The following is a 54,184-nucleotide window of genomic DNA, read 5'->3' as shown; positions in this document are numbered from 1 at the left end:
CGTCTGACGGAGCTGCGTGCACGGCCCCCCGGGCCGGGTACGCAGCTCCGTCAGACGCCGACTTAAAGGCGATCCCGCCGCACCGACGGAGTCGGTGCAATCAAACACAGTAAGTACGCTAGGGCTATGACAGTGGTCAAGATCAACGCAATCGAGGTCCCCGAAGGCGCCGGCCCCGAGCTGGAGAAGCGGTTCGCCGCGCGGCTGCACTCCGTCGACAACCAGGAGGGGTTCCTCGGCTTCGAGCTGCTCCGCCCGGTCGCGGGCGAGAAGCGCTACTTCGTGTACACGAAGTGGGAAACCGAGGAGCACTACCAGGCCTGGGCTGGCGGTCCGGCGCGTGAGGCGCACGCTGGCGAGCGCAAGAACCCGGTGTCGACCGGCGCGAATTTGCTGGAGTTCGAGGTCGTGCAGGCATCGAAGCCGGGTGAGTGACGAACTCGCCCGCGCCGCCGAGCTGATCCGTGGCGCCGGCGCGCTGCTCGTGTGCGCCGGTGCCGGGATGGGCGTCGACTCCGGCCTGCCCGATTTCCGTGGCGGGGAAGGGTTTTGGCGGGCGTATCCGCCGTACGCCGGGCTCGGGCTGCGGTTCGAGGAGCTGGCCGACCCGCGGCATTTCGCCTCGGATCCGGAGCTGGCCTGGGGTTTTTACGGGCACCGGCTCGAGCTGTACCGGGAAACGGTGCCGCATCGCGGGTTCGGGCTGCTGCTCGAATGGGGCCTGGCGAAACCGGGCGGCGTTCGGGTTTTCACGTCCAATGTGGACGGACAGTTTCAGGCGGCGGGGTTTCCGCACGTCGCCGAGGCGCACGGGTCGATCCACCATCTGCAGTGTCTCGCCGGGTGTTCACGGGAGATCTGGTCGGCCGCAGAAATCACGGTCGAAATCGACGAGGCGACGATGCGTGCCCGGCCGCCGTTGCCGTCCTGTCCGCGGTGCGGCAGTTTGGCGCGGCCGAATATCCTGATGTTCGGGGATTTCGACTGGGTCCCCGATCGGAGTCAGGAACAACTGGACGAACTGAGCGCTTGGCGTCGTGCGCATCGCGACATCGTGGTGGTCGAAATCGGTGCCGGACAAGCGGTTCCGACGGTCCGGCGGTATTCCGAACTCGCCAGCGCGGCAACGGGTGCGCTGATCCGGATCAATCCGCGCGAACCGCGGATCCGGCACGGGCGCGGGGTTTCGATCGCCGCGGGCGCGCTGGAGACGTTGATCAAGCTCGTTTGAGCTCCAGCAGAGGGAACGGGCGGCCGTCCGAATCGGTCTCCTGCCTGCCGACGACCTCGAACCCGTGGTGCAAATAGAAACCGACTGCCCGCGGGTTCTGCTCGTTCACGTCCAGGGTGAGGTCCGGGAAACGGTCCAGCGCCGCGCGCAACAAAGCCGTTCCCACGCCACGACCGCGGAAATCGTCGTGCACGAACAGCATTTCCAGCTTTCCCTCGGCGATTCCCGAGAAACCCGCGGCGATTCCGTCAACCTCCGCCACGGTCAGGTCCACTTCCGGGAAGTAGAGCGGGACGCGCGTGGCGTAGTACTCGACGTCCGCCGGTGTCAGGAAGTCATGCGTCGCCTCGACGGCGCTGCGCCAGATCTCCAGCAGACGCGGGTATTCCCCGTTGCTCGGCCGCAAGGTCGTCATGGCAGCTGCACCTCCGCGTAAACCGCCCGGTGATCGCTCCCGGGCACCTCGAAAGCTTGGTAATCCCGGATCGCCACCCGGCGGTCCACCAGCACGTGATCCAGCGGCACGAGCGGGACCGTCGCAGTCGACCAGGTCGGGACCATGCCGTCGCCGCGTGCCTCCGCCGCGTCGACATAGCCGCGGGACAGCACCGTCCGCAGCGCGGCGTGGTCGAGAGTCGCGTTGAAGTCGCCGGCCACCACGCGCAGGCCGTGCTCGCCGATCGCGCGCGACAGGTCCCGCATCTCCTGTTCCCACTGGTAATACCCGGAGTCCGGCGAACGCGGATGCGCGGCCACGATCTCCAGGGTCGTCCCGCCGCCGAGATCCGCCTCCGCACCAGGCTGTTTCTGGACGGAATCGCCGGTGAAGTCCTCTTCGGTCAGCGGATACCGCGACACGATGCCGGAACCGTCCACACCGGACGCCGGATGCATGACCCGGTAAGGCAGCGTCTGGAACAACCCGGCCTTCTCCAGCCCGGACATCGCGGCGGGTGTCATCTCCACCAGGTTCAACACGTCGATCCGATGCTCCCGGACCAGCCGCACGAGCGCCGCCGGGTCGGCCTGGCCCAGGTAGAGATTGGCCGCCAGCACGCGCACCGTCTTCCCGTGCGCCGCGGGCTGGGCGTCGGGGATCACCCGCGGCGCGACGTACACCGCCAGCAGCACGGACAACGCCAGCACGACGCAGCCGATCCACCACCGCCGCAGCATCAGCGCGAGCGCGGCGAGCAGGACGCCGTAGACGACGAAGTACGGGGTCAGCGCCAGCAGCGCGGTCAGGTACCAGCCGCTGCCGTCCCAGCCGATCGTGCGCAGCACGGCGACCGCCAGCAACGGCAGTCCGACCAGCACGAGCAGGCCCGTGACCAGCCGGGTTCGCTTCCGCGCCTCCATCACCATGATCCCGAGTATGCCGGGGCCCCGCTGACAGGTCCGTGTCAGCGCCGTGTGCGCGGCTTGCCAGCGCCTCCGTCCACTGTGTGCTGGAGCGACACAGGAGGAGGCATCATGTCGCATGCGATCCAGGCCGAGGGCCTGGTCAAGCATTTCGGGGAGACGAAGGCGCTGGACGGGGTGGACCTCGAGGTCCCGTTCGGGAAGGTGGTCGGGGTGCTCGGGCCGAACGGCGCGGGCAAGACGACCGCGGTCCGCATCCTGGCCACCCTGCTGAGACCGGACGCGGGGCGCGCCACGGTCGGGGGTTACGACGTGGTCCGCGACCCGGTCCGGGTGCGCGGGCTGATCGGGCTCACCGGGCAGTACGCGTCGGTGGACGAGGACCTGAGCGGCACCGAGAACCTGGTGCTGATCGGGAAGCTGCTGAACCTGTCCCGGGGCGACGCGCGGGCGCGGGCGGCCGAACTGCTGGAGCGGTTCGAGCTGACCGACGCGGCCAAGCGGCCGATCCGGACGTATTCCGGCGGCATGCGGCGCAGGCTCGACCTGGCGGCGAGCCTCGTCGGCCGTCCGGCCGTGCTGTACCTGGACGAGCCGACCACCGGACTCGACCCGCACGCCCGCAACGAGGTGTGGGCGGTGGTCCGCAGCCTCGTCGCCGACGGCGCGACGGTGCTGCTCACCACGCAGTACCTGGAGGAGGCCGACCAACTGGCCGACCGCATCACCGTGTTCGACCACGGCCACGTGGTCGCCGACGGCCGCGCCGACGAGCTGAAGCGACGCGTCGGCGGGCAGACGCTGCAGGTGCGGCCGACGTCGCTGAGCGATCTCGACGAGGTCGACCGCATCCTGGCCGAGCTCACCGGCGTCCGGCCGATCCGCGACAACGCGACCGGGCTGCTGACCGCGCCGGTGTCCGACCCGGTGCTGCTGTCCACCCTGGTGCGCCGCCTCGACTCGGCGGGCATCACCTCCGACGAGCTGGCGCTGCGGCTGCCCAGCCTCGACGAGGTGTTCCTCGCGCTGACCGGGCACGCGGCCGAGGAGCCGAAGCCGGACCGCGAGCTCGAAGGGAGCCGGTCATGACCACCGCGACCGCCGTGGCCCCGCCCCGGCACATCAGTCCCGCCCAAGGCACGAAACACGCGTTTTCCCTTGCCTGGCGGGGAATCCTGAAGATCCGCAAGAACCCGGAACAGCTGGCCGACGTCACGCTGATGCCGATCATCTTCCTGCTGATGTTCACCTACCTGTTCGGCAACGCACTGGGCGGTTCGATCGAGAACTACCTGCAGTCGCTCGTGCCGGGCCTGATCGTGATGAACATCCTGCAGGCCTCGCTGACGGTCGGCACGCAGCTCAACACTGACATCACGAAGGGCGTCTTCGACCGCTTCCGCGCCATGCCGATCGCGCGCTCGGCACCCTTGGTGGGCGCGGTGCTGGCGGACCTCGTGCGGTATGTGGTGTGCCTGGCGGTTCTGCTGGTCGTGGCGACCGTGATGGGCTTCCGCGTGCAGACCGGTCCCGGGGAGTTCGTCCTCGCGATCCTGCTGGCGATCGCGTTCGGCCTGTGCTTCTGCTGGGGTTCGGTGTTCGTCGGGATGCTGATGAAGTCCCCCGGCGCGGCGCAGGGCCTGATGTTCGTCTTCATCATGCCGCTGACGTTCGGCAGCAACGTGTTCGTCTCGACGGCCACGATGCCGGGCTGGCTGAAGGCCTGGGCGGACATCAGCCCGGTGAGCCTGATGTCCGACGTGATGCGCGGCCTGCTCAACGGCGGCGCGTACGGCGGTTCCCTGCTCGGCTCGCTGGCCTGGATGGCCGGTGCGGTCGTGGTGTTCTTCCCGCTCGCGACGTGGGCTTACCGCAAGCGGGTCTGAGGGCGTCCTGCACGGGGGTGTGGACGCTGTGAGTGAGTGTCTGTGTCCGGGTTCCACAGCCGGGCACAGGCACTCACTTTTTTGTCGCGAGCAGCCTGCGCACTGCGGTCGGGGTGTGTCCGAGGTGCTCCCGCACGGTTCGGCACAGGTGGGCCTGATCGGCGAACCCGAGGTCTGCGGCGAGGGCGGCCAAGCTGGGTTCGCCTGCCTCCAGCCGGTCCAGCGCACGGGCTACGCGCACGCGGTTGCGGTACCGGGTCAGTGACACTCCCAGTTCGCGGGTGAAGGCCCGGCTGAGCCGGTAAGGTGAGACGCCCAGCAGGGCTGCCAGCGGAATCAGGCCGGTCGCCGCGGGATGGTCGGCGCCGATCGCGGCGCGGGCCTGGGCTGCCAGCGCCCGATCGCCTGTCTGGTCGCTGTCCGGAACTGCCGTGGCCACGACCTGCCGGACCACTGCGGCTACCAGGCCAATCAGCCCTTCGGTCGCCGCGAAGTCGGCATCGGCGGCGCGGGTGGCGGCGAGGAGCCGTCGGTGGGCGAGGTCGAGCGGGCCGTCCACATACAGCGTTGAGCGCTCCAGCAGCGGTGCGTCGCCCGCCAGGGTGCGCCAGAACGCGGGCGTCAGGGCGATCGAGGTGCACTGGTCACCGCCGACAGGATGGGCGAAGTGTTCCTCCTCGCCGGGCATCCCGAGGTAACCGACGGTGCGGTCGAGGTCCGTGCAGACCCCGCGGACCCGGCGACGGAACCCGCCGCGGCGCACGAGCACGAGCCGCACGTCCTCGCGCGGCCGCTCGGCCGACCAGCCGCGGTGATCGTCCCGGCAGTCCACCGACCCGACGGCGAACTCCGGACGAGTGGCGAGATCGGCGAAGGAGAGCACGTCCGGAGGTTACGGCGGGGGTCTGACAATTCCGCAAGGATCTTCAAGACTCACGGAGCGGGACCGGGCAGGATCCGTTGTCACAGCCCGAAAAACGAAGCAGGAGACATGGCGACCATCCGCGAAGAAGCAGTGCTCGAGTCCAGTGCCGACGACGTGTGGGAGGTGATCAGCGACTTCGCCGCGGGTCCCCGGCGGATGGCACCGGGATTCGTACTGGACAGCGTGCCCGAGGCGGACTGCCGCGTCGTCACCTTCGCCGACGGCACGGTCGTCCGGGAACGGCGGGTCGGCGTCGACCACGGCGCATGCCGGATCGTCTACTCGGTCGTCGGCGGCGACGTCCAGCCCGAACACGACAACGCCTCCATGCAGGTCCTCGCCGACGGCGAACAGCGGTGCCGGCTGGTGTGGACCCGCGACGTGCTCCCTGACGAACTGGCCGCGCCGATGACCAAGGCGATGTCGGCCGGGCTGGAGGTGATCAAGCGGACTCTCGATCACCTAGGCTCACCCGAGTGAGGCTCCCGCGAGATGGCCGGTCAGCCGCTCCCAGTTCCCGGAACCGATGGCCGCTTTCTCGTCCTCGCTGAACGGCGCCTTCTCCAAAAACGACCGTGCGACCCCGCCACTCGTGTCCAGGTAAGGAAAATCGCCGGGCCGGGTGCCGAAGGTGTAGGGATAGTCGGTCGAATAGAGCATCCGCTCTGTACCGACCACTTCCGCCGTCCAGCGCAGGTAGCGTTCGCTGACCGTGCCGCTGCCCGCGATCCAGAAGTTCCGGCGGAAGTAGTCGGCCAGCGGCTGCCGCAGCCCGGCCATTTCCTGAAGGAAGCCGACGTGGTCGAGGTAGAACAGCACCACCTCGCCCCAGTGCCCGGCGATCACCTGCAGATCCGGGTGCCGGTCGAAAACTCCGGAGAAAATCATCCGCAGGTATTGCACGCCGAGGTCGTAGTACCAGCCGAGTCCGGCGGTCGCCAACGCTGGCCCGACGCCGTTGGGCAGCCCCGAGTAATACGCCTCCTGAACCGCTCGCACGGGAGCTTGGGGATGGAAGTGCAGCGGGACGCGGAGCCGTTCGGCGGTCGCGTAGAGATCGTCGAATTCCGGTGCGTCAGCAAGTTTGTCGCCGGTGCGGCCGTACAGCATCGCGCCGCGGAAGCCCAGGGCGACCGCGCGTTCCAGCTCCCCGGCGGCGGCTTCGGGCGAGGAAGTCGGGAGGGTGGCGAAGGCCTGGAATCGCGTGGGGTTCGCGGCGACGATCTCAGCGAGGGCGTCGTTGGCCTCCCGCGCGACGGGCACGGCATCGGCGGCCGGAAGGTTCTGCACACCGGGGGTGGACAGGGACAACACCGCTACGTCGATGCCCTGCTCGTCCATGTCGGCGAGACGTCCGTCGCCGACGTCGCACAAGCGTCTGGTGACCGGGTGGTCCTCGGGATAGCCGTGCGGCTGGACCCCCGCCTTCGCCCACGCGTCGCGCAGGACGGGCAGGACCACGTGTTCTTCCAGGGCGACGATGCGCATGACAGCTCCTCGACGTTTCCAGTGATACTCAATGAATGGTATCACTGGAAACATCAGTGGAAGCAAGGATCGGTTATCAACGATAACGACCTACTCGCGTGCGCGCTCCGTTCGGACCTCTTCGATCGCCTCGGCCCGTTCCATCCGCGAGGTCTCGGCCACGATCGCCTCGTACCGTTCCGCGCCCAGCTCCCGGGTCAGACTGGCGATCAGCTCGCGGACCTCCGGGCTCCCCAGGTCGAACCGTCCGCGCACCACCGCGCTCAGCGCCAGCGTCCGAGCGGACGACTCCAGCCGGCCCTGCCGGTACCGGATCCGCGCCAGCAGTTCGACCATGGCGGCCAGGTCCGGCATGTCGAAGCGCCTGGCAGTCTGCTCGATCACCTCGAACACCGCTGGCTCCGCCTCGTCCGGGCGGTCTTCGGCGAGCAGCAAACCGGCCTCGATGGTGCCGAGCCATTCCGCCTCGAAACCCTCCGGCGTCGGCCAAGTCGCACGCGCCGACTTCATTTCCCGGAAGACCGCGCGCGCCTCGGCCACGTTGTTCTCGCGGATCAGCAGCTCAGCACGGCCGAGCAGCACGATCAGGCGCAATCCGTTGTTCCCGCCGGAAGCCGCGTAGCGTTCGGCGGCTTCCATGTCCCGCCACGCGCCTTCTTGGTCACCGGCGCGCGAACGTTCGATCGCCAGCCGCCACCACTGCTGCACGATGTCGTCCCTGGACCGCAGCTCCATCACCAGCCGCAGGCCCTCGGTGTACCCGGCGATCGCCCCTTCGTGGTCGCCGGACTGCGATTGCGCCGCGGCCCGGAAACCGTGCGTCATGCCGAGGCCCCAGCGGTCGCCGACCTCGGCGAAGCCTTGGTGCGCGAGCTCTCGCGCCCGGTCCGCGCTCGCGAGATCGCCGGTGTCGCCGAGGACGAAGCTCTCCGCCCAGTACCCGGCGGCGCGGCTCCAGACGTCGTCCCGCTCGACGGCCCGGCGAATCTCGCGCCTGGCCAGATCCCGTTCGCCGTTGAGGTAAGCCACTATCGGCAACCCGACCCAGAGCCACGGATTCCGTTCCGCCGCACCGGTCCGCACGCATTCCTCGACCAGTTCGGGGACGTTCACCTTCTCGTGCGGACCGGACATGGCCAGCATCAGCACCTGGCTCAACCGCAGGCTCGCCGCCACGTCCGGCGGCAGCTTGTCGCCCAGTTCGAGCACCTCGTTGACGAACAGCGCGGCCCGCTCGTTCAGGCCGACGATGTTGAGATACCAGAACAACCCGAACAACAGCTGGGCCGCCGATTCCGCCGCGCCCGATTCGATCGCCGCCCGCAGCGCGGAGGTGAAGTTGTCGCTGTCGTGCTCGTAGACGTCGATCGCCCGCAGCTGGTCCCGCCCGCGCAGCAACGGTTCGTTGCGGTGGGCCAGTTCCGCGTAGTACGCGACCATCGCCGTCCGCACCTGCTCCTGCTCGCCGGATTCGGCGAGCCGCTCGGTCGCGTAGGCGCGCAAGGTTTCCAGCAGGCGGTACCGCAGGCCCACTACGTCCACAATGGACTTCTCCACCAGCGAACCCAGCACGTACACGATGTCGCCGGTGGGCAGTTCGTCGTCGGCGCAGACGTTTTCCACTGCCTCCTCGGAGAAACTCGCCGCGAACACCGCGAGCCTGCGGGCGAGCCGAACCTCCGCGTCGCTCAGCAGGTCCCAGCTCCACTCCACCACGGCGCGCAGGGTGCGCTGGCGCGGCAACGCCGTCCGGCTGCCGGAGGTGAGCAGCCGGAACCGGTCGTCGAGGCGTTCGGCGATCTGCTCGGCGGTCATCGACCGCAACCGCGCGGCGGCCAGTTCGAGCGCCAGCGGCATTCCGTCGAGCCGTCGGCAGATCTGCCGCACCGCGTCCACTGTGGACTCGTCGAGCCGGAAACCGGGCCGCACCGCCATCGCGCGGTCGAGGAACAGCCGGACGGAATCGAGCGTGCCGACGTCCGCGGGCGGCGCGGCCTCGTCCGGCACCGGCAGCGGACCGAGCGGGCACAACGCTTCCCCGGTGATCGCCAGCGGTTCACGGCTCGTCGCGAGCACGCGCAACGCCGGCAGCCGCCGCAGCAGGTTCTCGGCCAGCTCCGCGGCGGTGTCGATGACGTGTTCACAGTTGTCCAGCACCAGCAACACTTCCGCGCCGCTGAGCGCTTCGACCGCGTGCTCGAACGGCTCGACCTGCCGACGGCGCGCGTCGGTCTCCGTCGTCCGGAGATCGCGGACCTCCAGCGCGTTGAGCAGCGCGGCCAACACGTCCTCGGCATCCCGCACGCCAGCCAGCGGCACGAACCACACCAGGCCGCGCGAGTGCGCCGGGTGCCGCGAAGCCGCTTCCGTCGCGAGCCGCGTCTTGCCGGCACCGCCCGGGCCGACGAGCGTGACCAGCCGGGATCCTTCGAGCAGTTCGGCCAGCAGTTTCAGCTCGTCGGTGCGGCCGATGAAACTGGTGAGCCGCTGCGGCAACCGGTCCGCCACCGTGGCGACTGGCGTGTATTCACCGCGCAGCGCACGCAGGTGCACTTCCTGAAGTTCCGCGGACGGGTCGACGCCCAGTTCGTCGGCCAGCGTCGTGCGGATCGCGGAGTACGCGGCGAGCGCGTCAGCCTGGCGTCCGGCGGCGGAAAGCGCACGGATTCGCAAGCCAGCCAACCGTTCCCGCAACGGATGCGCCTGCGCGGCCGCGGTGAGCTCCGCGAGCACGTCCGCGTGCCGTCCCAGCCGCAACTCGGCTTCGAACCAGTCCTCGCTGGTCTCCGTGCGCCGCTCCTCCAGCAGAGTCGCGGGCGCGGCGGCGAACGGCGCGTCCAGCACGTCCGCGAGCGCCGCCCCGCGCCACAACGCGAGCGCGGCGGCGAGCGATTCGGCGGCGGTACCGTCCCGGCCAGCGGCAAGTTCCCGGCGCCCTTCGGCGGACAACTGCTCGAACCGGTGGAGATCCACCGCTTCCGGCGGCACCGCGAGCCGGTAACCGCCGTTGACGGACTCCAGCTCGACCTCCGCCGGCCGCAGCGCGCGACGCAGCCGCGAGACGAGCGACTGGAGCGCGTTAGCCGCGTCAGCCGGGGGTTCCGCGCCCCACAGACCGTCGATCAAAGCCTCGGCGGGCACCGCGCGACCGGCGTCGAGCGCGAGCCGCGAAAGGAGCATGCGAAGGCGGGCTCCGCCGATGTCGATCGGCGTGCCGTCCTCCCCCTCCGCTCGCAGCGGGCCCAGCAGCGCGACGCGCATGAGGTCCAGCTTTCCAGACGACGGCCACACCGTGCCGGGGCCGACGGAAGTGTGGACTTTCGAGACAATCTGCCCACCTTGCGGTTACTCCATGCCTTCCCGGCGCTACGTTGCGGAGGATTCACACGCAGACACAGGAGCGCCCATGAGAGCACTGCACCGCTGGCGTCGCCCGGCAGTGACCGTCGCAGCCACCCTCACCGCATTGACGCTCGGCACTGGAATCGCGTCGGCCGGACAGAACGGCTGGGACCGGCCGACCCCCGGTTCGGACGGCGCCGGAGACAGCTACTACCCCCAGGACGGCAACGGCGGGTACGAGGTCTCCGACTACGACCTCAAGGTCAACTACGCCCCGGACACCCACCAGCTCGCCGGTCTCCAGACGGTCCACGCGCGGGCGACCCAGTCGCTCAGCTCGTTCGACCTCGACCTGCGCGGCCTGACCGTCGACTCGGTCCGCGTCAACGGCGCGCCCGCGAAGTTCACCCGCACCGGCGACCACGAACTCGTGATCACGCCGAAGACGCCGCTGTGGAAAGGCCTGCCGTTCACCACCGAGGTCGCCTATCACGGCGTTCCGGTGGCGATCGAAGACCCGAACCTCGGCAAGAACGGCTGGCAGTTCACCAAGTCCGGCGGCGCGTTCGCGGCGGGCGAGCCGAGGTCGGCCACCACCTGGTACCCGGTCAACGACACCCCGCGCAACAAGGCCCGGTTCCGGCTGTCGATCACCGTCCCGAGCGAATGGGGCGTGATCTCCAACGGCCGCGAGGTCGGCTCGTACCGGACGCGCGCGGGCACCACGCACGTCTGGGCGGAGGACACCCCGACCGCGTCGTACATGACCACGGTCGCGATCGACAAGTGGACCTTCAACAAGCGCAAGCGCGAGGACGGCACCCCGATCGTCAGCGCGTACGCGCCGGGCACCTCGGACGCCACCAAGCAGGCCGACGCCCAGCTTCCGGAGGTCATCGACTTCCTCGAATCGAAGTTCGGCAAGTACCCGGTGGACGCCGCTGGCGGCATCTACCTGACTGAGCCGATCGGGTTCTCGCTCGAGACGATGAGCCGCCCGATCTACTCAGGCCGCGCGGGCAACATCGGCACGATCGTGCACGAGAACGCGCACCAGTGGTGGGGCGACACCGTCGCCGTCGACCACTGGAAGGACGTCTGCCTCAACGAATGCTTCGCGTCCTACGCGACCTGGCTGTGGGCGCAGAAGAACGGCCAGGACCTCGACGCCAGGTACCTCGACGCGGTCGCGTCGGCAGGCGATTCGTTCTGGGCGGGCAAGCTGTACGACATGGGGCCCGGCCACGAGTTCACCTACGTGTACTCCAAGGGCCCGGTCATGCTGCACGCGCTCAGCAAGTACATGGGACAGGACGCGTTCGACCGGGTGCTCAAGACCTGGAACACCGTGCACCACAACGGGAACGCGAGCATGCAGGAGTTCCAGAAGTACTGTGAGAAGGTGTCCGGCATGGACCTGCAGGGCTTCTTCGACGCGTGGATCTACGGCAACGGCAAGCCGTCCGACGAGTTCCTTTACCCGGGCGACCTCAAACCGGCCGCGAAGTGACGGTTCTGCTGACCGGGTTCGCGCCCTTTGACGGAGCGGCGTCGAATCCTTCTTGGCAGGCGGCTTCGCTGGCAGCGGCGCGGCGGACGGACACGGTGGCGGCAGAGCTGCCGTGCGAGTTCGACGCGTCGCTGCCGGCGCTGCGCGCCGCGATCCTGGCGCACCGGCCGGAACTGGTCGTGTGCGCCGGGCTCGCCGGCGGACGCGAGGGCGTCACGCCGGAACGAGTGGCGATCAACCTGATCGACGCCCGGATCCCGGACAACGCCGGTGCGCAACCGGTCGACGTGCCGGTGGTTCCGGACGGGCCCGCCGCGTACTTCACCACGCTGCCGGTGAAAGCGACTGTCGCGGCGATCGAGTCGGCGGGACTGCCCGCCGCCGTGTCGTACACCGCCGGGACGTATGTGTGCAATCAAGTCTTCTACGGCCTGATGCACCTGATCGCGACGGAGTTTCCCGCGCTGCGCGGCGGTTTCGTGCATGTGCCGGAGGAATCCCGGCTGCCGCTGGACTCGATCGCGCGTGCGCTCGAGATCGTGGTGGACACCGCGCTGACCGTGCACGAGGACGTCACGACCTCAGCGGGCACGCTGCACTGAGCTTTACTCGCCGGGCTGCACGGTCTGTTGGAAGTACTGCACCAGATCCTGCGGCCGGCGGCTCGTGTGCGACGGGCTGGTGTCCATCACCGTGCCGACCACGGGGATGCCGTCGGCCTGATAGATCAGCAGGCCCAGCTTCGGTCCGACGCCCGCGACGTAACGGCCGCTCAGTCCCGTGCGGGTGCGCCAGGTGTCGGTCTCGACGCGACCGGTCATGTCCTTGCGCGCTCCCGGCTCGACCTGGGCGAGGGTGAGTCCTTCGTGGAACGCGACCGTCGTCTTGTCCGGGAAGCGGCACAGCGCGGTACGCAGTGCGCCCAGGGCCTTCGCCAGTTCCGGATCGTCTGAGCAGGTGGCGCGGGTTTGGATGGTCGGACCGGACAGGCGGCGCATGCACTTGGTGAGGCCGTTTTCGCCGGGAAGCGCTGGTTGTGAACCGGCGCAGGTGGCCGCGTTGGACGCGCTGGCCGGTTGATTCGCCGCGGGTGTGTCGTCGCGGTTGGTGGCGAGGACGGCGGTCACGATTCCCGCGACGACGAGCACGGTCAGGGCGATCGCACCGATCACGAGGGGTTTGCGGGACTTCTTCTGCGGTTGCTGCCATCCGGGCGGCGGCATGGGTGGCCGTTGGGGCAAGCCGGGCCGCATGGGGCCGACTTGCCGGACTGGACCGGGCTGCGGCTGGACGGGCGGCCAGGATGCCGGTGCCGGGGTTGGCAGTGGTGCTGGTGCCGCCGGACGCTCGTCCACCGGCACGTGATGCAACCCGAACGCGACCGCCGTCTCCGGCTGGTCCTCAGTAGCCGGCACCACCCCGAGCGTCGACCCGACCAACGAGGCCAGCAACGGCATCCGGCTGGGCCCGCCGACCAGATAGACGCCACCGAGCCGATCCGGAGTGAGCCCGGCCCGCGCGATCGTCGCCGCGAGCATCTCGGCGCTGCGCAACAGGTTCGGCCGCACCAACGCTTCCAATTCGGCACGGGTGACGAGAACGTCGCCGAACGGATCCGGCATCGGCACCTCGGTGTGCGCGTGCCGGGAAAGGCTTTCCTTGGCGTCGCGGACGTCCTGGAGCAACACCCGCCGCAACCGTCGATCACTGGTCGTCTGCGGCCGGAGAAGCCGCTGCCACTGCGCCGGATCCGCGTGCGACACCGACCGTCCAATATGGACCAGCAGGGCTTGGTCGATGTCCAGGCTGCCGAGATCCGGCAACCCGTCCTCCGCCAACACCGCGGTACCCGCGCCGACGACCGCGCAATCAAAGGTGCCCGCACCAAGGTCGTACACCGCGATCGGCCCGCTAGGTGCCCCTTGCTCGCGCAAGGTCGCGTAATGCGCCGCCGCCGCGACCGGCTCCGGCACCAGCCGCACCTGCCCGAACCCGGCTTTCCCCGCCGCCGCCCGAAGAGTCTGCTGCCGCTGCGCGCCCCACCCAGCCGGATGCGACACCCTCACTTCGTCCGGAACCCCGGAAAGCTGCCGCTCGGCCTCCTCGCCCATCCGCCGCAATACCGCGGCGAAGGCGTCGACCACCGGCACCGCTCGATCCCCGAGCAGCAACTCGCCGTCGTCAATGCGCCGCTTGGGATTCGGCTCGAACCGGCTGGGATCCAGCCGAGCCCGCCGCTCCGCGTCCTGCCCGACGACGAGCCGCCCGTCCTCCTCCGCGTAAACCGCGGAAGACATGGTGACCGACCCGTCGACCTCAATGGCCCGCGGGCCGCGTCCGAAGGCCGCCAAAACGCCAACCGTGCTGGAAGTACCGAAGTCGATCGACAGGACGTCCACGCAGTTCCCCTCCCCAAAACCCCACGGCATCGTCTCACGGGCATGCGTGACAGATATAACTGAAACATACTTGCCAACGTAAGTGACACTGAGGCACACTTGAGTACGTCAACAGCCGTGAAGCGGAGAGACCATGACGCCGACCCCGACCGCACGAGAGTCGCTGTTCGCGACCCCGCGAGCACAACAAGAGGCCCACGCCGCCGCGGAACTGATCGCCGAAGCAGACGGCCAGGTCACGCTGGACGGCGTCGAACTGGGCGGTGAGATCCGCGAACTGCTGCGCCAGATCATCGCCATCGTCGCCGAAGGCGGAACGGTGACCGTCGGCGCGATGCCGGAGATCATCACCACGACGGTGGCCGCGGAGTTGCTCGGATTCTCCCGGACCACGCTGATGAAACACGTCCGCGCCGGCGACCTGCCCAGCACCCGAACCGGCAGCCACACAAAACTCCGCCGCGACGACGTCCTCGCCTTCCGCCGGGAACGACTGCGCCAACAACGAGACGCGCTGAACGAATTGCTCGCGATCGAGGACCGGCTCGGCATCGAATAGTCAGAATCGAACAGGAGGCCGCACCTCAAAACTTAAGATCCGCGACGCGATCGCCGGATCGATGGACGGCCGCATCGACGACTACCCGTCCGGACAGGACGCCGTCGTGCTGGCTGACCCGTTCGATCGGCACATCCACGCGGCCGCGATCGCCGGATCGATGGATTGCGTCGTCAGCCTCGACCACGGGTTCACCGACCTGCCGACGGCAGCACGAGACACGCTCGATTACGAGATCTATACCCCGGACGAATTCTTCCTCCTCATCGACGATTCGTCGCCGAGGCTCGTCCGCGCCACGCTGCGCAGGCAAATCCGGTACTTCTCCGGGAGTGGTCGCGCGCACCTGGACTTCGCCGGCGCGCTAGTGAAATCCGACTGTCCCGCCTTCGCTGAGCGAATCGCCGAGCGCTGCCGCGAGATCGCATTCGACCAGTAACTGCGAGCTACCCCGCGAAGAGCTCCGCCGGAAAACGCGTCTCCCGGTCCTCCTGAAGCCGCGTATAGAAGTCGTTCATCTCCACCGCCACCGCCGCATGACTCGCGACCACCTCAGCGATCGGCGAAGGCAACGCAAGCTCCCCCGCAGCCGCACGGCGTACCGCAGCCAGGCGGCTGGCTCGGTCCCAGGTCCCGCACACCTCGGTCACCAGCCAGTTCACCACATACATCGACCCATAAGCCCGGTCGTGCTCCGCATTCAGCTCGGCGAACGCCAGCTCCTCCTCGGTCAAATCGAACCGGCGCGCGAATGCCAGGCCAAAATCAGTCAGCGCAAACCGATCGCCATCGGTCAGGAAATTCTCGAAGTGGTTGTCGAAGTGCAGCACACCCTGCGCACGAAGGAACGAGAGCGTCTCGCCGACCTGTGCCGCAACACGTTCAGCCTGATCCAAATGACCTGGCAGCCAACGGTGCAAGTTAGTCGGGAAATACTCGCAGAACAGCACAACGCTCGACGAAGCATCCCGCAGCTCCGTGAGCCTCCGGCGGACTGCGGAAGAACCGCCCCAGTACTCGACGTCCTCTTCCAACGGACGATCCGGCACCCGGCCCGAGAGAACCGGCAGTACTCGCCAGTGGTGCAGCAACGGGAAGTTCTCGCACTGACCGCTCAGGACCCAGCCGTTGGCCATCACGTGCAGCGCCAGCTCCCGCCAAGCCGAGCCCTCCGGCGAACCGAGGCCGTAATGGCAAAAGGCAGGCAGGCCATACAGATTGGCCGTGGAATGCGGATGCTGCCGTTCCAGCGCGGTAAGCGGCACCCGCTTCGCGAACACCGGTACCCCGTCGACGTCCAGCCGGGCACCGGTGCCGCCGATTCCCTCGGACACGACTTCAGCTGCCTCCAGCCGCTCGGTGAGCTGGCGGTCGCTCAGCAGCGAAAGCGCGGTGCTCGCCGCGGCGTGCTGCGAGATTCTCGAAGAAGAAGACCCCATAACACAAGACAATAGAGAAAAAGGGCGGCCCCCAAAGCTGGGAGCCGCCCTTTTTCGCTAGCTAATTCACTCGTTCTCGGACTCGCCGTTTTCCGCGGCGCCGATGCTCACCGGCGGGGCGTCGGGGACCGAGGACGGACGCTTCTCACCGCGGAAGGTGAAGTGCGCCTCGTCGTCGCGGTCCTCGGGGTTGCCGCTCCAGCCCTCGACGTCGACCACGATGATCTGACCCGCTTCGACCTCGCCGAAGAGGATCTTCTCCGACAGCTGGTCCTCGATCTCGCGCTGGATCGTGCGGCGCAGCGGCCGGGCGCCGAGCACCGGGTCGAAGCCGCGCTTGGCCAGCAGCGCCTTCGCCTTTTCGGTGAGCTCGATCTCCATGTCCTTGGCCTTGAGCTGCGTCTCGACCCGGCCGATCATCAGGTCCACCATCTGGATGATCTGTTCCTGGTTGAGCTGGTGGAAGACGATGATGTCGTCGATCCGGTTCAGGAACTCCGGGCGGAAATGCTTCTTCATTTCCTCGTTGACCTTCTGCTTCATCTTCTCGTAGCGGTTCGCCGTATCCGCTCCGGAGGAGAAGCCGAGGCTCACGGACTTCGAGATGTCCGAGGTGCCCAGGTTCGAGGTGAAGATCAGCACGGTGTTCTTGAAGTCGACCGTACGGCCCTGGCCGTCGGTGAGGCGGCCGTCTTCGAGCACCTGCAGGAGGGTGTTGTAGATCTCCTGGTGCGCCTTTTCGATCTCGTCGAAAAGCACCACCGAGAACGGCTTGCGCCGCACCTTCTCGGTCAGCTGCCCGCCCTCTTCGTAGCCGACGTAGCCCGGAGGGGCGCCGAACAGCCGCGAAGCGGTGTAGCGGTCGTGGAACTCGCCCATGTCGATCTGGATGAGCGCGTCGTCCTCGCCGAACAGGAACGCCGCCAGCGCCTTCGACAGCTCCGTCTTACCGACACCGGACGGGCCGGCGAAGATGAACGAACCGGACGGGCGCTTCGGGTCCTTCAGACCCGCACGCGTACGGCGGATCGCCTGGGAGACGGCCTTGACCGCGTCCTCCTGGCCGATGATGCGCTTGTGGAGCTCGTCCTCCATGCGCAGCAGCCGGGTGGTCTCCTCCTCGGTGAGCTTGAACACCGGGATGCCGGTCCAGTTGGCCAGCACCTCCGCGATCTGCTCGTCGTCCACCTCGGCGACGACGTCGAGGTCGCCGTCCTTCCACTGCTTCTCCCGCTCGCCCTTCTGGCCGAGGAGCTGCTTCTCCTCGTCGCGAAGGCGCGCGGCCCGCTCGAAGTCCTGCGCGTCGATCGCGGACTCCTTGTCCCGGCGGACGTCGGCGATCTTCTCGTCGAACTCGCGCAGGTCCGGCGGCGCGGTCATCCGGCGGATGCGCATCCGGGCGCCGGCCTCGTCGATCAGGTCGATCGCCTTGTCCGGCAGGAACCGGTCGTTGATGTAGCGGTCGGCCAGCGTGGCGGCCGCGACCAGCGCCGAGTCGGTGATCGAGACGCGGTGGTGCGCCTCGTACCGGTCGCGCAGGCCCTTCAGGATCTCGATCGTGTGCTCGAGCGACGGCTCGCCCACCTGGATCGGCTGGAAGCGGCGCTCCAGCGCGGCGTCCTTCTCGATGTACTTGCGGTACTCCTCGAGCGTGGTCGCGCCGATCGTCTGCAGCTCGCCGCGGGCCAGCATCGGCTTCAGGATCGACGCCGCGTCGATCGCGCCCTCGGCGGCACCCGCGCCGACGAGCGTGTGCAGCTCGTCGATGAACAGGATGATGTCGCCGCGGGTCTTGATCTCCTTGAGCACCTTCTTCAGGCGCTCTTCGAAGTCACCGCGGTACCGCGAGCCTGCGACCAGCGAGCCGAGGTCGAGGGTGTAGAGCTGCTTGTCCTTGAGCGTCTCGGGCACCTCGCCCTTGACGATGCTCTGCGCCAGCCCCTCGACGACGGCGGTCTTGCCGACGCCCGGCTCGCCGATGAGCACCGGGTTGTTCTTGGTGCGCCGCGACAGCACCTGCATGACCCGCTCGATCTCCTTGCCGCGCCCGATGACCGGGTCGAGCTTGCCCTCGCGGGCGAGCACGGTCATGTTGCGGCCGAACTGGTCGAGCACCAGCGAGGAGGACGGCGTGCCCTCGCCGCGGCCGGAGCCGCTCTCGGTGGACTTCTCGCCGGTCTGGTAGCCCGACAGGAGCTGCAGCACCTGCTGGCGGACCCGGTTGAGGTCCGCGCCCAGCTTCACGAGCACCTGGGCGGCGACGCCCTCGCCCTCGCGGATCAGGCCGAGCAGGATGTGCTCCGTGCCGATGTAGTTGTGGCCGAGCTGCAGCGCCTCGCGCAGCGACAGCTCAAGCACCTTCTTCGCCCGCGGCGTGAACGGGATGTGCCCGCTCGGCGCCTGCTGGCCCTGGCCGATGATCTCCTCGACCTGCTGGCGCACGCCCTCGAGGGCGATGCCCAGCGACTCCAGCGCCTTGGCGGCGACACCCTCACCCTCGTGGATCAGACCCAGGAGGATGTGCTCGGTGCCGATGTAGTTGTGGTTGAGCATCCGGGCCTCTTCTTGGGCCAGGACGACCACCCGCCTCGCGCGGTCGGTGAACCTCTCAAACATGCGCACTCCCTCGACTGCTGCGTCGGCGGCCCGTAACCTCCGTGGATCGCGTCCACGGCGGACAGCACCGTGAGACCACTCTAGTAGCCAAGCGGTCGCGCTTGCGTACCACTACGGCTTCCGGCGGCCCGTTCGCACCCGGACGGCGACCCGGTCGGTCACCGCTGCTCATCCGGTTGCGCTGCACCTTTACTCCCTCTCGAACGTACGGGACCGGATCAGGATTCCGCCCGGGCACCCCTGTCCGCTCAGCGCGAACACCCCCGCGCGTCCGGGTGGTCTCAGTCCGTGGCCACCCGATTGGCGCAATCCTCTCTCGTATGTAAGGTTAGGCACGCCTAATCAAGATCAGGACGGGGGTGAGCCGGGTGAACCCGCAGCGCTCGCGCGACGACGCCCGCGAGATCGGCGACGGGCTCGCGTCCTCCCTGCTGCGCGCCAGTGCCCGGCACGACCTGCGCCGCGATGTCCCCGAGGACTGGTTTCGCTGCGCTGACCTCCTGGAACAGCCCGCGCTGTTCGTCGAGTGGCGCTCCCGGCTGAGCGACTGGCTCCTCGACCAGCACGGCATCGCACCGGCGCGGACCGCAGCCAGCTACGTGATGTCCTGGTACCTGTACGTCCCCGCGTACGTGGGCGCGTTGCTGCTGCACCACGAGCGTCGCGTGCCGTCGCTGAAGCCGGAGCAGCTCGCGTTCGGCCTCGGCCCCGACCGGCCGCATCCTGAGGGCATGGCCGTCCTCAGCGACGCTTTCTACTGCCTGCCGACAGACCCGGGCAGCGTCCGCCCAGAGGCCACCGTCGTGCGCGATGAACGCGCGCTGGCCGCGGTGCTGCGCGCGCAGTTTGTCGGCCACGCTGCCCGCTTCGTCCGCGCCTACGCCCCTGGCACCAGGCTCGGCCGCCGCATGCTCTGGGCGGCCGCCACAGACGCGCTGGACGGCGCGCTGTGGCGGGTCGGCAAACAAGGCGGGACAGCCGAGGCCGAAGGCGCTGGCGTCGCGGACGCGGCATTGGTGCTCGACGCGCAGTACAGCCCGCTGACCTCGGCGTCCACCTTGCGCATGGGGATCAACGAGGACGGACGCCGGGCTTGGGAGCGCCGTCGGGAGAGCTGCTGCTTCTCCTATCTCCTGCCCGGGGAAGCAGAGTGCGAAAGCTGTCCGCGAACCTGCCCTCGTTGATCTCCATCGAGTGAAATATCAGGCGTACGGGTCCCGGCCCGTCGCGCCGAGCGCCCGGTGCAGCACCGGCGCGGTTTCCGGCACCGCGACTTCGGGTCCGAAAACGCCGCCCTTGCGAGCCTCCTCGCCCATTCCGGCCGCGAACGCGAGAACCACTTCAGCCGCTTCGTCCGAACAGTTCAGCTCGGTGCCGCTCGCCCGCGTGAGATCCCAGGCGTGCACGACGAATTCGCCGAGCACCATGTCTCCGACGACCGCGGCGGGCAGTTCGGATCCGCCGAAGGTGATGGTGCCGGTCCACGCCTCCGGCGGAGTGAGCGCGGCGACCACGTCGTCGGTCAATGCTTCGAGCGCCTTCGGCCAATCGTCGCCGACGAGCGAGGCTTCGGCTTCGCTCGGCGCGGGCGGTTCATAAGGCTCGTGCCGGATAGCGGCGGCGAGCCACGGGCCCCAGTAGAAAAGGTGGTTGAGAAGGCCGCGAACGTCGTAGTCCGCGCATGCGGTGGGCGCGGTCAGCGAAGGGGCGGCAGCCGCGACGCGCCGCAGTTCGGCGGCGGCCGGGGCGAGCAGTCCGGAGTGATTCGACATGCGCCCGAGCCAACCACGCTGGCGCGGCGGCCGTCTTGAAATTACGCGACGCACTAGCGTTTCAGCCATGCGGCGGATCCCGAGCGGCATCCTGAACGAGCGGACGGCTCGCACCAAGTTCACCATCACCCGGCATCCGCCCGCCCCGGAACTGCGCGATTTCGTGGAACACCACTGGATACTGCGCTGGGACCTGACCGAACCCCATGAACAGCACGTGCTTCCGAATCTGTCGGTACACGTGACGTTCTTCCCCGGCGCGTCCGGCGTTTACGGTCCGGCGCACCGGCTTTTCACGCATCGGCTCAGCGGACGCGTGCACGGGATCGGGGCCAGGATCCGGCCCGGATGTTTCCGCCCGTTCCTCGACGCCCCGGTGCGCACCCTCGCCGATCGCGCCGAGGACGTCGCCGCGATCTTCGGGCGCGCCGCCGCGGTCGCTGAAAAAGCCGTCCGGAATGCGGAAACGGACGCGGAAATGATCACTGCAATCGACAACTTGCTGATCGCACGCCCTCGCCCCATTCTCCCGGGCGCCCGGGTCGCCGCCGAGGCGGTGGAAACAATCGCCGCGGATCCCGAGATCACCAGGGTCGCGGAACTGGCGGCGGCACTCGGGCTGTCGGTCCGGGCAGTGCAGCGGTTGTTCGCCGAGCACGTCGGAACAACGCCGAAGTGGGCGATCCGGATTTACCGCCTGAACGAAGCCGCCCGGTTACTGGCCGCACCAGCCGCTCCGGATTACGCGGATCTGGCGACTCGGCTGGGCTATAGCGACCAACCTCACTTCATCCGCGATTTCCGCGCGGTGACCGGAGCCCCTCCCGCGGAGTACGCCCGTTCCGCCCGCCGGCTGATCTCGTGCACGCCGGACGGCGCAAAGCCGGGAAACTAATACCGAACGCCAAACGGCCGCCGGGAATGTTCCCGACGGCCGTTTGGCGTGCAGAGTGCGAAGACCCCCGTCTCCGCCGCGGTGCGTTCTCCCGGTTCGCTAACCGGAGGACCGCATCCGCGAGTTCCGGAAATGCCCGGTCAGTTCTTCTTGTGGTAAGCCTCGACGACCTCCGACGGGATGCGCCCGCGGTCGGAAACCTGGAAACCGTTCTTGCGGGCCCACGCGCGAATCGCCTGGTTCTGCTCGCGGTCGACCGCGGCCGGGCGGGCCGGGGACTTGCCGCCCGCGACCGGACGCAGCGGCGCGCGCTTGCGGCCGCCGGCACGGCGGGCGTGCTCGACATACTGCGCCAGCGCGTCCCGCAACTCCTCGGCGTTTTCGCCCGACAGGTCGATCTGGTAGCTCACACCGTCCAAACCGAACTCAACGGTCTCTTCCGCCTCACTGCCGTCGAGGTCGTCGACCAGAGAGACAAGCACCTTCTGTGCCATCTGATTCCTCCTGCGGGGCTTACCCGAATGATCTGGCTACATGATCTGGTTTCGGGGCAAGCCCCGAGCTACAGAAGTCTTTGACACCCATATTAATACCCGCTTGTCCGGCCGTAGGCAAATCCGCATTGAGGAAATCTCGACCGGTGCGGCGAACGGTGTCCTATTCAGGTCGCACGAGCGGGAAGAGGATCGTCTCCCGGATACCGAGCCCGGTCAGAGCCATGAGCAGCCGGTCGATCCCCATTCCGACCCCGCCGCTCGGCGGCATTCCGTACTCGAGCGCGCGGAGGAAATCCTCGTCGAGACGCATCGCCTCGCTATCCCCGGCGGCCCCGAGCCGCGCCTGTTCGGTGAGCCGCTGCCGTTCCACCACCGGATCCACCAGCTCGGAGTATCCGGTCGCGAGTTCGAAACCGCGCACGTACAGGTCCCACTTCTCGGCCACGCCCTCGCGGCTGCGGTGCTGCCGGGTGAGCGGCGAGGTCTCGAGCGGGAAATCCCGGACAAATGTGGGCGCGTGCAGTCCGTCGCCGACGAGATGTTCCCACAGTTCTTCGACAAGTTTGCCGTGCGCTAGCTTGGGATCCACCTCGATCTCGCGCGCCGCGGCGATCTTGTGCAGTGCTTCGGCGGGAGTATCCGGCGTCACTTCCTCGCCGAGTGCTTCCGAGAGCGACTCGTACATGCCGAGTGTCGTCCATTCGCCGGAAAGGTCGTACTCGGTTCCGTCGGCGAGAGTGACGACCTGGGTGCCGAGCACGTTCTCCGCGGCCTCCTGGATGAGTTCGCGGGTCATCACGGCATTCGTGTCGTAAGTGGCGTACGCCTCGTAGTACTCGAGCATCGCGAACTCCGGCGAGTGCGAGGAGTCGCTGCCCTCGTTGCGGAAGTTCCGGTTGATCTCGAAAACCTTCTCGATCCCGCCGACCACGCAGCGCTTGAGGTACAGCTCCGGCGCGATGCGCAGGAACAGCTCGAGGTCGAAGGCGTTGGAATGCGTGACGAACGGCCGGGCCGCGGCGCCGCCGTGCAGCGTCTGCAGCATCGGCGTCTCGACCTCGGTGAATCCCCGGCCGTGGAACGACTCCCGCAGCGAACGCATCACGCCGGCACGCGTGCGCACCACGTCGCGCGCCTTCGGCCGCATAATCAGATCGACATAACGCTGGCGGATTCGCGTTTCCTCGGCCAGCTCCTTGAACGCCACCGGCAGCGGGCGCAGCGACTTCGCCGCGATCTGCCAGTGCTCGGCCAGCACGGAAAGCTCGCCGCGCTTCGAGGTGATCACCTCGCCGTGCACGAATACGTGGTCGCCGAGATCGACATCGGACTTCCACGAAGCGAGAGACTCGGGCCCGACCTGCGCGAGACTCAGCATCGCCTGCAGTTCTGTGCCGTCGCCCTCACGAAGAGTGGCGAAACACAGTTTGCCCGTATTGCGGAGAAACATGACGCGACCGGTGACGCCGACCGACTGACCGGTGCTGGTGTCGGCTTCGAGACCGGAATGTTCGGCACGGATCTGCGCGAGAGTGTGCGTACGCGGAACCTCTACCGGGTAAGGATCGGCGCCCTCCGCGATTATCCGGTCGCGCTTGTCCCGGCGCACCCGCATCTGTTCGGGCAGGTCGTCATCGGGCAGTGCGTCGGACGCGGAGAATTCGGTCATGGCCATAGCGTACGAACACGCTGGTGAACCGCGTCAACCGGATTCCCCTTCCGGGGCACTCACGGTATTAGGGTGGTTACTCGTGAGCGATCCCGGCACTGATGCGGAACTGCACGCCCGGCGGGCTTCTTCGTTCGGGGACCAGGCGAGCGCCTATGCCCGGCACCGGCCGGACTATCCTCGAGCGGCACTCGAATGGGGTATGTCCGGAGCGAACCGGCCGGTCCGCGACGTGCTGGACCTCGCGGCGGGCACCGGAAAACTCACCGAAGGACTCGTCGATCTCGGCCGCGCGGTGACCGCGGTGGAACCCGATCCGGGCATGCTCGCCGAACTGTCCCGGCGGCTTCCGGACGTTCCGGCGCTGCTCGGCAAGGCCGAGGACATCCCGCTGCCGGACGAATCGGCTGACGCGGTGTTCGTCGGCCAGGCCATGCACTGGTTCGATTTGGCGGCGGCGTTCGCGCAGATCCGCCGGGTCTTGCGGCCGGGCGGGGCCATGGTGGCGCTGTGGAATCACGAAGACGAATCCGTGCCGTGGGTGCGCGAATTCGCCCGGCTGATCCGGACCGACATCAACCGGGGGTTCGCCGACTCCGGGCAAACGCTGCGCGCGGACGGCTTCGGCCCGTTCGAACAGGACCGGTTCGCCCACACGCACCGGCGCTCGATCGACTCGCTGCTGGCGACCGTGAGCACGCATTCGCATCTGCTGATCGCGTCCGCGGACGAGCGCGACCGGCTGCTCGCGGAAGCCAGGGCGTACCTGGAAACTGTTCCGGAGGCCGGAACCGGCGAATTCGATTACCCGCTGGTCACCACGGTTCTGCGGGCTCGCCGGCGCTGAAGCGGCGACCGAAATCACCACCTCGGCGGGTCCGTCCGGTGCTAATTTCGGAGGTGGCGGTGTTCCGCCCCGGACGAGCGCGTCGTACCCGGTGACGACAAGACGGCGCAGTGCACGCATCCGTCACTGCGAAAGGTTCTTGATCATGGCCTGGCTCGTTCTTGTCGTTTCCGGATTTCTCGAAACCGTGTGGGCCGCGGCGCTCGGCGCCTCGAAAGGCTTCAGCAAGCTCTGGCCGAGCGTGCTGTTCGGCGGCGCGCTGCTGCTCAGCATGTCCGGTCTCGCGTATTCCTTGCGCGAAATTCCGCTCGGCACCGGCTACGCGGTGTGGGTCGGCATCGGCGCGGTGGGGACCGCGGTGTACGGGATCGTCGCGATGAACGATCCGCTCACCGTCGGCCGGATCACCTGCCTCGTGCTGATTGTCGCCGGGGTCGTCGGGCTGAAACTGTTCCACTGATCTTCATCCGAGCGCGATCTCCAGCCCGCGCAGCCGCTCCGGCGCGGAAATCACGTCGATCCCGGCAATCAGGTCGCCGTCGAAAACGAACTTGAGGACGACGGCCAGCCGGCCGCGCGGGGCGAGCACCAGGCCGGGACCGCCGTCGACCAACGCGACCTGCGTACTGCGCGCGACTTCCGAAGCAAGCAGCGCGCCCTTGCTGACCGCTCGGACACCGCGCAGCACCACTGGTGCCGCGCCGGTGTCCGAGTGCAGCACGACGTCTGGATCGAGCACTTTCAACAGTCCCGCGAAGTCTCCCTCGCGAGCAGCGGCCAAATAAGCCTCGACAGCCCCGCGTCGCTTGCTCGCATCGGCGGGCCCGGCTTCTCCGCCGCGAACCCGGCGACGGGCCCGGCTGGCCAACTGCCGGACCGCCGCCGGACTGCGGTCCAGGATCTGCGCGATGTCCTCGAAGGGCACGGCGAACATGTCGTGCAGCACGAAGGCGATCCGCTCGGCCGGGCCGAGAACGTCGAGCACCACCAGCATCGCCAGCCCGACGGAGTCGGCCAGTTGGGCTTCTTCGGCGAGGTCCGCGCCGTCGTCTCCGCGGTCGAGCGGGAACGCGTCCAGCGAGTCCTCCCGGCGGTGTTCGCGCGTGCGCAACAGGTTCAGGCACACCCGCGCCACCACCGTGGTGAGCCAGGCGGGCAGATTCCGCACTTCGGAAATGTCCGCGCCGTCCGCGCGCAGCCAAGCTTCCTGCACTGCGTCGTCGGCCTCGGCGAGCGAGCCGAGCATGCGGTAAGCGACCCCGCGCAGCCGCGGCCGCTGCTCCTGGAATTGGGCCGCGAGCAGGTTCCGGTCGTCCACCTGTCACATCTCCTTCACGGGCGGGTTCATCCCAGTAGGACACCCCCAGTGCCCGACCAGCGGCACTTTACCCGGAAGGAATTGTCATGACGACGATCTTGGTCACCGGCGGCACCGGAACCCTCGGCAAGCTGGTCGTTCCCGCGCTCGGCGACGCGAAGGTGCGCGTCCTCAGCCGGAACGCCAACGGCCCCGACCGGTTCGCCTGCGACCTGATGACCGGCGAGGGCCTTGCCCCCGCGGTCGACGGCGCCGACGTGGTCGTGCACCTGGCAGGCGGTCCGAAGGGCGACGACGTGGCGACGGCGAATCTCGTCCGGGCCGCCGAACGCGCCGGAGTCGGCCACCTGGTTTTCATTTCGGTGATCGCCGCGGACGCGGTGCCGCTCGGCTATTTCCGCCGCAAGCACGAAGCCGAAAAACTCGTCGCCGCGGCCGAAGTGCCCTCGACCATCCTGCGTGCGGCCCAGTTCCACGGCTTCTGCCTCAATGCCGTGCAGGCAGTGGCGAAACTGCCGATCGTGCCGGTGCCCGGGGTCAATTTCCAGCCGGTCGACGTCCGGGAAGTGGCCGAGCGGATCGCGCGGCTGGCGCTCGGCGACCCGGCCGGGCGAGTACGGGATCTGGCTGGCCCCAAGGTGTACGGCATGGGCGAGCTGGTCGACAAGTATGTGCGGGCTCGCGGACGGCGCCGCGTGAAAATGCCGATGCGGATTCCCGGTGCCGCCGGAAAGGTCTATCGCGCGAACGGCAATCTCAACCTCGACGCGGACACCGGCACCCGCACTTTCGAGGATTACCTCGCCGAGCAGTTCGGCTAACGCACATTCCGTTCGTACACCAGCCGCAGGCCGAGCAGCGTCAGGTCCGGCACGTGCTCCTTGATCGTCTCGGATTCGCCCAGCACCAACGGGGCGAGCCCGCCGGTGGCGATCACCGTGACCGGATCCGAGCTGTCGGCCCGCAGTTCCCGCACGATCCGCCGCACGAGCCCGTCGACCTGGCCCGCGAAGCCGTACAGAATGCCGGACTGCAGGCATTCCACGGTGTTCTTCCCGATCACCGAACGCGGCGGGACGAGTTCCACCTTCCGCAGCGCGGCCGCGCGGGCGGCGAGCGCGTCCACCGAGATCTCGATGCCCGGGGCGAACGCCCCGCCGAGGAATTCGCCCCGGGCCGAGATCGCGTCGACATTCGTAGACGTTCCGAAATCGACCACCACGCACGCGGTGGCGTGCAAATGGTGCGCGGCAAGGGTGTTCACGAGCCGGTCCGCGCCGACTTCCTTCGGATTGTCCACCAGCAGCGCGACCCCGGTGCGCACGCCGGGCTCGACCACGACCTTCGGCACCCGCGCGTAATAGCGGCCGAGCATCACCCGCAATTCGCGCAGCACCGCGGGCACTGTGGACAGTGCGCTGATTCCGGTGACCGCGTCGGCGTGCGGGCCGAGCAGCCCGCGCACGGTGAGCGCGAGTTCGTCCGCGGTCATCCGCGCGTCGGTGCGCATCCGCCAGTCACCGACCAGCTCGGCGCCCTCGTAGAGGCCGAGCACGATGTTGGTGTTGCCGACGTCGACAGTGAGCAGCAACGAGGTCTTCCTTACTGCGGCTCGCGACCGCCGGTGCAGGTCAGTTTTCGGCGTGCAGCAACGCGTCGAGACGGCGCGCGTCCGCGGTTTCGGCCACCGGGAAGGTCATCGTGTCCTCTTCGGGCAGCGTGACCGTGCCGCTCAGCAGGCCCGATCCGTCCGGCGCGTGCGCCGGGTCGTCCCCGCGCTCGACGATCCGGTTGTAATCGTCCACAAAGATCACTCGCGGCCGGTACGCGCGCGCCTCGGCGTCGTCCATCTGCCCGTAGGCGATCAGGATCACCAGGTCGCCCGGGTGCACCAGATGCGCGGCGGCTCCGTTGATGCCGAGCACGCCGCTGCCGCGCTCGCCGGTGATGACGTAGGTTTCCAGCCGCGCGCCGTTCGTGACGTCCACAATGGACACCTGCTCGCCCTCGAGCAGATCGGCGGCCTCCATGAGGTCCTCGTCGACCGTCACCGAACCCACGTAGTGCAGGTCGGCCTGGGTCACCGTGGCCCGGTGGATCTTCGATTTCAGCATCGTGCGATACATCGTGGACTCTCCCTATTCCCCTGCGTCCGGATCCCCGCTCGGATGTTCCACGGCTTTTCCGAGCAGCACTCCCGCGTTGTCGATCAGCCGGGTACTCCCCACCCGGGCCGCGACCAGCAACCGTGCCTCTCCGTCGACGGGCGCCGGCCCCAGATCGGTTCCCCTCAATTCCAGGTAATCCACTTCCACCTGGGGACGGGCCGCGAGCGTCTTCCGCGCCATGTCCAGCACGGCCTCCGCCCCGTCCCGCCCGACGTGCGCCCCGGCCGACAAAGCGGCCGACAGCACCACGGCGTCTTCCCGTTGTTCCGGCGTCAGGTAGACGTTGCGCGAGGACAGCGCGAGGCCGTCCCGCTCCCGGACCGTCGGCACCCCGATGATCCGGGTGCCGATGTTCAGGTCCGCCACCATCCGCTTGATCAGCACCAACTGCTGGTAGTCCTTCTCCCCGAAGAACGCGTAGTCCGGGCGGACCACGTTGAGCAGCTTCGCGACGATCGTGAGCATCCCGGAGAAATGCCCTGGCCGGACCGCGCCCTCGAGTTCGTCGCCGAGCGGTCCAGGATGCAGTGTGACCGCCGCGTTCTCGTCGAACATGTCCGAGGCCTTCGGCGTGAAGGCCAGCTCGACCCCCGCTTCGGACAACGTCGCCAAGTCGGCTTCAAGCTGCCGCGGGTACGCCTCGAAGTCCTCGCCCTCGCCGAACTGCAACGGGTTCACGAAGATCGACGCGGCGACGACAGTGTTCGGCAGCCGCTTCGCACGGCGCAGCAGTTCGCGGTGCCCGTCGTGCAGCGCGCCCATGGTGGGCACGAGCGCGACCTTCCGGCCGACGCTGCGCAGCGCCTGGCTCACCTTGCTGATGTGCTCCGGCGGCTGGAACGTGTTGAGCGTTCCGCGCTGGAATTTCGGTGTCGTCACGGGGTCTGTCCTTCAGCGGGGTCGGCGAGAAGATCGGTCAGTTCGCCCGCGGCCGCGGGATCGAGCAGGCCGGCGGCGCGGGACCGTTCGGCGGTGCGCCGGGCCAGCGCCCGGTAGGCCGGGGCGATCTGCGGCGCCCGGTCCGTGAGCACGTCGAGGTGCTTGCGGACGGTGCCGAGATCGCCACGCGGGACCGGTCCGGTGAGGGCGCGGTCCCCGTGGCGAAGCACATTGTCCAATGCCGCCGAAAGCAGCGGTGCGACGAGTCGTTCCGGATGCCCGATTCCGGCGTCGCGCAGGGTTTCGGTGCAGTCGGCGACCAGCGTCATCAGGTGATTCGCGCCGTGCGCCAGCGCCGCGTGATACAGCGCCCGCGCGGATTCGGGGACCCGCACCGGCTCGGCGCCCATCTCGACGGCGAGCGCCTCGCCGACATTCCACGCCGCGTCGTCGTCCGGCGCCGCGGTGACGCCGATGCTCGCCGCGACAAGGCGTTCGAGGTCTTCCTCGCGGCCGGTGAAGGTGAGCACCGGATGCAGCGCGAGCGGCAGCGCACCGGCTTCCGCGACCGGGGCCAGCACGTCGATGCCGTGCGCGCCCGAGGTGTGCACCACGATCTGGCCCGCGCGAACGGAATTCGTAGCGACCAGACCACGGACGGTGCCCGCGAGCGCGTCGTCCGGCAACGCGAGCAGGACGAGATCGGCTCTCCGCACGACCTCGTCGGGCGGCAGCAACGGGACATCGGGCAGCAGCCGCTCCGCGCGGTTCAGCGAAGCGGCGGACAGCCCCGACGCGGCGACGACGGTGTGGCCAGCCCTGGCCAATGCCGCACCGAGGACACTGCCCACGCGGCCGGCGGAAACGACGCCCACGGCAAGGCGGGCCGGTCGGTTCATGGCGTGCGCCTGTGGACGCTCATGGCTCGAAACTCCTCATGTTCGTTCCAGTCCCGCTCTTTCGTCGCGGGTACCAGACGACGGCGCGAGAGTAGCCCCGCCCCGGCCGGATCAAGGTGCCCGGGTGACCAGCTTCACCCGGGGCGGCCAATCGCGCCCGTACCTTATTGGCAGTCGGCTTCTGACGGTTGCCAGGTGCCCGAATCCCCCGGTGGAACGCCATTTTTGGCACGGTAGAGCTACCCCGAACGGGGAATGTTCACCGACTGTCGCGATTGTTCGCCAATCGCACCGCATCCGCGCGGGCGTCCCGCAGTGCCTGCAACAACTCTTCCTGCCGCTGCCGGTCCTGCTCCGTGCGCAACCGAGTACGCCGAAGGAATGCGAGCTCCGTCACGCTCGTCTGATACCGCCCCACAGCCCGCGCAGCCGCCCGCCCGGACTGCTTGCGCGCCTGCTTACGCCATTCGCGCCGCCCAGGAAGACTGGCAAGCAGGTCGATCTCCGACGGAGCGATCCACCGCGCAGCCGCCATCTTCGGCAACGCGGCGGCGACGATCCGCTGTTCTCTCCGCCGCTGCAACACGATCACGTAGATCGCGGCGATCAGCAGCGGCAAAATCACCAGGAAATACAGCGTGAGGAACGACTTCCCGCCGTTGAGCGTGGCAGCGGCGTTCCAGAGCGCGTGCAGGAAGACGCCAGCGAGGTACCCGGCCAGCGGAGCAAGAATCCGAACCCACCGCTGCGCATACCGCGCGGCGATGCCGAACCCGATGCCGGTCATAGCCGTGAACAACGGATGCGTGAACGGCGAAAGCACGCCCCGCACGAGGAAAGCGGCGAGCACACCCGAGCTGGTGCCGTTGCCGAAGCCGTAGTCAGCGAAGGCACGGCCGAAGTAATAGATGTTCTCGGTGAAGGCAAACCCAGCAGCCGCGAACCCCGCGTAGACGACGCCGTCGACGATCCCGTCGAATTCCTCGTTGCGCCGCCAGAAGATCAACAGGACGAAGACGCCCTTCGCGGCCTCCTCGACCAGCGGCGCGGAGACGAGCGCACTGACCTTGCTGCCGTTACCGCCGCCAAGAAGCAGATCACCGAACGCCTCGGCCCCGGTATTGATCAGCAGCGCGGTAACCGTGGCAATGCAAGCGCCCCAAGCGAAAGCGATCAGAAGCAACTTCGCCGGCTCAGGCTCCCACCGATCAACCCAAAGCAACCCGGCGACCACCACCCCCACCGGGAGCAACGCGGCGACAACGCCAATCGCGACCGCCAGCCACCCCACGCGCGCAGTGGCGAGGCCGAAAAGAAAGAGCCCGCACAACGCCACGACGATCAGCCCGAGCACCGGAAGGAGCACGGTGACATGCCGCGAACGAGATGCCGCAGGCCCAGAACCCGGCGACGTGGCAGGGAGAGTGCCGTTCACGAGCGGTCACCATACGCAGGAGGTACCGGGGACGCTGGTTGGACGTACCGGGTTCAGCCCTATGCGCGACGCCGCTGTGACACACATCCCTGACACACCAGTCTCGTCCGTGAGGGGAACCCTCACAGACTCAGAGTCCCTCAGGGTTCCCCTCACGACCCGCCGATGTTCGTGAGAGACCCCTTCACAGCCTCAGATTCCCTCAAGGAGCCCTTCACAGCCCACCCGCTTCGCTCGCCACCGCCGCGATGCGCCCCAATGTGGCATTCGGTGCATCCCACGCACCCAATGTGGCATTCGGTGCGTCACACGCACCCAACGCCACATTGGGGCGCTAGCCCCGCCGCAAACCCCACGCAACCAACCACCCAAGCCGCACTCACCCACCGCCCAACCGCAGCCGGTACACCCAACCAGCGAGGAACCCACACCACCCCCGCACCCCGATACGAAGCCAAAAACGCGGCGCGGGGGTGCTTGTCAAGGCATCTTTCCCGCCTTGACAAGCACCCGCCGCCCGTCATCACAATCAGCTTCGGGGTGCCCCACGCAACCAACGTGCGCAATGTCGCCGCCAGGCGACGAGCGGCACCCCGCACCCCACAAGAGAACTACTTCAACAACCGAGACATCCGCCGATCAGCCAACGCCTTCCCCCCGGTCTGACAAGTCGCACAATACTGAAACGACTTATCCGCGAACGAAATCTCCCGAATAGTGTCGCCGCACACCGGACAAGGCAGCCCAGTCCGAGCATGCACCCGCAGCCCAGACCGCTTCTCCCCCTTCAACCTCGCCGCCTTCTGCCCAACCGACCGCGAGACCGCATCCGTCTCCACTTCGCGAATCGCCTCGGCCAAAACCTCTAACGCACCCTCATCCAACTTCCCCACAGTCGCATAAGGCGACAACTTCGCCCGATGCATGATCTCGTCCGAATAAGCGTTCCCGATCCCCGCGATCAACGACTGATCAGTCAACGCCCACTTCAGCCGAGTCCCCTTCCCCTGGAACAACTCCCGCAACTGCGAAGCGTCAATCGCCAGCGCATCCGGCCCCAGCCGGGCCACACTCGCCACCTCGGAGGGGTCCGCGACGATCCACACCGCCAGGCCCTTCTTCGTCCCGGCCTCGGTCAGATCAAAGCCAGGCCCGGAAGCCGACTCCAGATGCACCCGCAGCGAGATCGGCCCCTTGCCCGGCTTCAACGGAGCCGGAGACAACCCGTCCGACCATCGCAGCCAGCCAGCGCGCGCCAAATGCACCACCAGGTGCAGATCACCCAGGACGACGTCCAGATGCTTCCCGTGCCGCGTCGCGTCGGTGATCTCGCGGCCGTGCAGCTCGGTGTACGGCGGCATCGCGGTCTTCAGCACGCTGAGCGACGCGACGTCGAGCCGGAAAACGGTGCTCCCCACGGCGTGTTCGCGCAGGTGATGGGCCAGTGCTTCGACCTCGGGCAACTCGGGCATGGCACCAGTCTCGCGCGCCTGCCCGGTTCCGGCCAGGCCTATTCGACCGGGTGCAGCGGACCGTCGAAGTCCGGCAGCGAATGCTTCTGGATCGTCTTCGAGATCCGCTTCACCTCGCCGGACACGGTGAACATGCCGCGGATCGTGCCGACCCAGCGCTCCGACGGCCGGTCTCCCGCGACGTCGCCCTCGGTCTCGGCGACCACGGTCCACGGGCGGCGCAGGATCCACCGCAGCGGGAAGAACAACACCACCAGCAGCAACGCCAGCAGCACCCACGCGGGCACCTTCACGACATCCGGTGTCCAGACCACCAGCGCGATCACCAGGAACACCATGACCACGATCATCGCGATGCCAGGTCCGTAACTGCCTGCGACGTCGTGTTCGAAATCGTCAGCGGTGGCGGGGGCCCGCCATTCCATCTGGGCACGGACCACCCAATGGCGACCGTCTTCGCCGCGCACCAGCCGGTTCATCCTGTTGCCTCCCGGGCGACGTCGAACTCGGTCAACGTTACCGTGACCGTGCCGTCGAGCGCGAGGTGCTCACTGAGAGTCACTGTCGGTTTGCCGGGTTTTGGCTGTTCGGGAGCTTGCGTCCGCTGAGGAATCGGCCGAACCGGTGACATCGTTCCCGGACGTGGAGTCCGTCCTGGCCGACTTGACCGGCTCGGCGGGCTTGGCAGAGCCAGTCTGCTTGACCGGTTTGCCGGACTTCGCGGGCTTCGGAGTCTTAGCCGACTTCGAGGACTTCGGGCAGCCGGACGAGCCATCGGCGTTGGACGACTGCGGAGCGGCCGGGGCGACGTGCCGCGGCCCGGTCCGCGTCGGCGTCGTCGTGATCGACGGCGGCAGGTACGAATCCGGCGGCGGGACGTACGACGAGGGCGGCGGAGCGTAAGTCGACCGCGTGTCGTCCGTCGTCGTGCTCAGCACGCCCGGGCTGGACGAGTTGGTGGACGTGTCCAGATCCGACCGCGACTCAGTGCTCGACGACCGGCTCGTCATCGGCGAGCCCGAATGACTGCTCTCCTGACCAGGCAGATCGTCGCGGGGGGTCGAACCAGTCGAATCCGAAGTCGCCGACTGGCTGTCGGAGACCGGCTGCTGCGCCGCCGGCATACGGGGCACCTCGGCCGCGCCCAAATGCTGCGAAGCACCCGGATGGACCGCGCCGCGAGCAGGCCGCGCGCTTCCGTACAGCTTCCCGGAGATGATCCGCGGACCCTGCTGCACCGGCGGCGGAGGCTGCTCCGGCGGCTGCAACGCCAGCTCCGGCGCGCCCCCGCCCAGCCCCACGTTCTGCATCGGATGCGTCCCGAACACCAGCGGACCGGCGGTCAGGCTCACCGCACCCGCCGCGGCGGTCGACGCCAACGCCAGCCCGACCTTGACCTTCGAGCCGAACACCACGCTCTTCACCGTCGCGAGCGCGCCGCCGACCTTCCCGACCCCGGCCAGCGCCGGAACCGCGAGCACCAGCACCCCGGCATGCGCCCGCAACGACGAGCACACGTCCCGCAGCTCGTCCTGCGTCGCCCGGCACGACGGACACCCCAGCAAATGCGCCTTGATCCGCTCCGCCTCCGCGCCGGTGACGCTGCCCGCGGTGAACCCGCCCAGCTTCTCCACCACCGCCCGGCACGTCTCCGGACCGCGATTCACCGACAAATGCGCCTGCAGATACGCCGCCCGCAACCCCTGCCGCGCGCGCCGCGCCAACGCCGCCGTCGCGTTCGCCGACAACCCGAAATGCGGGGCCACCATCGACGGCTGCTCGCCCTCGACCTCGGTCTGCCACAGAACCGTCCGCCACCGCTCCGGCAAACTCGTGAACGCCGTCGTGATCAACGTGTGCTCGGCCGTCCGGGCGGGCGTGTTCTCCACCCCGGCACCGGCCCGGAACGTCAGCTCGTCATCGGTCACCGGCACATCGCGCCGCGCGCCGTGCCACTCCCACGACACCCGCCGAGCGACCGTCAGCAGATAAGCCCGGATGTAGTCCCGCGGACCCGCACCGCGGCGCAACGCCTGCAGCACACGGAAGAAGGTCTCCGCGGTGATGTCCTCGGCTTCAGAGCGATCGGAGGCAAGGCTCTGCGCCAATCTGCGCACCGCCGCCGCGTGCAGCTCGAACAACTCCCCGAACGCGGCGTCCTCGCCGTCGCGCAGCCGCTTCAAGAGTGCCTGCTCGTCGGATTCCGAGGCCGCTGGTGGCGGCGCCGTGCCCAGCTCGGTCATCCGGCAAGGCACCTCCTCCCCCGAAGGACTCACCACTGAAGTCGATTGGGGACACCATACGGAGCAGAGCGCCCGTCGTCACCCCTTGTGCGCTCGACGTGACGCGCAAGCACCGCATCTCAGCAGGTCCACGCCTATGTCGGGGCCCCCGAAAGTGTCACCGAGGCGACGGTATAGAGTGTGTTCAACACCGAGCACCAAGCGGTTAACGCGGATGTAGCGCAGCTGGTAGCGCATCACCTTGCCAAGGTGAGGGTCGCGGGTTCGAATCCCGTCATCCGCTCAGGTTCCGAAGGGCCCGTATCCACAAAAAGCGTGGATACGGGCCCTTCGCCATTTCACCCGGGGGCCGAGCCCCCGGACCCCCGCGGTGCCATCGGCTGCGGTTGGGTGGTGGGGCGCGTTTGCTTGCTGCGCAAGCGAAACTGCGCAGGTGAGTTATCCCGCTTGGCGGGCTTTGGGGGTTGGTGTTCCTGTCCCGGGTTAAAGCTCGTAGGTGTCTAGGGCGGTGGGGGCTACTGGGGACAGGTGCGGGTCTTTTTGTTCCGTTATTTGGCCTCTTGCCATTCGGTATACCTGGAAGGCGTTGTCGTGTTCCGGGTGCTGGTCGTCCCAGATGTGCAGGAGGCCGTAGGAGCCGGGGGCCAGTTCTCCTACCCGGGCGAAGGTTTCCAGCAGTTGCGGAGTGATGGCTCCGCCGTGTTTGTCTAGACCACCCAGATGGAGCATGGGCAGGCCCGAGCTCCAGCGGAGGTCGACCAGGTCGAGCATCGTGGTGTTGTGCAGGGAGCGGTGCACTCGCTCGACCATGCGCTCCAGCAGAGCTGCGTCGTCGTCGCCCGTGGTGGTGGCGGCGATGGTCACCCAGCCGTGGTATTCGAACACGTGCGAGACGGTAGCAGCGGCGGCGCTCAGCGGGTCAGCGCAGAGGGCTGGCCGTCCCGGCGCAGCCGGTTCGTGAGGATGCCGTCGGCGTGCTTTTCGACCGCGGGGAGCAGTTTGTCGCCGAAAACGCACAGGGTGCGCTCCCACGGGTGGCCGAGCGTGCCGTAGCTGAAATCGGCGGCGAGGAACAGGTGGTAGTCGCCGCGCGGGAAGACCGAGACCGGCCAGGCCGCGTTCTGCTGCATGCGGTGCGGCCAGAACTTGAACGACTGGTGCTGCCAATGCAGGACCCACAGCCAGTCGTCCTCGGCGGTCGTCTCCCGCAGGGCGGCCAGCACCGCGCGCGCCACGTCGTGCTCTTCGACCGCGTACGGGCCGAGGCGGAACTCGGCCGAGGCGCGGTCGTACTCGCCGGTGGAGAGATCCCACGCCGCCGAAGGGCGCGGCTCATGGAAACCCGGCCAGTCGTGCGCGAAGGTGCTCGGCCAGAACCTGAGCTTGTCGTGCACCCAATACCAAGCGGGTTCGTCAGCCACTCGCGAGAGCGGCTCCCAGGCTGCAGCAGCGTTCACTTGTCGACCTCGAAGTCATCGACCGGGCTCGAAACTGCCGAAAGCTTCGTGTCCGGGGCCGGGATTGTCCAGTCCACCGGAGCCGAGCGCCAAGCTGTCACTCGACCGGGTGGCCTGCGGACCGGGAAACACCGCCCGGTCCGCAGCTACCTCTACCCCACGCCCCCGTCAGTCATGCACGCAGGCGTTATGCGGCGCGCCACAGCGTGACGAACGCGGACGCCTCGCTGAACGCCCACGGCCGCAGCCGCTCGCGGTCCCGCGCCGACAAAGTGAACTCCTTCGCCCGGCGCACGTCCACGACCAGCGCTTCCCCGCCCGGCAGCAGATCCGGCATGCCCTCGGTGAGCAGCCACAGCGCGAGCTGCGCGGCGTCCCGGGTGAGCGGCTCCTCCTTGAAGTACAGCCAGGTGGCGAACTTGCGGCCGTTCGACTTCCGCAACCCCAGCTGCGGGCTGATGCCGATCTCCAGCTCGCCGAGCTCGAACTTCGCCCGCCCGACCTCCACCAGCTTCGGATCGCGCCTGCCGAGGTAGCGCAGCCAGCCCTCGGCGATGGCGGCGTAATGCCCGCGGGTGCGCTCGTCGGCGTTGTTGACCAGCGCGCGCATGGCCACCTCGTCCTGCCGGGCCGCCCTTCCGGCCCGGATCGCGTTCGCCGCGCGCCGGTAGTAGTTGAACGCCGCCCGGGCCGGGTCCTCGTACAACCGGCGCTGCCTGCGGACGAACGACGAACGCGACGGGCCCTTGCTGGCGCTGTACCCGACGAACGTGGGCAGCGTGACGTATGCCTGCTTCGAACTAGTCATGGGCGGCCGCCTTCCGGTGGATGGTTTCCCCAGTACACGGCCAATTTTAGAACATATGTACGACAGTTTTTGCCGCTTAACGGGTGACCGGCGGCCACGGACCGGCGAGTACCGCCCGCGCCTGCTGCAGAACCTGTTGCTCGCAGTAGCTGACCGGCGTGACGTCGGTCGGGATCCAGGTCGCGAGCATCGCCAGCCACTGGCGCAGTTCGGAGAGCGCGGCCGGGTGGCCGAGCCGTCCGTCGAAGGCTTTGACGCTCTTCGCCGCTTCGGCGAGCGGGACGTCGCCGCGCACCATCTCGCCGAGGTGTTCGCCGAGCAGTTGCCATTGGGCGGCGGTGGCGTCGGCCGGGAGTTCGATGCCCAGCTCCTCGACCACGTGCGAGAAGGCGTCGGAAACCGCCTGGTGGTCGCGGTAGTCGAGAGCGGCGAGCTCGGGCAGGGAGGGCGCGTCGAGGCCCTCGCCGACGGCCCGCGCCCCGGCCTCGACGAGTTCGGCAGCGGTGATGTCGAGACCGGCGAGCCGATCCACGGCAAGGGCGGCGAGCGCACCGCGCGCGAAGGACATGTCCCGATCGTAGGAGACGCGGCGGTTTCCGCGGCCGACGCGCGAAGCGGGTGCCTGATCTGGGCAGATCTCGGCTGATCTTGTGCACCTGGGCCCCACGGAGCCGGGGCGCGTGGAACACTGTCGCCCGAACCGGTGACAGGGGGTTGCGTGATGAGCTGGCAGGAAGAGCTCCGGCGCTTGGACGCCGAGTTGGCCGCCGGCCGCCTCGGACACGCCGAACACCGCCGCCAGCGCGACGAACTGCTCGCCGAGGCGTCGGGCGGCGGGACGGCTTCGCCAGTGGCGTCGCCGTTGCGGCAGGACGCGCCGTCGACCGGCGGGTCACCCACCTGGAGCACACCGACCGCCCAGGCGACGCCTGCCGGATCGGACAGCCAGGCACCGGCCGAGCAGAGCACTCCCGCCCCGAGCGCCTCCGCCGAGAGCGACGCGGCTACTACGCAGGTCGTGGCGACGATGACGGAGCACGAGCCGACGACCACGCTCCGGGTCGGCCCAGACGCCACCGCTCCGCAGGGCACTCCGCCCGGCGGCACCGCGGCACCCGCCGCCAACCCGGCGGCCTCGACCAACCAGGCAGCGCCGTTCTTCGCCCCGCCGCAGAGCCCGGCCACGCCGCCGCCGAGCACGCCGAGCCAGGCCAGCCCGCCCCCGCCGCATCAGCCTCAGCAGCAGATGCCCGCGCAGCCGGGAACCTGGCCGGGCGTCGCTCCCGTGCAGTGGCACACCCCCGGCCAGCAGCAGCCGAACCAGCCGGTCGCCGGATGGGCCAGCACCAACCCGGCGATGCCCGCGCCGGAACCGCCCGCGGTCGAGTCGTTCCTGAACTCCGCGGCGGCGACCCCGGCGTCCGAGAAGACGCAGCCCGCCTTCTCGCACACCCCGGGCACCCCGTTCTCCACCGACCGGCCGACCACCGCGCCGAGCCCCGCCGACGACCGGCCCACCGCCGTCTTTGGCGCGATCCCGGCGAACGGCGGCCAGCCGGAGCCGCGCCGGCTCTGGGAGGACGACGCCAAACCGCGCCGTTCGAAGCCGACCTGGCTGTTCCTGTCGCTGGCCGTGCTCGTGGTGCTGGCGCTGGTCGTCGGCGGCATCTGGTTCATCGGGAACAAGAACGACACGAACGACACGGCCGCGCAACCGCCCGCCGCCTCGTCCGCGCCGAACACCCAGCCGCCCTCGCTCGAGGACAAGCTGCCCGCACTGCAGGGCACGCCCAGCCCGGAGAACTCGACCATGGCGCTGGACAAGGCCGTCCAGGCCAAGGCGGTTTCCGACGCCGACGCGAACCTCATGCGCGCGGCGGGCGCGGACCAGCTCGTCTACCACGCGTACGCCGGCACCGACGGCGGCACGACGCTGATCGCCGTCCCGACGCCGTCCAAGGCGCAGGCCGGGCAGCTCGTCCAGGGCCTGCGGCAGAACCTCGTCACCGGCGGATTCGACAGCAGCCCGCTCGGCCCGGCGGCCACCGACCTGCTCTACACCGGGAGCAGCCCGGCCGGACGCGTGCTGGCCTTCTGGTACACCTCCGGCGGGGTGTCGGTCGGCATCGGCGTGTCGGGCCCGGTGGGCCAGGATCCGGCCGCGCTGCGGTCCCGGATGGAAGAGATCCGCGCGAAGGTCGCGGCCGCGCTGCCCGCGAGCTGAACGCACCCGGCGCACAAGGCGACCCGCCAGGTCACGTGGGGTCGCACCCGTGCACAATGTCCACGTCGTCACACACAATCGGGTAGCGGCGACGCATTGACCGTCGCCATGCCGACAGATAAGGGGGGCCCTGGTGTCCTGGCAGGAGGAGCTGCGCCGGCTGGACGAGGAGCTCGCGTCAGGGCGACTCTCCGCGGACGACTATCGCATCCGGCGTGATCAGGTGCTGTCCTCGGCTGTCGGCCAGCAGGACCAGCCCGCCCCGCCGCCGCAGAGCCAGAGCGCGGACTCGACGCAGGTGATCGCCCCGGTCAGTCCGCCGAGCGGCGTGCCGCAGCAGCAGCCGCAGGCTCCGCAGCAGCCGCCCGCCGACGGCGGCGCCGAGCGCACCCAGGTCGTGCAGTCGTGGCAGACCCAGCAGCCGCCCGCGGACGCCGGTCCCGAGCGCACCCAGGTCGTGCAGCCGCAGCAGCACCAGCCGCAGGCGCACTACTCCCCGCCCGGCGGGTTCCCGCAGGGCGCGCCCGCCTCGCCTCCCGGCGGTTTCCCGCAGCAGCCGTGGAACGCGGCCGAGAGCGACCAGACCCCGCCGTGGGGCGGCGGCGACCTGCCGCCGCTCGGCCCGTCCGGGGGCGACTCCGAATGGGTCCGCCAGGGTCCGGAGTACTTCAGCGACAAGCCGAAGAAGGGCAACGGCAAGAAGATCGGCGCGATCGTCGGCGCCGTGATCGTGCTCGCCGGCATCGCCTTCGGCGCGTACATGCTGTGGGGCCGGGACAGCGGAGGCGGCGGCACCGAGCAGACCACCGCGCAGCACTCGCAGAGTTCGGCCGCGCCGAAGCCGCCGGACCCGCTCGGCGTCGCGAGCATGCCGGGCAAGGCCGAGACGCACGACGACATCACGTCGTTCTCGCAGGTCGACACCCTGCAGTACCTCAACCCGCAGGAACTGAGCGCCTACCAGGCGGCGGGCGCGTCCAAGGTCAAGTTCGTCGTGTACCACCTCGAGGACGGCAACCTGATCACGCTGTTCCTCACCCAGGCCAGCAGCCCGACCGCGGCGAAGACCGCGGCCGAGAAGCTGATGGAGGTCCAGACGACGAACGGGGCCAAGCGCGACACCACCGCGCCGAACGGCGTGTACGCCACCTCGATCGACGCGAAGGAAGGCCAGTCGGCCCAGTCGCGCGGGCACTACGCGCACGGCAACGTGATCGTCCGCGTCGAGGTGTCCGGCAAGGGCCAGACGAAGACCGACTTCACCACCGCGCTGAACCAGCAGCTCACGGTGCTGACCGCCGATGCCTGAGCCCGGTACCACCGCCTGCACGATCGTCGCCCGCAACTACGTGCCCGCGGCGCGCGTGCTGGCCCGGTCCTACCTCGAGCACCATCCGGGCGGCCGCTTCGTCATCGCGGTCATCGACGCCCCGCGCGAACAGTCGGACCGGGCCGGCGACGGGCTCACCGTCGTCGGCCCGGCCGCGTTCGGCATCGACCAGGACGACTACCTGCGGATGGCGACCGCTTACTCGGTCACCGAACTCGCCACGTCGGTCAAGCCGTACCTGCTGCGCGAGCTGCTGAAAGAGTCCGAGGCCGCGATCTACCTCGACCCGGACATCGAGCTGTTCGCGCCGATCCCCGAGGTCGCCGAGCTGGCCCGCGAGCACGACATCGTGCTCGCGCCGCACTTCCTGACCCCGTTGCCGCAGGACGGCATGGAGCCGGACGACGCGGTGATCATGGGCACCGGCATGTTCAACCTCGGCTTCATCGGCGTCGGCCGCGGCGCCGGGCCGTTCCTCGACTTCTGGGCGGGCAGGCTGCGCCACGACGCGATCGTCGCGCCCGAGCAGCAGCTGTTCACCGACCAGCGCTGGGTCGACCAGGTGCCGTCGCTGTTCCGGCACCACGTGGTCACCGATCCCGGATTCGACGTCGCGTACTGGAACCTCCACGAACGGCCGATCGGCCGTGACAAGGACGGCGCGCTGACCGCGGGCGGCGCGAAGCTGCGGTTCTTCCACTTCAGCGGTTACCGGCCGGAGAAGCCGTGGCTGCTCAGCTTCCACTGCGCGCGCAAGCCGCGCGTGCTGCTGTCGCACAACGACGACCTTCGCGCCATCTGCGATTCGTACGGCACGAAGCTGCGCGAAGCGGGGTACGCCGAGTCGCTCGACTCGATTCCGTACGGCTTCAAGGATTTCCAGGACGGCACGCCGGTGCCGAAGCTCGCGCGGCGCGTTTTCCGCGAGGGCTGGATCAAGTCCGAGCGCAAGAAGAAGCCCGCGCCGCCGCACGCCTACGCCGAGGACGGCGGGCTCGCGCTGCGCGAATGGCTCGCCACGCCGGAGGACCAGGGCCAGGCCGCGGCCGGGCTGAACCGGCTGACGCACGCGATCTGGGCGTCGCGGATCGACCTGCAGATGGCGTTCCCGCATCCCTACGGCGACGACTCCGACAGTTTCCGGCACTGGTGCGCCGGGTCCGGCGTTTCCGAGGCCGGGCTGCCGGAGTGGGCGCTGCCGTCCGAACCGGTCGCCACCCGTGCGCCGCACGACGAGTTCGGCGTGAACCTGCTCGGCTACCTGACCGCTGAGCTGGGTCTCGGCGAGATGGGCCGGATCGTGCTCGAGGCGATCGAAACCGGCGGCGTGCCGGTGGCCACGGTGCTGGAGGAGAAGGCGGTCTCGAACCGCACCGGCATCGAACGGCCGGCGACGGTCGGCGACCCGCGGTTCCCGGTCAGCGTGTTCGCGGTGAACGCGGACCAGACCCGCACGATCCTGACCAACCACCCCGAGGTCGGCGCGGGCCGCTACCGGATCGGGCTGTGGGCGTGGGAACTCGAGGATTTCCCGCAGTGGCAGCACGAAGCGTTCGGGATGCTGGACGAGGTCTGGACGGTCAGCGAATTCTGCCGTCGCGCCTTCGCCGAGCACTCGCCGATCCCGGTCAAGACGATTCCGGTGCCGGTGCGCGATCCGGGCGAGCCTTCACCGCCCGCGCGCGACAAGGGCGAACCGGTGCGGTTCCTGTTCGCCTTCGACTTCAACAGCGTCGCGGAGCGCAAAAACCCTTGGGGCACAGTCGAAGCGTTCCAGCGGGCGTTCCCCGGCCGCGAGGACGTCCGGCTCACCGTCAAGGCGATCAACTCGAAGCTGCACCCGCAGGCCGCCGAACGGCTGCGCGCGGTGGTCCGCGGCGACGACCGGATCGAACTGATCGAGCGCTACCTCAGCGTCGCCGAATTGCACCAGCTGTACGAGACCAGCACCGCTTACGTTTCGCTGCACCGCAGCGAGGGTTTCGGGCTCACCGTCGCCGAGGCGATGGCGCGCGCGATGCCGGTGCTCTCGACGGATTACTCCAGCACCACCGAATTCCTCGACGCGTCCACCGGCTGGCCGATCCCGTACCAGCTGGTGCCGGTCGGCGACGGCAACTACCCGTACCACGCCGACGCGGTCTGGGCGGAGCCCGATCTGGACGCCGCCGCGGCCGCGATGGTGCAGATCGCCGACGACCCGGCCGAGGCGACTGCCCGCGGCAAGCGCGCGCGGGAGGTCATCCTGCGCGAGCGGTCGATGGCGACCGCGGCCGAGTGGATGCGGCGCGAGCTGGAGCAGGCGCACGCGACCTGGCAGGAGCGGCAGCGCACGGCGGCACCGCAGCCGCAGCACCCGCTCAGCCCGCTGGAGCAGGCGACCGAGGCGTTGCGCTGGCGTCCGGAAGCGGGTGCGCCGTCGCGGCTGCCGCTCGCGCCCGCACTGCGCAAGGCCGTGCTGCGCGCGATCGACCACTACGACGTGCACCAGCGCAACGTGATGGGCGCGCTGCTCGCGGCCACCGAAGAAAGCAACCGGCGGTTGCTGGACCGGATCGAAGGCCTGGAACGCAACATCGACGAGTCCCGCCGGACCGCGCTGTCCACGCGTGCGCTCGGCTCGCGGCTGGAAGGGCTGCGCGACACGGTCGACGAGCTGCGTCGCCAGTCCCCGGAAACCGAGCTGGCGCTGCGCAATCTCGAGGCGGACGTGGCGAAGCTGGCCGAGGGCTACGACGGCGTCGGCGCGGAGGTCGAAGCCGCCGCCGGGACCGTGCACAAGATGTTCGCGCGCCGCGACGAGCGGCTCGACGCCGACGAGAAGGCCATCCAGCGGGTGACCCTCGACGTCAGCGCGATGCGCGACGCGGCCCGGCTCCGGCACGCTCCCGTGCCGCGCGGGGCGGACGTCGTCCAGTGCGACGTCGGCGCGCTGCTGATGCCGGTCGACGAGGTCATGCTCCCGTGGATCCTGTTCCACCGGTCCTGGGAGGACAGCGAAGCCGAGCTGATGGCGTCGCTGGCGGACGGCGCGTTCCTCGACATCGGCGCGCACGTCGGCTACCACACGCTGCGGCTGCTGCGGGCCACGCCGGAAGTGACCAGGGTGATCGCGGTGGAGGCCGACCCGGTCAACGCCGCGTACCTGCGCCGCAACGTCGAGGTCAACCTGCCCGCTGCGGCGGGCGAGCTGGTCACCGTGGTCGAGTCGGCCGCGTGGGACGAGCCCGGCACCGTGCACCTGGCGCAGGCGACCCCGGGCAACAGCGGCGACAACCGCGTCACCACGGACGGCTCCGGCGTCGAGGTCCCGGCGGTGCGGCTGGATTCCGTGCCCGAGGTGACCGAGCAGCGGATCGGCCTGGTGAAGGTCGACCTGCAGGGCCGCGACCACCGGGCGCTGGCGGGGCTGGCCGAGGTGCTGCGCCGCGACCGGCCGCACGTCGTGTGCGAGTTCGACCCGGGCGCGATCGCGGAGCTGGGCGACGACCCGGTCGCCGTGCTCGCCGGGTACCGCTCGCTCGGCTACACGCCGAAGGTGGTCACCGACGACGGTCCCGCCGACCAGGTGCTCGAAGACCCGGCGATCATCGCCGCGGCCAAGGCGGACGAGAAGGAATTCGTCACGCTCTGGCTCGCGCCCTGAGCTGATCGCGCACGTGGCGGCTCAGGGCGCCACGTGCGCGATGGTCAGCAAAAACGCGCCGTACCAAGCACTTCCGACGGTGAGCACCGGCAGCAGCACGGCCAGCACCCGGTTCGGCAGCTTCGCCAGCATGAGCGCGACCGGCACGGTCAGCACGAACGCCGGCAGCAGGAAACGCGCGCGGGACTGGAAGAAGTTCGACGAGCACAGCGCGATCACCACAGTGAGCGTGCCGTAGATCTGCCACGGCAACGGCAGCTTTGTCGCCCAGGTCCAGAACTGCAGCACCACAGCGGCGAGCACGACGAGCGCGGTCACGGTGATCCAGCTGGCGTCGTCCGAGGTGAGGCCGTCGCGGACCTGGGTCCAGGTGAAGACGCCGAAGTCGAAGTGCATCTGCCAGGCGTTCTGCAGCCAGAACCAGCCGTCCGGGCGGCCGGTCTGGATCCAGACGTAGCCGAGGTAGCCCAGCAAGCCGAGCGGTGCGAGCAGCCCGCCGACCCACGGCCGCCAGCCGTCGCGCCGCTGGAAAACCGCGATGAGCGCGGCGATGCCGACGGCGGCGATCAACGCGCCGGAACTCGCCCTGGTCAGCCCGGCCAGCACCGCGAACCCGCCCGCCACCGGCCATTCGCGCCGCGCGAGCATCACGAACGTCCAGGCCACGAGCGCCATCAGCAGCGATTCCGAATACGCCAGATGCAGCGCCGTCGAACCCGGCCCGATCGACCAGAGCACGGCGACCAGCAGGCCCACGCGCGGTCCGGCCAGGTCGCGGCCCAGCACGAACAGACCCCACGCCGCCGCGCATCCGGCCAGCAGCGAGATCGTCATCCCGGCCACGAGCGGCGGGATCCCGACCAGCGTCAGCAACCCCACCGTCGCCGGGTAAAGCGGGAAGAACACCAGGCTGTTTTCGACCGGCAAGCCGTCGGTGCCGAGCGTGATCGGCTGGTCGTAGCCGTGCTGCGCGACCGACAGGAACCAGTTCGCGTCGAAGTTGTCGATGAACCGGCCCGGCGAGACGTCGGCCTTCCAGCTCATCATCCACAGCACGCCGAACGCGACGATCTGGAACAGCAGGTAGAGGCTGATCGCCGGGGCGGCTTGGCGGAACGCGGCACGCAGGGTCGGCGAACGCTCGACGGCCCCGTCGAGACTGGACTGCTGCACGCTCCCCGAACTCCTGAACTACCTCGCGCGAAACCGGACGAATTCCTGCCTGATCGTACCTCGCGACCACATAATTCGAGGCCAGACTGGGTTTTGTGAGTTTTCCCCCGGATGCCGCCAATTGCGGGGAGTACGTCCGGGGCGGGGATGCGAGGCGGTAGCCTTCACGAGGTTGTCGGTAGCGGAAGACGGGGGTGATCACGCTGGCCGAGCCGGATTCCGCTGCCTTGGCCGAGTCGTCGCCCGCGCCGCCGAAGAAAACCCGGATCGTCTTCATCGACATCGGTCGCGGCCTCGGCGCGCTGCTGGTCTTCTACAGCCACATCGCCCATCCGTGGATCATCGCGAAGAACGACAAAGCCCCGTACGTCGACTTCATCGAGGCGCTCACGAGCGATCCGATGCACATGTCGAAGCAGGGCATCGGGCAGATCGCGGTGCCGTTCTTCTTCCTGGTCAGCGGTTTTGTCGTGACGCCGATCGCGCTGCGCCAGGGTACCGGGCGATTCGCGCTCAACCGGTTCATCCGGGTGTACGCGCCAATGCTGTTCGTGGTGGCACTGACGGTGTTCCTGCTGCTGGTGAACCTGCACCCGCCGTCGACCGGCCAGGCGCAGACGCTGAACCCGCTCACCGTCTTCACCAACACCACGCTGGCCAACTACCTGATCTTCCCGCAGGTCGTGCTGGTGCCGGTGGCGTGGACGATGATCGTCGAGGTCATCTTCTACCTGCTGCTGATGGCGGTGCTGCCGCTGCTGCGCCGGTGGGTGTGGCTCGGGATCGCGGTGGAGCTGACGTTCATCTTCGTGGTGATGATGAGCCGGTCGCAGTTCGGGCCGTCGTGGTCGCTGTTCGCGGTGAACGTCTCGTACCTGCCCGCGATGCTGATCGGCCAGATCGTCTGGGCGACGACCAAGAAGCAGATCCCGCTGTGGACAGGTGCGCTGTACGGCGGCTGCGCGTGGTCGCTGTACGTGCTGGCGGACGTCATCGACGTCGGCCGGGTGGACAGCTCGTACAACCTCGCGCTGGCTTTCGCCGTCGCCTGCTTCCTGATGGGCATGTTCGCCGAGGACCGGCTGAAACAGCGCAAGATCTGGACCATGCTGTCCGAGCGCAGCTACTCGATCTACCTGCTGCACATGCTGGTCACGTTCGTGCTGCTGCAGTTGCTGCGCCCGGCGGTGCCGCTGCCGATCGCGCTGCTGATCGTGATCCCGGCGGTGTTCGGGGTGGTCGAGCTCAGCTACCGGTTCGTGGAACGGCCGAGCCACTCGCTGGCGCGGCGGCTGTCGCATCGGCCGAAGCCGCCTCCGCCCGCACCGGAAACGCCCGAACCCCCGCCTCCGCCGCCAGTCGAGACGCCGGGGGAAAAGACTCAGCTCGTCGACGACTCCGAAGTGACCCTCGAGATCCCGAGGATTCCCGCCGAACCTGCGCCGCCGCGTCGTCCGGCGCCTCGGCCCCGTCCGGCGCCGAACGGGCGGATGCCGAGGAATGGCGCTCCGCCGCCGAACGAGCCTCCGCGCGCTGACCAGCCGCGCACGATGACACCTCGGGCGAACGGCGGCGCGCACCGGGCGCGTCCCGCCGCCGAATCAGGCGTCGACCGCACCGCCGAACCGCCGGTGCGCCGGCCGATGCCTCCGCGTCGGCGGCCGTCAGCTCCGCCGGAGCTGCGCTACCAGCCGGACCAGGAAAACCAGGGCCAGCGCGGCGACCAAGACGATCTCCCACGCCACCGGGACTCCTTCCGCCACACCCCTCGCTGAGGTGTGATGCTCTTCCCCTAAGGCGTGCGAGGGTGGGAGGGCGTTCACCGACACGGCGTAACTCACACTCCTGGCTTAGCTCATTCGTGCGAGCCGCGGCGCGGGGTGACGAGGCCGGATTCGTACGCCAGCACCACCAGCTGCGCTCGGTCGCGAGCGCCGATCTTGGTCATGATGCGGCTGACGTGCGTCCGCGCCGTCGCCGTGGAGATCACCAGGTGGGCGGCGATTTCGTCGTTCGACAACCCGCCCGCGACCAGTGCCAGCACCTCGCGTTCGCGTTCGGTCACCTCCCGCACGGCCGAGGTGTCGATCCGCCGGTGCTCGGGCCGTCCGACGATCTCGGCGATCAACCGGCGCGTGACGGTCGGGGCGAGCAGCGCCTCCCCCGCCGCGACGACGCGCAGCGCGTGCAGGAGTTCGACCGGTTCGGTGTCCTTCAGCAGGAAGCCGCTGGCCCCGGCGCGGAGTGCCTCGTAGACGTACTCGTCGACGTCGAAAGTGGTCAGGACCAGCACTTTCACCCCGGTGAGCCCGGGGTGCGAGGTGATCCGGCGGGTCGCTTCGAGACCGTCGGTGCCGGGCATCCGGATGTCCATCACGACGATATCCGGCCGGTGCTCGACCGCCCGCGCGACGGCCTGCTCGCCGTCGCTCGCCTCGCCGGCCACCTCGAAGCCGTCCTCGGTGTCGAGCAGCAGCCGGAATCCGGCGCGGACCAGGGCCTGGTCGTCGGCCAGTACGACGCGGATGGTCATTTCTCCCCCTCCACGGGCAGTTCCGCCCGCACCTGGAAACCCTGCCCGGTGACGCTCGCGTCGACACTGCCGCCGAGCGCGGTCGCGCGTTCCCGCATGCCGCGCAGCCCGTGCCCGGGCGTCGACTGGACGGTGCCGCGGCCGTCGTCGCGCACGACCAGGACCAGCGTGCCCGGCCTCCGTTCGAAACGGACCTCGACGCGCTGAGCCCCGTCGGCATGCCGGACGACATTGGTGAGCGACTCCTGCAGGATCCGGTACGCCGCGCCGTCCACCGGTGCGGGCAGTTCGCCGGGTTCGCCGTGCAGTTCGACTGCCAGCCCGGCGGCGCGCGCGTGGTCGAGCAGCTCTTCGACCTGCGCGAGGCTCGGCGCGGGCGCGCGGTTCTCGCCGGAACGCAACACAGCCAGCGTCGCGCGTAAGTCGTTGAGCGCGGACGCGCTGGCCGCTTTGATGTTGAGCAGCGCCTCCTTCGCCTCCTCCGGCCGCCGATCCGCGACGTGCGCGGCGACGCCCGCTTGGACGTTGATCATCGCGAGGCTGTGTGCGACGACGTCGTGCACCTCGCGAGCGATGCGGAGCCGCTCCTGCTCGGCCATCCGGTGCCGGTGCTCGTCGGCCTGCTCGCGCCGGGCAGCGACAGCCGCGAACTGGAACCGGACCGCGGTCGCGATGCCGATCACGGCGGCCATCCAGACCACGGCGAACAGGGCCCAGGCGCTGACCGCAAACGTTTGCGCCAGGATGATGTGGACGACGTAGGCCGCCGCGAGGACAGCTGCGCCGGTGCACCCAGCGACCACCGGGCCCTTCCGCCGCGTGAGCACGAAGAGCGCGACAGTGGGAACGATGATCACCGGCCCGCCGGGTTCGGGCGACAGGTAGTACGCGTACGCCGAGGCCGCAGTGAGCACGAAGAGCGGCAGCGGGAACCGGTGGACGAGCAGCAGGGTGAGCACGGTCGCGGCCAGCCACGCGGCGCCAAGCGGGCTCAGCGGATGCGGCGCGTGCTGCCAGCGGCCGGACGCGCTGGAGCCGCCGAGCACGAAAGCGAGCACCACGAAGGTCCGGAACACCCGCCCGAACCACAGGTTCCGCGCCCGCCACCAGTAGTGCATGGTGCGAAAACTACCGGGGAAGGCGGCCGGGCGCGTCCGTTGTGAAGCGCGGGATCGGGCTACGCGCGGCGCGGTATGCCGAGAACTCCCGGACGGCTCCGTTCACTGGTCAAACGGCGAAAAAGGAGACGGTGATGGGCGAGGTAGTAGCTGGGGCGAGCATGTCGCTGGACGGTTTCGTGGCAGGACCGGGCGAATCGGGATTCGATCTGCTCTTCGGCTGGACGGGCAACGGCACCGAGGAGGTGCCGACCGCGCAGCCGGGACGCGCGCTGCGCATGTCCCCGGCCAGCGCCAAGGTCGTGCGCGCGCAGCTGGAATCGACCGGAGCGCTGCTCGTTGGCAGGCGGCTGTTCGACCTGACCTCGGGCTGGGGCGGCACGCATCCGTTCGGCGTGCCGGTGGTCGTCGTGACGCACGAACCACCTGCCGGATGGGAGGACTCGCCGTTCACCTTCGTGACCGAGGGCATCGAGGTCGCGGTGGCGCGGGCGAAAGAACTGGCCGACGGCCGCGACGTCGGCGTGAACGCGGGCGAGATGGCGCGACAGTGCTTGACTGCCGGACTGCTCGACACGTTGCGGATCGATCTGGTGCCGGTGCTGCTCGGCGGCGGGGTGCCGTTCTTCGGCGAGTTCGGCCTGGGCCCGGTGCGCCTCGGCGAGCCGGACATCACCCCCGGCGAGGGCGTGACCCACCTGCGCTACCGCGTCGTCGGCACGAATTCCCGCAGCTTCGCATGCGTCTCGTCGTTCGCCGGGGTGTAGACCGACATCCGGATTTCCGAGCGGCGGCCAGCGTAGAGGTAGGTGAAGTCGAACGTCAGCAGGCCCGCGTCCGGGTGCAGGTACCGCTTGCTCTTGGCCTGCTCGGTGTTCACATCGTGCTGGCTCCACAGCTCTTCGAAGCACGGCGACTCCGCCCGGAGCCGTTTGACCAGCGACTTCCAGCCGGGTTCGCCCATGTGCTCGGCCATCGCCGCGCGGAAGGACGAGACCATCCGCGGCACGTTCTGTTCCCAGTCGACCATCCGCTCTTTCCACTGCGGATTGAGCAGGCACTGCACGAGCGTGTTGCGTTCCTCGTACGGGATCGCGTCGACGCCGCCCATCAGCCAGTCGTAGCCAGCGTTGTGGCCGAGCACGTCGAAGCGCGCGTTGCGGACCGCGACCGGGAACGGCTCCAACTGGACCATCATGTCGTGCATCGACGGCGTGATCGCGGAGCAGTGCTTCTTCTCCGTCACCGGCTCCGGCGCGCCGGCCAGGGTGAACAGGTGCACGTGCTCGTGCGGGTCGAGGCGGAGCGTGCGGGAGATCGCGCTGAGCACCTGCTCGGACGCGTTGATGTCGCGGCCCTGTTCGAGCCACGTGTACCAGGTGACGCCCACCCCGGCGAGCTGCGCGACCTCTTCGCGGCGCAACCCCGGCGTGCGCCTGCGGCCGCTGAGCGGCAGGCCGACCTGCTCGGGCGTGATCCGGCCGCGCCGGTTGCGAAGGAACTCTCCCAGCTCGGTCCGGCGCAGACGGTCTTCGATGCCAGTGGTCACGAATACCAGGTAAGCACACCGCCGACCCTGTTACCAGGTAGTCGTGGTACCAGGATAAAAGCACACCTGGTACCAGGGTCTCGCGCGGCGGAACGTAGTACTCATGACGACTACCACCCCTGCCCCGACGACGGCCATCGCTGCTGTCGGGACGCCGGAGCGGACGGGACTCACGTCCGCCGGCTTGATCACCGTGCTGCTGGGGGCAGCGCTGCCGATCATCGACTTCTTCATCGTCAACGTCGCCCTGCCCACGATCGATGCCGACCTGCGCGCGTCCACCGCGACCCTCGAACTCGTCGTCGCGGGCTACGGCATCGCGTACGCGGTGCTGCTCGTGCTCGGCGGACGGCTCGGCGACACCTTCGGCCGCCGCAGGCTCTTCCTGCTCGGTCTCACTCTGTTCACGCTCACCTCGCTGGCCTGCGGCGTCGCCCCGGACGCCGCCACCCTGGTCATCGCCCGCGTGGCGCAGGGCGCGGCTTCGGCGATGTTGCTGCCGCAGGTGCTGTCGATCATCCAAGCCGGCACGTCCGGCGAACGCCGTTCCCGCGCGATCGGCCTCTTCGGCGCGACCGGCGGCATCGCCACCGTGGTCGGGCAGTTGCTCGGCGGCGCGCTGGTCGCGGCCAATGTGTGGGACCTGAGCTGGCGGCCGATCTTCCTGGTGAATGTGCCGATCGGGATCATCGGGCTGCTGATCGCGCGCCGCACAGTGCCGGACAGCCGGGCGAGCAACCCGCTCGGCGTCGACCGCTGGGGCACCGTGCTGCTGGCCGTTTCGCTGCTTTCGCTGCTGATCCCGATCATGGAAGGCCGCGCGCTCGGCTGGCCGTGGTGGAGCATCGCGCTGCTGGTGCTCTTCCCGTTCGCCGCGATTGGCTTCGCCCGGGTGGAGCGGAAGCTGGAAGCCGCGGGCGGCACGCCGCTGTTGCCGCCAGCGCTCCTGCGCACCGCGAGCGTGCGGCACGGGTTGACCGTCGCGGTGCCGTTCTTCTGCGCCTTCGGTTCGTTCATGTTCGTCTACGCGGTGACCTTGCAGAACGGCCTGCACCTCGGTCCGCTCGGCGCGGGACTGGCGGTGACCCCGATGGCCGTCGCGTACTTCACGACCTCGCTGGTCAGCAGCCACCTGGTCGCCCGGTTCGGCCGCAAGATCGTGCCGATCGGCGGGCTGATCCTCACCGTCGGCCTGCTCGCGCTCGCCGGGACCGCGCTGCTGGACTGGCCCGACCTGTCGATCTGGCAGCTGGCCCCGGCGATGGTGCTGATCGGCGTCGGCAACGGGCTCGCGATGAGCACGCTGTTCCGGGTGGTGCTTTCGCGAGTGCCCGCCGACCTGGCGGGTGTCGGCGGCGGCGTGCTGACCACGACCCAGCAGACGTCGCTGGCGCTGGGCGTCGCGGTGCTCGGCAGCCTTTTCGCCAGCTTGAGCGTGCCCGGCGCGATGGGCTACCAAGGCGCGTTTGTGCTGGTCATCGGGATCTTGGCGGTGCTGGCGCTGCTGGTGTCCGGGCTGGCGCGGAAGCTGCCCGACCCGCGCTGAGAAATTCGACCGACGGAAAAGCCCGCTCCCGGACGACGATGGAGATGTGACGGAACCTCGGGTGCAGCCAGACCCGGCCTTCGCGCTGCTCGGCCTCTACGAGAAGGCCCTGCCGGAGGTCTATGGCTACCTGCTCGCGAGGTGCGGCAACCGCGTGCTGGCGGAGGAACTGACGTCCGAGACGTTCCTGAGCGCGGTCGCCGCTTGCCGCAAGGAGCACGCGCCGCCGGTGAGTACGCCCTGGTTGATCGGGGTGGCCCGGCACAAACTGGCCGATCACTGGCGGCGCGCCGAACGGGAACAGCGCGGGCTTCGGCTCGTGCACGACGCCGGATGCGACGTCGAGGATCCCTGGGACGAACAGCTCGACGCCCTGCGCGCACGGCAGGTGCTCGAAGCGCTGGCGGTCCCGCATCGGGCAGTGCTCACCTTGCGGTACGTCGACGGCCTTCCAGTGCGTGACGTCGCCGCGCACCTCGGCCGGACCATCCACGCGACGGAGGCGTTGCTGACGCGGGCCAAGACCGCGTTCCGCCGCGGCTACCAGGAGAAGGAGGGACGTGATGGCTGAACCGTTCGACGCGCTCGCGCTGCCCTCGACTCCGGCCGATCCCGATCCGGCCTTCGCCGAGCAGCTGCGGGACGACCTCCGCCGTCTGATTCTGAACGGAGCGGAGATGACCACCACCGAAACCACGCCTCAGCGCGCACAAGCGGGTGCGCTGACGCCGTACCTGGTCGTGACCGACGCCCGGGCCGCGCTCGACTTCTACGTCGAGGTCTTCGGCGCGCGCCGCCGGTCCGAGCCGATCGTGATGGACGACGGCCGGGTCGGGCACGCCGAACTGGACATCGGCGACAGCGTGCTGATGTTCGCCGAGGAGTTCCCCGAGCTGGGCAATGTCGTGGCTCCCGAGGGCGGCGCGATGGTGCGCGTCGAGGTGCCCGACCCGCAGGGTGCGGCGCAGCGGGCGGTGGAGCTGGGCGCGGAACTGCTGCGTCCGGTCGAGGACCGCGGCTACGGGCTCAACGGCGTGATCAAGGACCCGTACGGTCAGCGCTGGCTGGTCGGAAAGGCCGCGCCACAAGCGAAAACGCCCGGGGAGCGCACGTATCGGCACGGCGAGGCCGGGTACTTCACCTTCCAGGTGCCCGACGAGGTCCGGGCCAAGGCGTTCTACGGCGCGGTGCTCGGCTGGCAGTTCAACCAGGGCAGCCTGCCGACCGCGTGGCGCATCGAGGGCCACGGCCTGCCCGGCGGGCTGTGGGGCGGGCAGGAACTGCAGACCGGGTGGAAGCTGATGTTCGCCGTCGACGACCTCGAAGCCGCGCTCGGCCGGGTGCGCGAGCAGGGCGGCCGGGCGGGCGAGGTGGAGAACCCGCCGTACGGCCGAACGGCGGATTGTGCCGACGACCAGGGGATCGAGTTCTGGTTGTGGGAACAGCCACGCACGTGACCTCGGCCAAAACCCCGGCGGCAAACCGGCCGCCGGGGCGCACACTCAAGGGATGGCCGCGCACTGGACGCCCCGCGACGAAGCCGAACTGACCGCCGGTTGGCAGCTGTGGCTCGCGCTGGGCTCGTGCGCCTGGCCGGGACCGGACTGGGACGGCACGCCCGCCGAAGCCGTCCACGGCCTCGAACGCTGCTTCACCGCGTGCGACGAGATTCTCGCCGCGCACGACCAGCCCGACTCCGCGGTCGCCGGGCTGGTGCGCTCGATGATCCTTGCCGCGAACTGGACGCTCGGACTGTGGCGCGACGACTCGGCTCCGCTTGATTCCGAACGCGCCGCGCTGCTGCACGCCGACCTGGCCGCTTTCGCCGACCACGCGGAAGGCGTCCGGACCCTGCTGGCCGCAGGAGGCGGGTGGGCCTCGCTTCCGCTGTGACCCGCCCGCCTGCTGTCTACAAAGGACTTACCAGCTCGCCGGACGTTTCCGTTCCG

At 69.0% G+C, this 54,184-nt stretch carries 52 protein-coding genes, 1 tRNA gene and 1 riboswitch (1 of these 54 running past the window's edge); of the genes, 24 read left to right on the top strand and 29 right to left on the bottom strand.

All coding sequences use genetic code 11. The annotated features are described in order from the left end of the window. Positions 1-126: 126 nt before the first annotated feature. A complete protein-coding gene (locus ABZX37_RS05285) occupies positions 127-435 on the top strand; it encodes an antibiotic biosynthesis monooxygenase (protein ID WP_354736187.1) in 309 nt (102 codons plus the stop codon). Next, on the top strand, positions 428-1,231 hold the full coding sequence (locus ABZX37_RS05280) for a Sir2 family NAD-dependent protein deacetylase (protein ID WP_354736185.1): 804 nt from the start codon (positions 428-430) through the stop codon (positions 1,229-1,231). The genes ABZX37_RS05285 and ABZX37_RS05280 overlap by 8 nt, the downstream gene beginning before the upstream one ends. On the opposite strand, the gene ABZX37_RS05275 is transcribed toward ABZX37_RS05280, so the two are convergent. Together ABZX37_RS05275 and ABZX37_RS05270 are read right to left on the bottom strand one after the other, a co-directional pair. Beyond that, positions 1,218-1,646, bottom strand: a complete 429-nt coding sequence (locus ABZX37_RS05275) for an acetyltransferase (RefSeq protein ID WP_354736183.1) — start codon at positions 1,644-1,646, stop codon at positions 1,218-1,220. The two genes, ABZX37_RS05280 and ABZX37_RS05275, sit on opposite strands and share 14 nt — an antisense overlap. Further along, positions 1,643-2,596: an endonuclease/exonuclease/phosphatase family protein gene (locus ABZX37_RS05270; protein WP_354736181.1), complete on the bottom strand. Its 954-nt coding sequence runs from the start codon at positions 2,594-2,596 to the stop codon at positions 1,643-1,645. The genes ABZX37_RS05275 and ABZX37_RS05270 overlap by 4 nt, the downstream gene beginning before the upstream one ends. 108 nt (positions 2,597-2,704) lie before the next feature. Here ABZX37_RS05270 and ABZX37_RS05265 point away from each other — a divergent pair, with 108 nt between their 5' ends. Next, the gene (locus ABZX37_RS05265; RefSeq protein ID WP_354736179.1) at positions 2,705-3,682 is read left to right on the top strand and encodes an ATP-binding cassette domain-containing protein; all 978 of its coding nucleotides are present in this window, start codon (positions 2,705-2,707) and stop codon (positions 3,680-3,682) included. Continuing rightward, positions 3,679-4,479 carry an ABC transporter permease gene (locus ABZX37_RS05260; RefSeq protein ID WP_354736177.1) on the top strand — a complete coding sequence of 267 codons (801 nt, stop codon included), beginning with the start codon at positions 3,679-3,681 and terminating at the stop codon, positions 4,477-4,479. Before ABZX37_RS05265 ends, ABZX37_RS05260 begins: the two co-directional genes overlap by 4 nt. A 73-nt stretch (positions 4,480-4,552) precedes the next feature. Here the strand turns inward: ABZX37_RS05260 and ABZX37_RS05255 are convergent, their stop codons facing one another. Then, on the bottom strand, positions 4,553-5,362 hold the full coding sequence (locus ABZX37_RS05255; protein WP_354736175.1) for a helix-turn-helix domain-containing protein: 810 nt from the start codon (positions 5,360-5,362) through the stop codon (positions 4,553-4,555). Between the two features lie 108 nt (positions 5,363-5,470). Between ABZX37_RS05255 and ABZX37_RS05250 the strand changes: the two genes are divergently transcribed. Further along, the gene (locus tag ABZX37_RS05250; RefSeq protein ID WP_354736173.1) at positions 5,471-5,884 is read left to right on the top strand and encodes an SRPBCC family protein; all 414 of its coding nucleotides are present in this window, start codon (positions 5,471-5,473) and stop codon (positions 5,882-5,884) included. Here ABZX37_RS05250 and ABZX37_RS05245 read toward each other — a convergent pair. Together ABZX37_RS05245 and ABZX37_RS05240 are read right to left on the bottom strand one after the other, a co-directional pair. Next, positions 5,873-6,892 (bottom strand): amidohydrolase family protein, encoded by a 1,020-nt coding sequence (locus ABZX37_RS05245; protein WP_354736171.1) that lies wholly within the window; start codon positions 6,890-6,892, stop codon positions 5,873-5,875. The two genes, ABZX37_RS05250 and ABZX37_RS05245, sit on opposite strands and share 12 nt — an antisense overlap. Before the next feature lie 90 nt (positions 6,893-6,982). Further along, positions 6,983-10,153 (bottom strand): BTAD domain-containing putative transcriptional regulator, encoded by a 3,171-nt coding sequence (locus ABZX37_RS05240; protein WP_354736169.1) that lies wholly within the window; start codon positions 10,151-10,153, stop codon positions 6,983-6,985. A gap of 145 nt (positions 10,154-10,298) precedes the next feature. Here ABZX37_RS05240 and ABZX37_RS05235 point away from each other — a divergent pair, with 145 nt between their 5' ends. Together ABZX37_RS05235 and pcp are read left to right on the top strand one after the other, a co-directional pair. Next, positions 10,299-11,744, top strand: a complete 1,446-nt coding sequence (locus ABZX37_RS05235) for a M1 family metallopeptidase (RefSeq protein WP_354736167.1) — start codon at positions 10,299-10,301, stop codon at positions 11,742-11,744. Then, positions 11,741-12,346 carry a pyroglutamyl-peptidase I gene (pcp, locus tag ABZX37_RS05230; RefSeq protein WP_354736165.1) on the top strand — a complete coding sequence of 202 codons (606 nt, stop codon included), beginning with the start codon at positions 11,741-11,743 and terminating at the stop codon, positions 12,344-12,346. The genes ABZX37_RS05235 and pcp overlap by 4 nt, the downstream gene beginning before the upstream one ends. Positions 12,347-12,349: 3 nt before the next feature. On the opposite strand, the gene ABZX37_RS05225 is transcribed toward pcp, so the two are convergent. After that, positions 12,350-14,143 carry an Hsp70 family protein gene (locus ABZX37_RS05225; protein WP_354736163.1) on the bottom strand — a complete coding sequence of 598 codons (1,794 nt, stop codon included), beginning with the start codon at positions 14,141-14,143 and terminating at the stop codon, positions 12,350-12,352. Between the two features lie 133 nt (positions 14,144-14,276). On the opposite strand from ABZX37_RS05225, the gene ABZX37_RS05220 reads away from it, so the two are divergent. Together ABZX37_RS05220 and ABZX37_RS05215 are read left to right on the top strand one after the other, a co-directional pair. Then, positions 14,277-14,702, top strand: coding sequence for a helix-turn-helix domain-containing protein (locus ABZX37_RS05220; protein WP_354736161.1), 426 nt, complete (start codon positions 14,277-14,279; stop codon positions 14,700-14,702). Positions 14,703-14,763: 61 nt separating this feature from the next. Beyond that, complete coding sequence (locus ABZX37_RS05215; RefSeq protein WP_354736159.1) at positions 14,764-15,141, top strand: hypothetical protein; 378 nt, start codon at positions 14,764-14,766, stop codon at positions 15,139-15,141. Between the two features lie 7 nt (positions 15,142-15,148). On the opposite strand, the gene ABZX37_RS05210 is transcribed toward ABZX37_RS05215, so the two are convergent. Beyond that, positions 15,149-16,036 carry a hypothetical protein gene (locus tag ABZX37_RS05210; protein ID WP_354736157.1) on the bottom strand — a complete coding sequence of 296 codons (888 nt, stop codon included), beginning with the start codon at positions 16,034-16,036 and terminating at the stop codon, positions 15,149-15,151. A 171-nt stretch (positions 16,037-16,207) separates the two neighbouring features. Then, a complete protein-coding gene (locus ABZX37_RS05205; protein ID WP_354736155.1) occupies positions 16,208-18,757 on the bottom strand; it encodes an ATP-dependent Clp protease ATP-binding subunit in 2,550 nt (849 codons plus the stop codon). A gap of 368 nt (positions 18,758-19,125) precedes the next feature. On the opposite strand from ABZX37_RS05205, the gene ABZX37_RS05200 reads away from it, so the two are divergent. Further along, positions 19,126-19,941 (top strand): (2Fe-2S)-binding protein, encoded by an 816-nt coding sequence (locus ABZX37_RS05200; protein ID WP_354736153.1) that lies wholly within the window; start codon positions 19,126-19,128, stop codon positions 19,939-19,941. A gap of 18 nt (positions 19,942-19,959) precedes the next feature. Here ABZX37_RS05200 and ABZX37_RS05195 read toward each other — a convergent pair whose 3' ends face one another. Then, positions 19,960-20,529, bottom strand: a complete 570-nt coding sequence (locus tag ABZX37_RS05195; protein WP_354736151.1) for a TIGR03086 family metal-binding protein — start codon at positions 20,527-20,529, stop codon at positions 19,960-19,962. 67 nt (positions 20,530-20,596) lie between these two features. Here ABZX37_RS05195 and ABZX37_RS05190 point away from each other — a divergent pair, with 67 nt between their 5' ends. After that, positions 20,597-21,424 (top strand): helix-turn-helix domain-containing protein, encoded by an 828-nt coding sequence (locus ABZX37_RS05190; RefSeq protein ID WP_354736149.1) that lies wholly within the window; start codon positions 20,597-20,599, stop codon positions 21,422-21,424. Positions 21,425-21,564: 140 nt separating this feature from the next. Here ABZX37_RS05190 and ABZX37_RS05185 read toward each other — a convergent pair whose 3' ends face one another. Both ABZX37_RS05185 and lysS read right to left on the bottom strand, forming a co-directional pair. Continuing rightward, on the bottom strand, positions 21,565-21,918 hold the full coding sequence (locus ABZX37_RS05185) for an Lsr2 family protein (RefSeq protein ID WP_009084272.1): 354 nt from the start codon (positions 21,916-21,918) through the stop codon (positions 21,565-21,567). A 163-nt stretch (positions 21,919-22,081) separates the two neighbouring features. Then, entirely contained in the window at positions 22,082-23,590 is a 1,509-nt protein-coding gene (gene lysS, locus ABZX37_RS05180; protein WP_354736147.1) for a lysine--tRNA ligase, read from the bottom strand. An 82-nt stretch (positions 23,591-23,672) separates the two neighbouring features. On the opposite strand from lysS, the gene ABZX37_RS05175 reads away from it, so the two are divergent. Then, a complete protein-coding gene (locus ABZX37_RS05175; protein WP_354736145.1) occupies positions 23,673-24,437 on the top strand; it encodes a class I SAM-dependent methyltransferase in 765 nt (254 codons plus the stop codon). Between the two features lie 50 nt (positions 24,438-24,487). After that, a riboswitch (guanidine-III (ykkC-III) riboswitch) is annotated at positions 24,488-24,549 on the top strand. Positions 24,550-24,582: 33 nt separating this feature from the next. Further along, positions 24,583-24,897 carry an SMR family transporter gene (locus ABZX37_RS05170; protein WP_067576886.1) on the top strand — a complete coding sequence of 105 codons (315 nt, stop codon included), beginning with the start codon at positions 24,583-24,585 and terminating at the stop codon, positions 24,895-24,897. Between the two features lie 3 nt (positions 24,898-24,900). Here the strand turns inward: ABZX37_RS05170 and ABZX37_RS05165 are convergent, their stop codons facing one another. Beyond that, positions 24,901-25,755: a sigma-70 family RNA polymerase sigma factor gene (locus ABZX37_RS05165; RefSeq protein ID WP_354736142.1), complete on the bottom strand. Its 855-nt coding sequence runs from the start codon at positions 25,753-25,755 to the stop codon at positions 24,901-24,903. Between the two features lie 86 nt (positions 25,756-25,841). On the opposite strand from ABZX37_RS05165, the gene ABZX37_RS05160 reads away from it, so the two are divergent. After that, positions 25,842-26,576 carry an NAD(P)H-binding protein gene (locus ABZX37_RS05160; protein ID WP_354736140.1) on the top strand — a complete coding sequence of 245 codons (735 nt, stop codon included), beginning with the start codon at positions 25,842-25,844 and terminating at the stop codon, positions 26,574-26,576. Here the strand turns inward: ABZX37_RS05160 and ABZX37_RS05155 are convergent. The 8 genes from ABZX37_RS05155 to ABZX37_RS05120 all read right to left on the bottom strand — a co-directional run bounded on the left by ABZX37_RS05155 (position 26,573) and on the right by ABZX37_RS05120 (position 34,851). Continuing rightward, positions 26,573-27,346 carry a type III pantothenate kinase gene (locus tag ABZX37_RS05155; protein WP_354736138.1) on the bottom strand — a complete coding sequence of 258 codons (774 nt, stop codon included), beginning with the start codon at positions 27,344-27,346 and terminating at the stop codon, positions 26,573-26,575. The genes ABZX37_RS05160 and ABZX37_RS05155 overlap by 4 nt on opposite strands. A 40-nt stretch (positions 27,347-27,386) precedes the next feature. After that, positions 27,387-27,881, bottom strand: coding sequence for an aspartate 1-decarboxylase (gene panD, locus ABZX37_RS05150; RefSeq protein ID WP_043827144.1), 495 nt, complete (start codon positions 27,879-27,881; stop codon positions 27,387-27,389). 12 nt (positions 27,882-27,893) lie between these two features. Next, positions 27,894-28,802, bottom strand: coding sequence for a pantoate--beta-alanine ligase (gene panC / locus ABZX37_RS05145; RefSeq protein ID WP_354736136.1), 909 nt, complete (start codon positions 28,800-28,802; stop codon positions 27,894-27,896). Then, on the bottom strand, positions 28,799-29,701 hold the full coding sequence (locus ABZX37_RS05140) for a DUF2520 domain-containing protein (RefSeq protein WP_237597487.1): 903 nt from the start codon (positions 29,699-29,701) through the stop codon (positions 28,799-28,801). Before ABZX37_RS05140 ends, panC begins: the two co-directional genes overlap by 4 nt. Before the next feature lie 259 nt (positions 29,702-29,960). Then, positions 29,961-31,067, bottom strand: a complete 1,107-nt coding sequence (locus ABZX37_RS05135; RefSeq protein ID WP_354736215.1) for a PrsW family intramembrane metalloprotease — start codon at positions 31,065-31,067, stop codon at positions 29,961-29,963. A gap of 680 nt (positions 31,068-31,747) precedes the next feature. Further along, a complete protein-coding gene (locus ABZX37_RS05130) occupies positions 31,748-32,608 on the bottom strand; it encodes a DNA-formamidopyrimidine glycosylase family protein (RefSeq protein ID WP_354736133.1) in 861 nt (286 codons plus the stop codon). 38 nt (positions 32,609-32,646) lie between these two features. Then, a complete protein-coding gene (locus tag ABZX37_RS05125; protein ID WP_067578516.1) occupies positions 32,647-33,087 on the bottom strand; it encodes a DUF983 domain-containing protein in 441 nt (146 codons plus the stop codon). A 69-nt stretch (positions 33,088-33,156) separates the two neighbouring features. Then, positions 33,157-34,851: a sigma-70 family RNA polymerase sigma factor gene (locus tag ABZX37_RS05120; protein WP_354736131.1), complete on the bottom strand. Its 1,695-nt coding sequence runs from the start codon at positions 34,849-34,851 to the stop codon at positions 33,157-33,159. A 210-nt stretch (positions 34,852-35,061) separates the two neighbouring features. On the opposite strand from ABZX37_RS05120, the gene ABZX37_RS05115 reads away from it, so the two are divergent. Beyond that, positions 35,062-35,134: transfer RNA gene (locus tag ABZX37_RS05115), tRNA-Gly, on the top strand. Between the two features lie 200 nt (positions 35,135-35,334). Here the strand turns inward: ABZX37_RS05115 and ABZX37_RS05110 are convergent. The 4 genes from ABZX37_RS05110 to ABZX37_RS05095 all read right to left on the bottom strand — a co-directional run bounded on the left by ABZX37_RS05110 (position 35,335) and on the right by ABZX37_RS05095 (position 37,684). Then, positions 35,335-35,736: an Imm7 family immunity protein gene (locus tag ABZX37_RS05110; RefSeq protein ID WP_354736129.1), complete on the bottom strand. Its 402-nt coding sequence runs from the start codon at positions 35,734-35,736 to the stop codon at positions 35,335-35,337. A 26-nt stretch (positions 35,737-35,762) separates the two neighbouring features. Next, positions 35,763-36,272, bottom strand: a complete 510-nt coding sequence (locus ABZX37_RS05105) for a DUF2716 domain-containing protein (RefSeq protein ID WP_354736213.1) — start codon at positions 36,270-36,272, stop codon at positions 35,763-35,765. A 223-nt stretch (positions 36,273-36,495) separates the two neighbouring features. Then, positions 36,496-37,116 (bottom strand): hypothetical protein, encoded by a 621-nt coding sequence (locus ABZX37_RS05100; RefSeq protein WP_354736127.1) that lies wholly within the window; start codon positions 37,114-37,116, stop codon positions 36,496-36,498. Between the two features lie 76 nt (positions 37,117-37,192). Continuing rightward, a complete protein-coding gene (locus ABZX37_RS05095) occupies positions 37,193-37,684 on the bottom strand; it encodes a hypothetical protein (RefSeq protein WP_354736125.1) in 492 nt (163 codons plus the stop codon). 153 nt (positions 37,685-37,837) lie between these two features. On the opposite strand from ABZX37_RS05095, the gene ABZX37_RS05090 reads away from it, so the two are divergent. From ABZX37_RS05090 to ABZX37_RS05080, 3 genes are all read left to right on the top strand, one after another. Further along, the gene (locus ABZX37_RS05090) at positions 37,838-39,340 is read left to right on the top strand and encodes a hypothetical protein (protein ID WP_354736123.1); all 1,503 of its coding nucleotides are present in this window, start codon (positions 37,838-37,840) and stop codon (positions 39,338-39,340) included. Positions 39,341-39,473: 133 nt separating this feature from the next. After that, complete coding sequence (locus ABZX37_RS05085; RefSeq protein WP_354736121.1) at positions 39,474-40,649, top strand: hypothetical protein; 1,176 nt, start codon at positions 39,474-39,476, stop codon at positions 40,647-40,649. Continuing rightward, entirely contained in the window at positions 40,642-44,316 is a 3,675-nt protein-coding gene (locus ABZX37_RS05080; RefSeq protein ID WP_354736119.1) for an FkbM family methyltransferase, read from the top strand. The genes ABZX37_RS05085 and ABZX37_RS05080 overlap by 8 nt, the downstream gene beginning before the upstream one ends. 21 nt (positions 44,317-44,337) lie before the next feature. Here the strand turns inward: ABZX37_RS05080 and ABZX37_RS05075 are convergent, their stop codons facing one another. Next, entirely contained in the window at positions 44,338-45,489 is a 1,152-nt protein-coding gene (locus ABZX37_RS05075) for a hypothetical protein (RefSeq protein WP_354736117.1), read from the bottom strand. Between the two features lie 194 nt (positions 45,490-45,683). Between ABZX37_RS05075 and ABZX37_RS05070 the strand changes: the two genes are divergently transcribed. After that, positions 45,684-47,264, top strand: a complete 1,581-nt coding sequence (locus ABZX37_RS05070; RefSeq protein WP_354736115.1) for an acyltransferase — start codon at positions 45,684-45,686, stop codon at positions 47,262-47,264. An 80-nt stretch (positions 47,265-47,344) separates the two neighbouring features. Here ABZX37_RS05070 and ABZX37_RS05065 read toward each other — a convergent pair whose 3' ends face one another. Both ABZX37_RS05065 and ABZX37_RS05060 read right to left on the bottom strand, forming a co-directional pair. After that, a complete protein-coding gene (locus ABZX37_RS05065) occupies positions 47,345-48,022 on the bottom strand; it encodes a response regulator transcription factor (protein ID WP_354736113.1) in 678 nt (225 codons plus the stop codon). After that, the gene (locus ABZX37_RS05060) at positions 48,019-49,140 is read right to left on the bottom strand and encodes a sensor histidine kinase (protein WP_354736111.1); all 1,122 of its coding nucleotides are present in this window, start codon (positions 49,138-49,140) and stop codon (positions 48,019-48,021) included. Before ABZX37_RS05060 ends, ABZX37_RS05065 begins: the two co-directional genes overlap by 4 nt. A 134-nt stretch (positions 49,141-49,274) precedes the next feature. Between ABZX37_RS05060 and ABZX37_RS05055 the strand changes: the two genes are divergently transcribed. After that, positions 49,275-49,907: a dihydrofolate reductase family protein gene (locus ABZX37_RS05055; protein WP_354736109.1), complete on the top strand. Its 633-nt coding sequence runs from the start codon at positions 49,275-49,277 to the stop codon at positions 49,905-49,907. Here the strand turns inward: ABZX37_RS05055 and ABZX37_RS05050 are convergent. Beyond that, positions 49,844-50,689: a helix-turn-helix transcriptional regulator gene (locus tag ABZX37_RS05050; RefSeq protein ID WP_354736107.1), complete on the bottom strand. Its 846-nt coding sequence runs from the start codon at positions 50,687-50,689 to the stop codon at positions 49,844-49,846. The genes ABZX37_RS05055 and ABZX37_RS05050 overlap by 64 nt on opposite strands. A gap of 103 nt (positions 50,690-50,792) precedes the next feature. Between ABZX37_RS05050 and ABZX37_RS05045 the strand changes: the two genes are divergently transcribed. Genes ABZX37_RS05045 through ABZX37_RS05030 form a run of 4 tightly spaced genes read left to right on the top strand, consistent with a single transcriptional unit; the run spans position 50,793 to position 54,128 of the window. After that, a complete protein-coding gene (locus ABZX37_RS05045) occupies positions 50,793-52,235 on the top strand; it encodes an MFS transporter (RefSeq protein ID WP_354736105.1) in 1,443 nt (480 codons plus the stop codon). A gap of 46 nt (positions 52,236-52,281) precedes the next feature. Then, entirely contained in the window at positions 52,282-52,806 is a 525-nt protein-coding gene (locus ABZX37_RS05040; protein ID WP_354736103.1) for a sigma-70 family RNA polymerase sigma factor, read from the top strand. After that, positions 52,799-53,692, top strand: coding sequence for a VOC family protein (locus tag ABZX37_RS05035; protein ID WP_354736101.1), 894 nt, complete (start codon positions 52,799-52,801; stop codon positions 53,690-53,692). Before ABZX37_RS05040 ends, ABZX37_RS05035 begins: the two co-directional genes overlap by 8 nt. A gap of 52 nt (positions 53,693-53,744) precedes the next feature. Further along, positions 53,745-54,128 carry a hypothetical protein gene (locus tag ABZX37_RS05030; protein WP_354736099.1) on the top strand — a complete coding sequence of 128 codons (384 nt, stop codon included), beginning with the start codon at positions 53,745-53,747 and terminating at the stop codon, positions 54,126-54,128. Between the two features lie 27 nt (positions 54,129-54,155). Here the strand turns inward: ABZX37_RS05030 and ABZX37_RS05025 are convergent, their stop codons facing one another. Next, positions 54,156-54,184: the 3' end of a VOC family protein gene (locus ABZX37_RS05025; RefSeq protein WP_354736097.1), read on the bottom strand. Its footprint extends 352 nt past the window's final position; 29 of the gene's 381 nt are visible here — the last part of the coding sequence; its start codon lies beyond the right edge, outside the window; its stop codon occupies positions 54,156-54,158.

It is taken from the genome of Amycolatopsis sp. NPDC004079, from assembly GCF_040610415.1.
Taxonomy (GTDB): Bacteria; Actinomycetota; Actinomycetes; order Mycobacteriales; family Pseudonocardiaceae; genus Amycolatopsis; species Amycolatopsis halotolerans.
This window is presented reverse-complemented; position numbering and strand designations above follow the sequence as displayed.

What these genes read in the sequence shown, in the direction of transcription:
- ABZX37_RS05045 (WP_354736105.1), top strand. Translation starts at nt 50,793, where the DNA reads ATGACGACTACCACCCCTGCCCCGACGACGGCCATCGCTGCTGTCGGG.
- ABZX37_RS05120 (WP_354736131.1), bottom strand. Translation starts at nt 34,851, where the DNA reads ATGACCGAGCTGGGCACGGCGCCGCCACCAGCGGCCTCGGAATCCGAC.
- ABZX37_RS05275 (WP_354736183.1), bottom strand. Translation starts at nt 1,646, where the DNA reads ATGACGACCTTGCGGCCGAGCAACGGGGAATACCCGCGTCTGCTGGAG.
- ABZX37_RS05265 (WP_354736179.1), top strand. Translation starts at nt 2,705, where the DNA reads ATGTCGCATGCGATCCAGGCCGAGGGCCTGGTCAAGCATTTCGGGGAG.
- ABZX37_RS05285 (WP_354736187.1), top strand. Translation starts at nt 127, where the DNA reads ATGACAGTGGTCAAGATCAACGCAATCGAGGTCCCCGAAGGCGCCGGC.
- ABZX37_RS05170 (WP_067576886.1), top strand. Translation starts at nt 24,583, where the DNA reads ATGGCCTGGCTCGTTCTTGTCGTTTCCGGATTTCTCGAAACCGTGTGG.
- ABZX37_RS05270 (WP_354736181.1), bottom strand. Translation starts at nt 2,596, where the DNA reads ATGGTGATGGAGGCGCGGAAGCGAACCCGGCTGGTCACGGGCCTGCTC.
- ABZX37_RS05080 (WP_354736119.1), top strand. Translation starts at nt 40,642, where the DNA reads ATGCCTGAGCCCGGTACCACCGCCTGCACGATCGTCGCCCGCAACTAC.
- ABZX37_RS05090 (WP_354736123.1), top strand. Translation starts at nt 37,838, where the DNA reads ATGAGCTGGCAGGAAGAGCTCCGGCGCTTGGACGCCGAGTTGGCCGCC.
- ABZX37_RS05240 (WP_354736169.1), bottom strand. Translation starts at nt 10,153, where the DNA reads ATGCGCGTCGCGCTGCTGGGCCCGCTGCGAGCGGAGGGGGAGGACGGC.
- ABZX37_RS05190 (WP_354736149.1), top strand. Translation starts at nt 20,597, where the DNA reads ATGCGGCGGATCCCGAGCGGCATCCTGAACGAGCGGACGGCTCGCACC.
- ABZX37_RS05125 (WP_067578516.1), bottom strand. Translation starts at nt 33,087, where the DNA reads ATGAACCGGCTGGTGCGCGGCGAAGACGGTCGCCATTGGGTGGTCCGT.
- ABZX37_RS05185 (WP_009084272.1), bottom strand. Translation starts at nt 21,918, where the DNA reads ATGGCACAGAAGGTGCTTGTCTCTCTGGTCGACGACCTCGACGGCAGT.
- ABZX37_RS05245 (WP_354736171.1), bottom strand. Translation starts at nt 6,892, where the DNA reads ATGCGCATCGTCGCCCTGGAAGAACACGTGGTCCTGCCCGTCCTGCGC.
- ABZX37_RS05055 (WP_354736109.1), top strand. Translation starts at nt 49,275, where the DNA reads ATGGGCGAGGTAGTAGCTGGGGCGAGCATGTCGCTGGACGGTTTCGTG.
- ABZX37_RS05035 (WP_354736101.1), top strand. Translation starts at nt 52,799, where the DNA reads ATGGCTGAACCGTTCGACGCGCTCGCGCTGCCCTCGACTCCGGCCGAT.
- ABZX37_RS05235 (WP_354736167.1), top strand. Translation starts at nt 10,299, where the DNA reads ATGAGAGCACTGCACCGCTGGCGTCGCCCGGCAGTGACCGTCGCAGCC.
- ABZX37_RS05260 (WP_354736177.1), top strand. Translation starts at nt 3,679, where the DNA reads ATGACCACCGCGACCGCCGTGGCCCCGCCCCGGCACATCAGTCCCGCC.
- ABZX37_RS05220 (WP_354736161.1), top strand. Translation starts at nt 14,277, where the DNA reads ATGACGCCGACCCCGACCGCACGAGAGTCGCTGTTCGCGACCCCGCGA.
- ABZX37_RS05130 (WP_354736133.1), bottom strand. Translation starts at nt 32,608, where the DNA reads ATGCCCGAGTTGCCCGAGGTCGAAGCACTGGCCCATCACCTGCGCGAA.
- panD (WP_043827144.1), bottom strand. Translation starts at nt 27,881, where the DNA reads ATGTATCGCACGATGCTGAAATCGAAGATCCACCGGGCCACGGTGACC.
- ABZX37_RS05140 (WP_237597487.1), bottom strand. Translation starts at nt 29,701, where the DNA reads ATGAACCGACCGGCCCGCCTTGCCGTGGGCGTCGTTTCCGCCGGCCGC.
- ABZX37_RS05195 (WP_354736151.1), bottom strand. Translation starts at nt 20,529, where the DNA reads ATGTCGAATCACTCCGGACTGCTCGCCCCGGCCGCCGCCGAACTGCGG.
- lysS (WP_354736147.1), bottom strand. Translation starts at nt 23,590, where the DNA reads ATGACCGAATTCTCCGCGTCCGACGCACTGCCCGATGACGACCTGCCC.
- ABZX37_RS05095 (WP_354736125.1), bottom strand. Translation starts at nt 37,684, where the DNA reads ATGTCCTTCGCGCGCGGTGCGCTCGCCGCCCTTGCCGTGGATCGGCTC.
- ABZX37_RS05215 (WP_354736159.1), top strand. Translation starts at nt 14,764, where the DNA reads ATGGACGGCCGCATCGACGACTACCCGTCCGGACAGGACGCCGTCGTG.
- ABZX37_RS05100 (WP_354736127.1), bottom strand. Translation starts at nt 37,116, where the DNA reads ATGACTAGTTCGAAGCAGGCATACGTCACGCTGCCCACGTTCGTCGGG.
- ABZX37_RS05030 (WP_354736099.1), top strand. Translation starts at nt 53,745, where the DNA reads ATGGCCGCGCACTGGACGCCCCGCGACGAAGCCGAACTGACCGCCGGT.
- ABZX37_RS05160 (WP_354736140.1), top strand. Translation starts at nt 25,842, where the DNA reads ATGACGACGATCTTGGTCACCGGCGGCACCGGAACCCTCGGCAAGCTG.
- ABZX37_RS05065 (WP_354736113.1), bottom strand. Translation starts at nt 48,022, where the DNA reads ATGACCATCCGCGTCGTACTGGCCGACGACCAGGCCCTGGTCCGCGCC.
- ABZX37_RS05060 (WP_354736111.1), bottom strand. Translation starts at nt 49,140, where the DNA reads ATGCACTACTGGTGGCGGGCGCGGAACCTGTGGTTCGGGCGGGTGTTC.
- ABZX37_RS05205 (WP_354736155.1), bottom strand. Translation starts at nt 18,757, where the DNA reads ATGTTTGAGAGGTTCACCGACCGCGCGAGGCGGGTGGTCGTCCTGGCC.
- ABZX37_RS05250 (WP_354736173.1), top strand. Translation starts at nt 5,471, where the DNA reads ATGGCGACCATCCGCGAAGAAGCAGTGCTCGAGTCCAGTGCCGACGAC.